Origin of the sequence: Streptomyces sp. x-80 (assembly GCF_046549095.1) — a bacterium.
In the GTDB taxonomy this organism is placed as follows: Bacteria; Actinomycetota; Actinomycetes; order Streptomycetales; family Streptomycetaceae; genus Streptomyces; species Streptomyces celluloflavus.
Window position 1 is genome coordinate 57,672 of the sequence record NZ_JAJPWM010000016.1, and the last position, 56,408, is coordinate 114,079.

The window sequence follows — 56,408 nt, forward strand, 5'->3', positions numbered from 1 at the left end:
CGCCCCCCGCACACCGCCCCCCGCACACCGCCCCGCGAAAGCCCCGCGCCCGGTCAGCCGGCGCGCCACCCCACCGCCGAAACCGCGTTCTTCCAGGGCCCCTTCAGCTCCGTCGCACCGCCCGATCCCAGGTCGACCACGGCGATCTTCCCGTCGCGCGTCGCGTACGCGATGGTGTGCGCACCGGGCGCCGCGAGCGCGGTGACATGGCCGCCGGCCGGGCGGGCGAGCGGTGCGCCCGCGCCGATGGCCAGGGGCAGGGTGCGCTGCTGCACCGTCTTGCCGCTCTTGCCGTCGAGGGTCGTCACCAGGTAGTCGTACCTGCCCTCGTCCGCCGACTCGGGCGCCGCGGTGGTCAGCCGGCAGGTGTCCGGCGCGAAGTACCACACGGACCCTTCGGCGGCGATACCGGTGGCGGTGAGGGCCTCGGCGGCCGTCTGCGGGCTGTCGGCGTAGGCGCGGTAGCCGAGCGACGAGGCGGCCATCAGCAGCGGTGTGCCGGGGCGCCGGGCGGAGTTCGCCACCGGCGACGGCGTGGCCGCGGGGGACTGTTCGGGGTGGTAGTCGAGCAGGACGCGGTCGCCGCAGGTGTCGGACGCGGTCCAGCGGGCCAGCAGATTCGTCAGCTGCGGCTTTTTCGTGTCGACGCGCGCCAGGGTGGTGGTGTTGGCCTCGGCGGCTGATCCGATCGACTCCGCCCGGTCCTGCCCGAGCCGGTCGAAGGCGAGCCGGGTGGTGCCGGCCCAGTGCGCGCACGTCATCTCGGACGTCGCCCGCGCGTCGTGGTACGTGGGCGGGGAGGCGAGGTTGCCCAGGTCCCGGCGTCCCTCGCGCCACGCGGAGACGGGACGGTCCGACACCTGGCTCCCGTTGCCCGCGGTGTCGAACACGAACACCCCGCGCTGCACCGTGAAGGCCACCCGCTTCCCGTCGGGGGACCACACCGAGCACGGGGAGCCCTGCGGCATACCGGGATCGGCGGCGGCCTCGGGGGCGGCACCGGCAATGCGGCCCGGGAGCGCGGCGCCCGTGCGCAGGTCCTTGACGTACAGGGAGTTGGCCGACACATAGGCCAGATGAGTGCCGTCGGGGGAGAGGGAGACCGAAGCGAGCGGCAGGATCTGCGCGCGCTCGCTGAGCAGGGGCCTGGCCGCGCCCCGCGTCACCTGCCAGACCGTCGAAGAGCCGTCCGCCGCCGTCCCGGCCACATAGACCGTGCCGGTCACCTCCGGGGCGGCGAGGTCGGGCGGCGTGGGACCGGCGGAGCAGGCGCTCACGGCGAGCAGGACCGCCGCGGCACAGGCGGCTCGTACGGTACGGGCACCAGGCATCACGGTGGTCGGCTCCGATCAGGTCTGCACACGATGCGCCTTACATCCAGCGGGACTATAACCGGGCACCCGCCACCCCGGACTCCCCGCGCACCGACCGCACTTGAGGCCCGCCGGCCCCCTCCCCGGCAACCACGGCGGCGTCTCGGAGGCGCCCGCCCCGGTGGCGAGGTCGTCCGGATCCCGGCGCCGACAGGCCCTCGCACGCGCCGCCGCCATACGCCGCCGCACAACAACGAACACGCCGATGTCACCTGCGGCCGCAGGCCACCGGGCACGGCGCGACCGTGCGGGCAGCCCGCCGGGGACGCCCGCGCCGCCCCCCGCGCACCGGGCGGACGGAGTCCTCGGTCCGCGTCACCAGGTCTTGGGCCCGGGTCACCGACGTCCCCTTTTCCCGGGATACGGCCGCCATCCAGCCATTCGGCCGGCCGTCCGCCGGGCCGGTGCGCCGGTGGCGGCCATGGCCTTCAGGGCCGTGACGGGATGCGGTGTCACCGACGGGCCGGGCCCGGGGCGCCACAACAGGGAGCGGGTCAACAGCCCGGCGAGGGCCGGTCACTGTGCCACCACCCCCTCATAAAGAAACGGAAAGCTACGGAAAGGAACAGAAAGGAATCGGTCAAAGGCGCTCTTGGCGGGTGACCATGGCCGTGATGGACTTGATCCGCGCAGCCGCAAGAACGCCGGTCGGTATGTCGGCGGCCGGCGCATGTCCGGCGACCTGAACCCCACCGAAGGGACGCACCCGCACATGACTGTCCCAGGCCAGACCCCACAGCCGCACACCGCCGCCGGCTCCGGCCCGGCCCCGTCCCCCGGGCCCGGCGGTTTCACCGCCGGCGTCGCCACCGCACAGGAATGGCCGCAGATCACGAGCTGGGCCAACCACGAGGGCTGGGACGTCGGCCACCACGACTTCGCCGTCTTCCACGCCACCGACCCCGGCGGTTTCTTCGTCGGCCGCCTCGACGGCCGCCCGGTAGCGGCGCTCTCGGTCGTCAACTACTCCGACGACTACGCCTTCATGGGCAACTACCTGGTGGACCCCGCCCACCGGGGCAAGGGCTACGGCCTCGCGACCTGGGAGGTGGCCATCCCGCACGCCGGCTCCCGCGTCATCGGCCTGGACGGCATGCCCGTCCAGGAGGCCAACTACAAGAAGTTCGGCTTCGTCTCCCAGTACCGCACCATCCGCTACACCGGCCGCCTCACCGGCCGCCCCGCCACCGCGCCCCCGGGAGCCGAACCCCTCACCCCCCGCCACCTCGACGCCGTCGCCGCGTACGACCGCACCTACTTCCCCACCCCCCGCCGCGCCTTCCTGGAGCGCTGGCTGACCGCTCCCGGCCACACCGCCTACGCCCGCTTCCAGGGCGAGCGCCTGACCGGCTACGGCGTCATCCGGCCCTCTCCCGGCGGCCACCGCATCGGCCCGCTCTACGCCGACACCCCCCAGGACGCCGAGGCCCTCTTCGACGCCCTCACCGCCCCGCTGGGCCCCGGCGCCCCGCTCTCCCTCGACGCCCCCGAACCCCAGCAGGCGGCGGCCTCCCTGGCCGTCTCCCGCGGCCTGGCCCACCAGTTCCACACCGTGCGCATGTACCGCGGCCCGGCCCCCGCCGCCGGCCCGGAGCGGGCGTTCGCCCTCACGGAACTGGCCATGGGCTAGCCGGCGTTCACCCGCGCCGCCGCCTGCCGGATGCGCGCGACCGCGGTGTCCGGTGCGGCGGGCCGCAGAACGGCGCACCGCAGGACGGCGGGCCGCACCTGTGCGGGGATGCGCCGTGGCGGCCCGGCGTCGCGGCCCGTGACCGGGGAGCGCCGCACCGGGCGCCGCGGTCCGGCGCCACGCCGACCGCATGCCCGGGGGAGCGGCGGGTGGCCCCGCACCCGTCCGGGCACGGGGCCACACCGGCCCGGTCGGAGGCCGGCTTTGTACGCGAGAACGGGTTCTGGCTCGCTTTCCGTGTGTCCGTGGACTTCGAACGCAGTCCGTGGAATTCCTTGCCATCCAAAGCGGCCGCGGCAGGTCACGGCGTCGGCGAGCGAGGTCGGCCTCGCCGCTGGCTGGGTGTGACCTTTCCCGCGACATGACACCTGCGGCGCCGCCTGAACTGGACTGACGTATCGTGCGTTTCGCCCGGCCCGGCACCGGATCTGCGCCGGAGATCGCGCCTGCGTCAGCTCTCCGGACCTCCGGTCGTGGACGCCAAGAAGACCCGCAACTCGGGCCAGGATGACCCCCTGGCCGTCCACCTGCCCGCCGGCGCAGGACAGACCGCCCAGATTCGGTCACTGCTGCCCCGCGTCACCGGGCTGAGGAAGGCGGCGGCCTCGGCGCCACACACCACGGATCGACAGGCTGTCGTCGATGTGCGCTGTCGGGTCGCCGTCGACCAACAGCAGGTCGGCGCGGGCACCGGGGGTGATGCGGCCCCGGTCGGCCAGGTCGAACACCCGCGCCGGGACCGAGGTCGCCGCGCGCAGGGCCTCTGCTGGGGTGAACCCGGCCTGGACGAGCAGGTGCATTTCGTGGTGGACGCTCGCGCCGTGCGCCACGCCGCCGTGGGAGGGGACGGGCATGGAGGAGTCGGTGCCGACCAGGATGTCGACGCCGGCATCCCGCAGCGCAGCGGCCGTGGCCTGCACATGCTTCAGGTCGCCTTCCGGGTATTTGGCGAAGCTCCCGCGCAGCGTGTCCAGCCACTGCGGGCTCAGCTGGGAGCTGACGCGCGGATCGTCGGCGAGCGCGGCGCCGTTGTTGCCCATAAGGGAGGAGCTGACCGCCAGGCACGGGGTGACGAAGAGGCCGGCGTCCGCGATGGCGGCGACGATCTGCGGGGTGTGGGGCTGGTCGATGAACAGGTGTGCCAGGCCGTCCGCACCGACGGCGATGGCCTGTTCGGTGGCGGCCAGCGTCAGAGCGTGGGCGATGACCTTCTTGCCCAGGCGGTGGGCCTCGGCCACGCCGGCCTGGAGCGTCTCGGTGCTGATCACGGGCAGGTTCGGGTGTCCCATCACCGTGCCCTCTTCGATCATGACTTTGATGTAGTCGGCGCCCTCGGCCACGCGCGCGTTCACATACGCCACAGCCTCCTCGGGGGTGGACACTGAGGGCATCGCCCAGCCCTCGCCGCCGGGCTTGTGGTCGTCGCTGAGCTCCGCGACGAACTGGCTGGGGTGTCCGCCTGGGGCCATGAGCGCCAGGAGGGCGGAGCGCACGTCGGCGATCTCGTCGTTCTCGGCGATCTCCTTGCGCTGCTCTGGAGTCCAGTAGCCCTGCATTTCCAGCTCGGTAGTCACCCCGAAAGGCAGAGCTGCGCGGAGGGCTTCCAGGGAGGTGTGCACGTGACTGTCGATCAGTCCGGGGAGCAGGGTCGCACCGTGGGCATCGAGCACGGTGGATCCGGCCGATGGCTCCTGGCCGACAGCGTGAATGTATGCGCCGTCGAGGGTGACGGTTCGGGCGTCCAGGATGCGTTCACCGTCGAAGATTCGGGCGTTGGTGATCGTGGTGTTCATGGTGGTGCTCCTTGCACGTCTGGCGGTGTTGCGGAGTGACGGACCGGGGTGGCGCGTAGGGCCGGGGGTGCTGAGGTCTGAGCGTTACGAGGCGGCGCCGGCCGCCTTCTTCACTGACTGCTGTCCGCCGCTGGGCTTGCCGCGCAGGGGGACTTCCTTGATGAAGACGGCCGCGACGAATGCGGCTGCCGCGCACAGGGCGCCGACGAGGAAGATCTGCTGCATCCCGTGGGCCACTGCTTGCAGGTAGGCGTCCTTGGCGGCCTGCGACATCCCCGTTGCCGCCGGGACGTCCGGCCGGGCGCCCTCGATGGGAGCGCCCCCGCCGTGACCGGCGATCGCGCGGGTGAACAGGGACCCGAAGACCGCCACGCCGAGCGAGCCGCCGAGGGTGCGAAAGAGGCTGGTGGCGGCCGAGGCGGCGCCCATGTCCCGCAGTTCGACGCTGTTCTGGGCGATGGTGTTGGCCATCTGGATGGTGAATCCGGTGCCGATACCGACGAGCACCATGTAGGCACTGGTGGTGGCGCGGGCGGTGCCGGTGTCCATGGTGGCCAGCAGACCCATACCGATCGCGAGCGAAGCGGCGCCGACCACCGGGAAGATCTTGTACCTGCCGGTCCTCGCCATCACCTTGCCCGCCACCATGGAGGCGGCGACAGTGCCCGCCATCATCGGCAGCAGCAACAGGCCGGAGTTCGATGCCGAGGCACCCTGGACCGTCTGCTGGAACATCGGCAGGTAGAGCGTGCCGCCGAACATGGCCACACCGGCGACCGTCAGCAGCACCGCGGCGATCGGGAAGTTGCGCTGCCCAGTGAAGATCCGCGGCGGCAGCAGCGGCTCATCCGTCCGCCGCTGGGAGGCGATGAAGGCCGCCAGCAGGACGAGCGCGGCCGCGGCGAGGGTCAGGATTTGCCAGGAGCCCCAGGCGTACGTGCTGCCGGCCCAGGTCGCGGCCATCACGACGACGCTGATCAGCGAGGTCATGAGGGTGATGCCGAGCCAGTCGATGACGACCTTGCCCTTGGGTGCTGCGGGCACCTTCAGCAGCAGTGCGCACCAGACGATGCAGATCAGGCCGATGGGGATGTTGACGTAGAACGCCCACCGCCAGCCCAGGTGGCCGGTGATGAAGCCGCCGACGAGCGGGCCGCCGATACTGCCCACGGCCTGCGTGATCGCGACCATGCCCTGGTACTTGCCGCGCTCACGCGGCGGCAGCAGCGCACCGATCAGAGCGAATGCCCCGGCCATCAGGCCGCCGGCGCCGATGCCCTGCAGCGCGCGGAAGCCGATCAGCTCGCCCATCGAGGACGCCTGGCCGGAGAGGACTGAGCCGATCATGAAGACCGCTATCGAGCCCAGGAACAGGTGCTTGCGGTTGAACAGGTCGCCCAGCTTTCCCCAGACCGGAGTGGAGCAGGCAGTGGTGAGGGTATAGGCGGTCACCACCCAGGAGATGTGGTCGAGGCCGCCGATGTCGGCGACGACTGTGGGCATGGCGGTGCCGACGATCAGACCGTCGAGCTGCGAGAGCAGCATCGCCAGCAGGACGCCGGCCAGAATCCAGCGGATGTTCTTCGGCGCGACCGGGGTGTCGGCGGCCGGGGGTGCGGTGGATGCGGACATGGCGGATCACTCCTTTCGGCGGTGGGTACCCATCCACCGTAACGAACACGTTCGTTACGAACAAGTTCGCCACGAATGTGTTCGCGCTACGATGGGCAGATGCCCCACAGCCCTCAGCCCCGCAGCCGCCGCGAGCGCCCAGCCAAGCCACCCCTCACCCGGGAAGGGATCATCGCCACGGCGGTGCGCCTGATGGAGGCCGAAGGTCTGCACCGGGTCACCATGCGCCGCCTGGCCCAGGAGCTCGACACCGGACCCGCGTCCCTGTACGTGTATGTGGCCAACACCACCGAGCTGCACGCCGCGATCCTTGAAGAGCTCCTGGGCGAGGTCGACCTGAGCCCGGACACGGCCGACGGTGACTGGCGGGATCGGATCGAGGCCGTCCTCACCTCGTACAACGAGGTGCTCTTCGCCCACCCGAGCCTGGCCTCCTCGGCGCTGGTCGCCCGCCCCTCCGGCCGCAACTACCTCAACCTGGTGGAGGCGCTGCTCGCGCTGCTGACCGAGGGCGGCGTGCCCGGCGACCAGGCCGCCTGGGGCGTCGACATCCTGCTGCAAGCCGCTACCGCCTCCGCCGCGGAGCACTCGGCACGCAAGGAGTCCGCCGGCGCCGAGGACGACTGGAACGCGCTCACCGACGCCCTGGGCCATGTCTCCGCGGACCGGCAGCCGCATGTCGCCGCCCTCGCCGAGGAGCTGGTCTCCGGTCCGCCCGTAGCACGCCGCACATGGACCTTCCACGCCTTGATCAACGGCATCCTGCACACCCCACGCTCACGGTGACCAAGCACACAACCCGAGCTCGGCAAGCGCGGTCGCGTAGCCGCTATCCCAGCAGCCGACATCCAGCAGCCCCGCCCCGCCGGGCGAGCCGGACAGCGAGCGGGGCTCTGGCTCAGATTCCGTGATGCGGGCACGCTGAGTGACGGTTCGTGGCCGTACCGCCGGCGTGCTCCAGCACATCGAGCGCTGCTCCCGGCAGCGGCCCGTCCGGAGAGGCGATCTCCCGCTCCCACCTCTCCTGCGCGTCCTTGCCGCCCTGGAGGAACTGCTCGCGTCGCGCTGCTGTTCGTGGTCCGTCATCGGCCCTCTTTCCGCAGATCGGCCCTGCACCTTCCGTTGTACCGACCGAGCCGCACAGATGGGCGGCGTGGGGATTTCTGCGCCACGGGGTTGTCCACAGATCCCAGCTCGGAGCCCACATTTCAGCGAACTCTGTCCACAGGCGGACCCGCATGGACAGGGGTGTCCGCTTCTGGGGTGAGGTGCCCGGACGCACACCGAAAGGGCACGGCCATGGCACAGACGAAGTTCGACAAGCAGGTGGAAGAGACCGCCGAATCCCTCGCGTTCGGGATCGACAGGATGTTGGCCGGCCGGAACCTGGACGGCGTGAAGCGGACCGACGCGACGTTCTGGCGCTCGGGCAACCGCGTCCTGCCGAAGGCGGAGGGCCGCGTACGGCGCCGCTCCTACAAGGCCGGGTGGCGCCGTCTGTCCTTCCGTCTCGCCCTCGGGACAGGCATGGTGGAGACCGGCTACCTGTCCACCCGGGACCTGGACGCCACCGTGCAGACCGTCCAGGAGCTGTGGGAGAACCGGGAGACGGCCCTGGCCGCGCTGGAGACCGGCGGGACCGGCGCGGCCTCCGCCCTGACCGTCGGCAGCGCGGCGTACATGGTGCTGACCCGTGAGCGCCGGGAGCCGATGCGTCGCGAAGAGTGCCGGGCGAGTGCGGCCGCCAACGCCCCGGCGGAAGCTGACAGCGACGTAGCGGGCGCCCGCGATGAACTCAAGAGCGCCGAACACCGGCAGGCCGGCCAAGGCGAGGGCTCCTGCCCTACGAAGACGCCTCACCGGCCCGCTTGACGCAAGTCTGATTCTTCGTCGGCAGTTTGCCGGTAGCCAGGTAGCTGTTGACCTCGTCGTCCACGCAGGCGTTGCCGTAGCGCCCGAAGAGGGCGTGTCGGTTGGCGCCTTTGAGGGTGAGCAGCTTGGAGCCGGGCAGTTGCTCGTGCAGGGTCACGCTGCTCTTGTAGGTGGTGCGCGGGTCGCCGGTGGCGGCCACGATCAGTACCGGGGCGTCGCGGCGGACCCGGGTGGGTTCCTCGCGGGGGCGGTCCCAGAAGGCGCAGGGGCCGATGTTGTTGGTCATCGGACCGAACACCGGGTGCGCGGCCCGGCTACGTTCGATGTCGCGCCAGTAGACCTCGGGGTCGCGCGGGGCGGCCACGTCCCCGCAGAGGACCGCGGCCTGGACCCCCGACGGTTCGGCCGCACCGTGCAGTAGGTACCGGAGCGTCGCGGCGAACTCCGGCGAGAGCGGCGCCGGCGCCGTGCCCCGTGCGGCCCTGCTCAGCACGGCCAGCTGCTCGGCGAGGAACGCCCGGGTCGGGTCGGTGTCGTCTCCGATGCCGGAGTAGAGGAGGACCGGCACCTGGGTGTCGTCGATCCGGAAGGCGTCCGAGCCGGTGCCGACGGTCAACGGGCCGCGGGCGGACGCCCTGAGGACGCGGTCGACGGTGGTGAGCACTTGGGCGCGGGTGCGGCCGAGGCCGTACGCGGCGTCGCGGTCCGCCGCCCACGCGGCCCAGGCGGACAGCGCCTTCTCGCTCGCGCGCTCGGTGCCCTTCGTCAGGCGGGGACCGTAGTCGGCGGGGGCGACCGCGCCGTCGAGCACGACGCGGTCGTAGCGGCCGGGGAACATCTGGGTGTAGACCGTGCCCAAGTAGGTGCCGTACGAGTAGCCGAGATAGGAAATCTTCCGCTCGCCGAGCGCGCCGCGGACGACATCCATGTCACGGGCCGTGTTGCGGGTGCTGATGTACGGCAGCACTGAGGCGTCGGCGGCGCGGCACTTGTCGGCAAGGCTCTTCTGCAGGACGACCTGGCGGTCGAAGCCCGCCCGACCGGCGCCGGCCGAGAACCAGGACGTGCCGACGGGCCAGCCGCAGTCCAGTGGGGTGCTGCGGCCGACGAAGCGTGGGTCGAAGCCGACGATGTCGTAGCGCGCACCGACGTCCTTCATCGCCTTGCGGACGTCCGGCGGTGACTGGACCGAGGGTCCGCCCGGCCCGCCGTTGTTCAGCAGGATCGAGCCGATGCGGTGGCGGGCGTCGGTGGCCTTGAGCCGGGATATCGCGACGGTGATCGTGCGCCCCGCGGGGCGGGCGTAGTCCAGCGGCACGGTGACGTCCGCGCACTGCACACCGGCTTTGTCCAGATCGCGGCCCGTCGTGTCGACGGGGCCCGTGACGCAGCTGCCCCAGCCGAGGTGTTGCCGGTAGTACTGGTCGAGCCCGGCTGCGGTGCCGTTCTTGGCGGGGGCCTCTGAAGCTGAGGCCAGGGCGGGGGAAGTGGTGAAGCAGGCGGCGAGAGCGAGGCTCGCGGCGGAGGCGCGCCGCGCGGTGGGGCTGAGGATGGTCACAGGTCTCCTTGGGCTGGTGGATACGGTCGTGGTGCGGAAGGCGGTGTCCGGGGATGAAGTGCTCACCGGCCACCTGAGTTGCTCAGTCAGTACGCCGTGACCCGGTCGGGTTCCGGGGCAGGTGCGTTCGCGCGGTGCCGCGGTTGGCCACCCTTGGCGGGCTGTGGGCGGACCGGCCACCAGACGCTCCGTCCGAGGAGCGCTGTGAGGGCGGGGACCAGCACCAGCGAAAGGACGAGCGCGGAGAGCAGGATGCCGAGCGTCATCGCGAAGGCGATCTGTTCGTTGCCCGGGGTCGTGGCGAGCGAGGCGAAGGAGCCGGCAAGGACCAGCCCGGCCGTCGCGATGGCCGGTGTCGTGTGCTGTACCGCGCGGGCCACGGCGGCGCGGGCCGGGCCCGGCCGCTGCATTTCCTCCCGGATCCGGTCGCTGATGAGGATGTTGTAGTCGGTGCCCAGTGCTACGACGAACAGGAACAGCACCAGCGGGAGGGAGAAGTTGACGCCCGGCTTACCGAGGACGTGCTGGAACAGCAGGGTGGCGGCGCCGAGGGTGGCGGCGAAGCCGAGTCCGACGGAGAGCATCAGAATCACCGGTGCGAGCAGGCTGCGCAGGAGCAGCAGGAGGATGAGCGCGATGAGCGCGGCCGCGACCGGGAACACGATCTTCAGGTCGTGGTCGACGGCGGTGGAGATGTCGGCGGAGATCGCCGCCGTTCCGCCCACATGTGCCGTCGTTCCGGCGGGTGTGTGCTGGGCGACCGCTGCCCGCACGGGTCCGGAGGCCAGGTCGCGGGCCTGCTGGCTCTGCGGGTCTGCGGTCGGGTAGAGGTCGATCCGGGCGGCGCGGTGGTCCTTGTTCAGGACGGTCCGTGCGACCTGGCCCACGCCTTTGACCTGGGTGAGGGCACGGTAGAGGCCGTCGAGCCGGCCTGCGGTGAGGGTGCCGCCGTCAGCGGCGGTGACGAAGACGCTCGTCGGGTCCGAAACTCCGGCCGGCAGCGCACGGGAGATCTCGGTCGCGGTAGCCGCCGCAGGGGTTTCGGCAGCGGCGTCGCCCTGACCGTAGTCCATGCGGATCCCCATCAGCCCGGCGGCCAGCGCGGCAAGCAGGGCGACGGAGGCGACCACCATCGTCAGCGGTCGTCGTGCGACCAGAGCCCCGAAGCGGGCGGCACGGCCCTCGCTCGGCTCGTGGCCAAGGGCCTTGGAGGGCCAGAACATCTTGCGCCCGGCGGACGCGAGGAGCGCCGGCAGCAGGGTGAGGCTGCCGAGCAGCATCACCAGGACCGCGACGGCGATCGCGGGACCCAGCGAGCGGAACTGCCCGAAGGTCGCCACGCCCAGCGTGGCGAACGCGGCCACGATGGTCAGCGCCGCCGAGGTGATCGCGGTGCCCACCCGGCCCGAGACCTGCCCGGCCGCTTCGCGGGCGGACTGCTCCGGCCGGGCGCGCAGTTGCTCGCGGAAGCGGAACAGCAGGAACAACAGGTAGTCGATGCCGATACCGAGCAGGACCACGCTGATCAGATCAGGGGTGCCCGCGTCGAGCTTGCGCCCGGTGAGTATCGCGGCACCCGCGATGGCTCCCCCTGCCACGCCGATGATCATGGCGACCGCGACCAGCGGCAGCAGGGCCGCCAGCACGCTGCGGAACACCAGCACGTTGATCAGCAGGATGAGCCCCATGAGGAGGGCGCCCCCGACCTTCGCGGCGGTCTCGTGGGAATCGGTGGTGTCGACAGTGTCAGCGAGACTCCCGGTAAAGCCGGTGCGCATCCCCGCCTCGGAGAACTGCGTCCGGGCGGCGTCCCGGAAGGCCCGGTAGACGCCCTGGACCCCCTTGTCCGTACGGTTCCCGATCAGCTCGACGGAGAGCAGCTCGAAACTCCGGTCGGGCGCCACCATCGCCGGGGCGATCCCGGGCGTCTGGGAACGGTCCGGGACCAGAAACTTCGGCCTGTCGTCCTCCCTGGGCATCATCACCCGGCGCTGCGCCAGCTTCGCCGCCTCGGCCTCAACCCGCTTCTGGTCGGCGGCGCCGAGAGCCTTGCCGTCGGACCGGGCGACCAGCATCGTCACCGTGGTGGCGTTGGGGTTCACCCCGAACTGCTCCTCGGCGATCTCCAGCGCGGCGGCCGAGTCGTAGCTCCTGGGCAGGAAATCCCCGGTCTGGTTCTGGGTGACGCGGCCGATCAGTGTCGGGGCCAGGGCGCTCAGCACGGCACCCAGCACCGCCCAGAGGGCAATGACCTTCCACGGGTGTCTGGTGGAGTAGCCGGTCAGGGCGCGGATCACGATGTCCTCCGGCGGACGGACTTGCATGCGGACGTCTGCCGGGGGCTCCCGGCCGGTCTCCAGACCATCACCGGGAGGGGCCGGCAAGCGTCATGGCAGCGGATGATCCGGACCCGGGACCTGGGGTCTGCCCCGGCCAGGGACCAGGACCCTGGTCCTGGTCCCGGTCCTGGTCGCGGGCCGCGTGCTGCCGCCGCCGGTGCTGCCACCGCGGCTGCTGTGAAACTCTGTACTGGAGGCCCGGAGGCCGGACACAGGGAGAACAGACATGCGCAGGCGCCGACACATCGGGCCCGACGATGCCCGGAAGCCGCTGGGCGTCGAGAGCGCCGGCGCCGGGCTGCCGTGGACCCGCAACGACGCACTCGTGACCGGCGGGGCCTGCGCGATGAACCTGCTCAGCTACGTGTTCTTCGACGACCCCGATGGCCGGTACGCCGTGAACGTGGCCGGGTTCCTCCTCGTTGCGCTGGCAGCCCTGCCGCTGCTGGCCCGGCGCAGCTACCCGGTGGTGGTGCTCGCTGCCGTACTGGCACTCGATACGACGGCCACCCTGACCGCGCCGCTGCCCGGACACTTCGGTGCCGTCCTGCTGGTCGCCCTGTACTCGGTCGCCAGGGCCTGCACCGGCCGGGTGACGGCGGTCGCGGCCGCCGCGGCGGTGTCGCTGACGCTGCTGAGCCAGAGCCACGGCCGGATTCCGACCTGGCAGGACGCCATTGCCTCGCCCCTCTCTACCCTGATAGTCGTCGGCACCGCCATGGCGGTCAACCGCTGGCAGCGGGAGGTGGCGGCGAACCGCAGACTCCTCGCCGACCGTGCGCTGGCCGACGAACGCCGCCGCATCGCACGGGAGTTGCACGACATCGTGGCCCACCACATCACCACCATGCAGCTGATGGCAGGTGGAGCTCGGGCCAACCTCGCCGAACCGGAGGTGGTCCGGGACGCCCTGGTCACCCTGGAATCCTCCGGGCGGCTCGCCCTGCGCGAGATGCGCCAGCTCCTGGACGTGCTGCGGGCCGGTGACGAAGTGGAGGCCGCGCCGTCGCAGCCCCAGCCGGGCGTCGACGACCTCGACCGTCTGGTGGCCGAGTCCCGTCTTGCCGGACTGCCGACCGAGTTCAGCGTCCACGGGCCGCAGCGCCCGCTGCCGCCGACCGTCGGCCTCACGGTGTTCAGGATCGCCCAGGAGGCCCTGACCAACGCCCGTAAGTACGCGGGGCCTGCCTGCGCGTCCGTACGGCTGGCGTATGGTCAGGATCGGGTCACCGTCGAAGTGCGGGACGACGGTGGGAGCACACCGCCGCAGGAGGGGGCGTCGTCGGTGGGCTCGGGCGGTTACGGCCTGATCGGCATGCGCGAGCGCGTCGCCCTGCACGGCGGCACCCTCACCGTCGGCCCGCAGGCCGATGGGGGGTTCGCAGTAGTGGCCGACCTGCCGCTGACCACGGACGAGGCGGCCGTCCAGCACGAGGGGGCACACCGATGACCGGGACCCGGCCGAACACACCGAGGATCAGGGTGCTGATCGTGGACGATCAGCCGCTGGTCCGGCGCGGCCTGTCGCTGATCCTCTCCCCCGACCCGTCCTTCGAGGTGGTGGGAGAGGCCGAGAACGGCGCCCAGGCCGTCACTCTCGCCCGTCGGCTGCGCCCCGACGTCGTGGTGATGGACATCCGGATGCCCGTCCTCGACGGGGTCGGCGCGACCGGGGAACTCGCCGCCACCGTGCCCGGCTGCCGGGTCCTGGCCCTCAGCACCTTCGACATGGACGAGTACGTCGTGGGTGCCCTGCGCGCCGGAGCCTGCGGGTTCCTGCCCAAGGACAGCTCGCCGGAGGACCTGAGCGCGGCGATCCGCACCGTCCACGCAGGGGAGGCCGTCGTCGCGCCGCGCCTGCTCACCCAGCTGATCTCCACCTACGTACGGGCCCCTCACAGCGCGTCGCAGCCACTCCCCACCGACCTTGGCGAACTCACACCCCGGGAGGTCGAGGTGTGGCGTCTGATGGCCACCGGTCTCGACAACGCCGAGATCGCCCACGACCTGGACATCAGCGTCTCCACGGTCAAGAACTACATCACCAGCATCTTCGGCAAGCTCGACGTCCGTGACCGTGCCCAGGCGGTCATCGCGGCCTACGAATCGGGCCTGGTCACTGCCCGCGCGGCAGCCGGCAACCCGCCCGGCGACGGGAACACCGCATAGCCGGGCCGACCGGTGCGCGCACTGCTTGCACAGGGTGGTGCCGAGGAGGGCCAGGACAACGGCGGGGCCTCCCGAAACTCCTGCACGGCCGACTTCTCCCGCTGGCGAGGGCGGGTAACTCCCCAAGTTCCCATAGCCGGGCCTGCCCCCGGGGTGCGGAGGTGTCCCGAGCGTGGACTGCTCCGGACGCTGGTTCAGCGGCACCGGCAGGCCGGGTCAGGCCACCTGATGTCGCGTCAGCCCGCGACCGCGGGCACGATCAGGCCGGTTGCGTACGCGATCACCACCGCGTGGTCCGGTTCTGTGCGTCGAGCTTGGTCAGCACGTTCCCGACGTACGTCTTCACCGTCTCCAGGCTCACCCTGCACGACTCTGCGATCTCCGGGTTGGACAGGCCGGCCGGTGGCCATCAGTCGCAGCACCTCCTCCTCCCGGCCCGTCAGCGCCGCCTGCGGGCCCGTCGCACTCAGCCCTTTGACGTCACGTCAACTCCTTGGGCGGCAGTGCGGCGGCGGACCAGCGCCGTCGCCGCCGGCGCGGCCAGGAGGTAGGCGGCGCAGGCGGCACCGTAGGGGCTGGCCGAACTCGACGAGGAGACCGGCGGCGGCGACAGCATCAAGACGGCCGACGGAACCACCGTCATCCTCAACACCATCGGCATCCCCGAGATCGACGACGCCAACTTCGCCGCCATCCGCGCCGAACTCGTCCGCTACGCCGAACCGTTCCACGACGTGGACCCGGCCGACCTCGACTGGGTGGACAGGCGACCCCATCTCCCGCCCGCTGAAGGCGTTCCACATCCCCGGCGAGCACGCCGTGAACCCCGTCGCCCTCATGGAGCGGCTGGAATCCGCGTTCACCAAGGCCGGCGGCACGGTCATCACCGAACTCGCGACCGCGGTCGCCCACGACCGCGACCGGGTCACCGGCGTCACCCTGGCGAACGGCGAGGGCATCAGCGCCGGCCAGGTGGTGCTGGCCGCCGGCGCCCGCACCCAGGCACTGCTGGACACCCTGCCCGTCGGCCCGCGCATCCCCAAACTGGTCAGCGGCTACGGCGTCTCGGCCCTCGTCAAGACCGTGGACGGCACCTCGCCGCGCAGCGTCATCCGCACCCCCAACCGCTCCTTCGCCTGCGGACTGCACGTCCTGCCCAGAAGCCAGGGAGAGGTCTACCTCGGCGCCACCAACGTCATCTCCTCCGCACCGCGCGACATCGCCGAGATGCGGGACCTGGTCTTCCTGCTCCAGTGCGCCCACCGCCAGGTCCGGCGCAACCTCTGGGACAGCCACGTCGCCAAGGTCCAGGTCGGAAACCGGCCGGTCTCCGTGGACGGATTCCCCCTGCTGGGCGCCGGCGGCATGGACGGCCTGTGGATCATGACCGGAACCTACCGGGACGGCCTGCACCTGTCGCCGCTGCTGGCCCAGGAGATGACGGCCCGGATCCTGGGCGAGGCACCCCGGACCGCACTGGCCTCCTTCACCCCCGTACGGCCGCCCCTCCAGGCGTGGAGCCGCGAACGCATCGTGGAGGACGTCGTCCACCACACGATCGCGATCGGCTACGAACAGGACTGGAAACTCCCCGTCGAGTGGCACGGATGGATCGAGAACGACCTGCGCCCGGCCACCCTGAGCTGGGCCGAGGAGATCGACCCGGAGTTCACGCCCCCGCCGGAACTGCTCTTCCTCTCCCGGCACATCCCCGATCTGGCCAAGATCCTCCGGGAGTACTACGCGGCAAGCCGCGAAGAGGCCGGCGCACCGGCGCGATAGCACACCGCCCCCGGGGCGGGCCGTCCCGCCGACAGCCCGACCGCCCGACAGCCCGACCGCCTGCCAAGAGCGGCAACAGCCCGATGCCGACGGCCGCCTGAACGGGACAGGGAAGTAAAGAAGACAACCCGCGGACGGGGCCGCGTACTTCGCGCGCACGCAGCCGTCAGCCGCCGCCCTGCCGCCGCCCTCAGCCGAAGTGGACGGCGGCCAGTACCGGCCCGGCGACAGCCAGGGCGTACTGCGCCCACACCGCCCTGACCCGTGCCGCGTGGCCGAGCACGGTGCGGGGCAGCGCGAGCGCCACGACGCCCACGACGGCCGACAGCTTCATCGACCACAGGGACGCATCCACCAGCGGCCCGCTCGTGCCGTCGCCGCGGTACGCCTGGTGCAGGACGACGAGGAGCCACACCCCGTAGGCGAGCACGAGCGCGAGCAGGCCGAGGGCGGCGGACACCCGCACGGCCGCCGGGGAGGGCGCGAACGGGCCGACGGTGGCAGAGCCGGCTGCCGGGGCGGGCGTCGGGGCGGGCGGAGGGGCGGGTGTCGTCATGGCCGTCAGCCTGGCCGGGGCGGCGCGCCCCGGCATCGGGACAGCTACTCAGCAGCGAGGGGACGGGTACTCAGTACCCGGTCGCGCGCGCCCCGGGCCGCGCCCCGCGCCGACTGCCCGGTGCCGACCGCCCCGCGCCGACTGCCCGGTGCCGGGCGCTCAGCCGCCGAACATCTGGCGGCAGATGCGCAGCAGCTCCCCGCGGACCTGCCCGGACGCCATCCGGCACACCGCCCCGGCATCGGCCGACGCCCGCGGCCACGGCAGTACGGGCACACCGTGACGGTCCCGCCGCACCGTGTGCGCCGGCGCCGGCGACCGGACCGCCGCCCGAGCGCCGGACGGCCACACCCGCCGGGGCGGCCGCTCCCGCCGCCGCGGCGGCACAGCGCGCACCGGCCGCACTCCCCGCGCAGTGCCCGCCTTCGGCGACCGCACCGGCTTTTCCGGCAGACCGCGCACCGTCACCAGCTGTTCCCGGGGCTGTTCCTGACGCGGCGTCACCGCGGGGGAGGGCCACACCGGCGCGACCGTACGTCCGTCAGGGGCCAGGACGGGCGCGCGCACCGGTCCGCCGGCCGGTACGGACACACAGCCGGCGGTGGCGATCAGCAGGGTCACCGCGACGGCAGGAAGAAGAAGAGGAGGGCGCACCCCCCTACCGTGCCGCACCCACGGCGGCACTCCCCGCGACGCGCTGGCGCGCCACGCGGACGAAGGACGGCGGCGAAACCGTTGGCGGCGTCCGGCCCCGGACCACGCGGCCGCCGCCGGACTGCACGGCAGTTGATCCAGGTCCCGCCCGGTCCCGACGGGGAGGGCTGTCGGGCGCCTCGGAACCGGGCGCCCGACGATGCCGCGCGCGCCGTACGAGCCGCACCGCGACGAGCGCACCCCGGCGCACCGCGACGAGCACGTCCCGGCGGCCCGTACGGACGCGTGCCGCGCCGCGCCCGGCGGAAACGCGGCGCGGCGCGACACGGTCGCCGGCACGGACGGCCCGCGCCGTCCGCATTACCAGGGCTGCCCGGCCCGCTGCCGTGTTCGCGTGCTCGCCTCGCCCGCCCTCCTCGCGGCCGCCGCCGAGTGACCACCCGCCCGAGCGCAGGGGCTCCGGCGGGCGACAGCCGTCGGCGGCGCCGGTGCGCACCCGCCGACGCCGCCCGGACCTCGCCCCACGCGCCCGCGTCCCGCCCGCTCCTACGCCCTGACCGGCAACTCCCCACCATGACCGGGGAGTTCACCGATCCCCGGCAGCCGCGTCAGCTCTCTTCCGCTTCCGCTTCCACGGGGCTGCGACGCCGCCGGGCCTCTCCTCGGCGGTGGGCGCCGGGCAGCCGGCGGCGGCGGGCCGGGGCGGCCGGGGGAGTGCGGCCGGTGCCGGGCACCCGCTGTACGTGGTGGCGTACCGCGAAACGCAGTCCGCATCCGCGGCACCACCAGGCGCCGGCCTCGGCGGCGCCCGCCGGTCCGGCCGGGTGCCGGCGTTCCACCGCCGGTGCGCCGCAGTCCGGGCAGGCCGTGGGCCCGTACGAGCAGTGCCGCTCCGCCAACGGCTCCGGTTCCGCGTGCGGTTGCGGCACCGGAAGGTGGTCCGAGCGGGCTGCCTGCGCGCCGGCGGCCGTGGTGCGGCCCGCGGCCGCCGCGACCAGGGCCCCGGCCGAGAGCAGGATCAGGTTCTTGACGACGAACTCGCCCGTCGCGGTCAGTTGCAGCGGATTGGCGTTCTGGAAGGCGAGGTGCGGGGCGGTGACCAGAAGGGAGAAGGTGCCGGCCATATGGGCGGCGAAGACCGGCAGCAGCTGTGGCAGGTACCGGTTGAGGGCGAACAGCACGCCGATGGAGATCTCGACACCGCCCAGCGCGGGGATGAACCACGCCGGGGCCGGGAACGGCAGCGCGGCCCTGACCAGGGTGCCGACCGGGCTGGAGCCGACGAGCTTGAGCACCCCGAACCACACATACACCGTCGCCAGGGCAAGGCGGAGCGCTGTCAGCATGCGCGGGAACGAGGGACGCCACGCCCGGCCGGGCCACATGTCCCAGAGCGCCGGGCGGGCGGGGTACGGAGACGTCCCGTCGGCCCGCGTCGTGCCGGCGGGACTTCCCGGACGTCGGGAGAGGCTCATGGTCAGTTGCCCTTCTGTCGGAGCACGCCGACAGGGCACGGGTGGCCGGCCCGGCGGAAGTGCCGGGCAGCACGGCGCCGGCTCCTCGGCGCTGTGCCGTGGGCCGGACGCGGAGCCACTGATGCGGCGCCGGCGGAGTTGATCGCTGTCACGCGGCGCCGGCGGGCGGCTGCGGCCGGTGGCTCGACTGCGAGCGACGGTCACCGTGCGGGCCCTCGAAGACGAACAGACCGGGCCCGCCGGCATTCACGCTGGGTGGTGAAGACGGACACCTTCCGGGAACACCCATATGCCGCTATCGACGTACATTGAGGCCGTAAAACGACCTCCTGTTCATATTGCAGCACCTGGTGCGGATGTCAACTCGACTGCGTGGGTTCGGGGTTCCCGCCTGGCCCCGGCCCCCGTCGCGGTCACCGTGGGTGAACGGGCGATGGGGGAGCGGAGGCGGGAGGCGGCCGCCTTGACGCATCAAGCTAATGGCATTAGCTTCATGGCTACAGACATTAACTCTTCGGGGACGGGACGGCATGACGCACTTCTTGACGGCCAACGGCGGACAGCTCGCCTACGACGTGACGGGCGAGGGCCCGCTGATCGTGCTCGCCCACGGCATGGGCGACAACCGGGCCGCCTACGACGAGGTGGCCGCCCGCCTCGTGGCGGCCGGGTTCCGGGTCGCCGCCATGGACCAGCGCGGACACGGCGAGTCCAGCACCGGCTGGCCCTCCTACACCCGCACCGACGCCGCGGACGATCTGCTCGCTCTCATCCGGCACTTGGGCGGCCCCGCCGTCCTCGTCGGCCACTCCTTCGCCGGCGGCGCCGCCACCATCGCCGCGGCCCGGGAACCCGAACTGGTCAGCGCCCTCGTCGAGATCAGCCCGTTCACCCGCGCACAGCAGACCGGCCTGGGCGCCCTGGTCTCCCACCCCCGCTACCGCAAGGGCATGACGCTCCTGATGGGCGCCGGACTGCTGCGCAGCGTCGGACTGTGGAAGCGCTACCTCGACCACGCCCACCCGGGCCCCCGGCCCGCCGGCTTCGCCGACCGTATCGCCGCCCTCGACGCCGACCTGCGCCGGCCGGGCCGGATGGCCGTCGTCGCCAAGATGGGCATGTCCGCACCCACCGACGCGGGCGCCAGGCTCGCCGACATCCGGTGCCCCGCCCTGGTCATCGAAGGCACCCTCGACCCCGACTGGCCCGACCCCCGGGCCGAGGGCGAGGCCATCGTGGCGCAGATGCCCGCGGGACTCGGCCGGCTCCAGATGATCGAGGGTGCGGGCCACTACGCACACGCCCAGTTCCCCGCCGAAGTCACCACGGCCATCCTGGCCTTCCTCAAGGCCGGCGTACGTGGCTAGGGCAGCGCTCTCCACGGACGCCGTGGTCGACATCGCACTGCAACTCCTCGACGAGAAAGGCCCCGCCGCCCTGACCCTGTCGGCGGTGGCCGGCCGGGCGGGCGTGGCCACCCCCTCCCTCTACAAGCACGTACGCAACCTCGCCGAACTACGCGACCTCATGTCGGCGCGGATCATGAACGACATCGCGGACCAGGTCGGCCAGGCCGTGCTCGGCCGCTCCGCCGACGAGGCGATCCGCGCCCTCATGACGGCCTGGCGCCACTACGCCCGCCACCACCCGCACCGCTACGCCGCACTCCTGCACCGCCCCGAACCACGGACGGCCGAGGCCGGCAAGCGGCTGCTCGACATCCTCTTCGCCACCCTGCGGGCCTACGGCCTGACGGACTCCGCGGCGATCCACGCGGTCCGCTGCCTGCGCGCGGTCCTCCACGGCTTCGCGGCCCTCGAAGCCCAAGGCGCCTTCCAGCTCCCCGAGGAACTCGACGAGAGCTACGACCTGCTGACGCATATGGTCATCACCGGGCTGCACACACCCGCCGGCCCCCTGCCGGCCGCCGCACCGCCACCGGCCTGAGGCGGACCACGGCGGGGAGCGGCCCTCGCACCGCGGCCGGCACGGACGCCCCCGGCCGCTCCGGGGCGCCGCACCGCGGTGACGGCGACTCACCCGCCGCACACCGGCGCCGCGGTCAGCCGGCGCACCACGTACGCGACGGGCACGGCCACCAGCGTCAGCACCGCCAGCACGGCCATAGCGGTCAGCGCGGGGTTGACCCAGGCCGGGACGATCTCCACGCCGCTGCACACCGTGCTGAGCGGAAAGTGGCCCGACGACTGGGGATGGGCCCTGACGCCCATCCGGGCCAGACAGGTCTTGTCCCCGTACAACCCGGGCGAGTAGAGCGCCTCCGCATAACCGAAGACCAGGACGGCGGCGCTCAGCGCCGCCACCGACACCAGCCCCAGCGGCCGGGGACTCGCCAGCCGCGGCGCGCACCCCTCCCGGATCCTGCGTACGGCGTGCGCGACCAGCCCGGACACGGCCGCGATCAGCACCAGCGCGCCCGGCGGGCCGAAGAAGACGAGAAGCATGAGGCATCGTCGCACGCCCCGCCGCGGCCGCCGCCGTCCGCGACCGACGTCGGCGCACCCGGCCCCGGGGCGGTCCGCGGCGGTGCGTTACGGTCGGGCCGTGACCAGGACAGAGTGGGACGTACTTCTTCTCGGCGGAGCCTCCGGCATAGGAAAGAGCCGGGCGGCCGCACAACTGGCCCGGGAATCAGGGGCGTTCATCGTCGAGTTCGACGACGTGGTCAGCGCCGTCCAGAGCATCACCAGCGCCGGACAACACCCCGGCCTGCACCACTTCGACGCCGTCCCCGACCCCACCCGCCTCGACCCCGAGCGGGTGGTGGAATTGCAGATCGCCACCGCCGACGCCCTGGAACCCGCCCTGCTCGGCGTCGTCCGCAACCGCCTGACCGTCGACACGGCGGCGGTGATCGAGGGCGACTACCTCACCCCGGCCGCCGCCGTACGGGCGAGGAAGGAGGGCGCCGCCGCGGGCCGGACCGTGCGGGCGGTCTTCCTCCACGAGGACGACGCCGCCCAGATCACCGCCAACTACGCCGACCGCGAACCGGAGAACGGTACGCAGAGCCGACGGGCGGACGTCAGCGCCCGGTACTCCCGGTGGCTCGCCCAGCAGGCCGCGCTCCACGCCCTGCCCGTCGTCGACTGCCGCCCGTGGCACACCCTCACCCACCGGCTACGGCAGGCCGCCCACTGACCCGGCCGCCCACCGGACCGGCACGGCCCGACAGCCCGGGGCGCCGGCCGGACCGGCGCCCACCAGGCCGGGCGGCCCGGCACCGAACGCTCCCGCGGCGGGCCGGCCGACGGCACCACCAGGCCGCCCGGCGCCGACGGCACCCGGCCGCCCGGCGCCGCCGCACGCCGCACCCCCGGCCTCACCCGGACCGGCCGACGCCCCGCAGCCGCCCCCGCACCTCCCTCCCCGCCCCGCACCCGACAGCACCGGCGACAGCCCAGTGATCTTCGAATCGCGCTGGCGGGAACGGGACGTACGGGGAGAGGCGGCCTCCTTGCGCAGGCGGCGGCGGGGCGCGGATCAGCCGACCGGGGCGTCCTCCCGCTGCGGCCGTTGCACCTGGGGCGGCTCCTCGGGGCACCAGGTCCGGGTGCTGGAGCGGGCCCCGAGCAGCAGCCCGAACGCGGCGCCCACGGTCAGGCCCGCGACCAGCCACGGGGTGCCGGGCGCCCCCTTGGCGGACAGCGCCACGCCGATCTGCGGTGCGGCGATGAACCCGATGTTGGCGCCGGCCGAGTAGAGGCTGATGTTGCGGCCGGCCACCGACCGGTCGGACAGATGGCTGACATAGCTGAGCAGCGCGGGAAAGACGATCATCTCGCCCCCGGTCCACAGCAGGGTGACCAGCGCCAGCAGGAAACCGTTGGCGGTCAGGCCCATGAGCGTGAAACCGGCGGCGGCCAGACCGAACCCGATCAGCAGCGACCGCGCGTGCGACATCCCCGACATCGCCTTGTTCAACGGCACTTCGAAGAGCACGATCGCCACCGCGTTGACGACGAACACCGCACTGGCCCAGTACGCGGGCAGCCCCAGCCCCTCGATGACATAGACGCTCAGCAGGATCGGCGGCAGCGCGTACGCCACGTGCACCGGCAGGGCCAGGCAGAAGATCGTCCAGAACCGCATCTCGCCGTGCGCGGTGGACGAGACCAGCCGCCCCCGCTCACCGGCCTGGCCCCGCTCGGGCGCGCCCGACGGCTTGCGCGCCCACAGGACGGCCGCCGCGACCAGCACGCACACCGCGTTGACGTAGAACAGCGCCAGCGGGGCCACGGCGAACAGCAGACCGCCGACGGCCGGCCCCACGCCCATGCCCAGGTTGATCGCCAGCCGGTTGCAGGAGAAGGCGATCTTCCGTTCGTCCGCCGGCGAACTGGCGACGACCTGCGAGTACGCAGCGGGCGTGTAGATCTCGTACGCCATGCCCCACAGCAGGGCCGCGGCCACCAGCGGCACCACTCCCGACAGCAGCGGGACGACGGTGAGGACGGCCGCGTAGACGACCGACCCCGCCACCATCACCAGGGTCGGTCGGATCCGGCCGAGGAACACGCTGGCCGAGAGGTCGGCGAGCAGTGCCCCCACGCCGAACGCGCCGACCACCACGCCCACTTCGGCCGCGCTGTACCGGTGCTGCCCCAGCAGATACGCGGCGAGGAACGGGAAGGCCATCGTGCCCGCCCGGAACACCAGCGTCGCAACGAACAGGGTCCGCAGATCGCGGTTGAGCCCGCGGACGGTGCGCAGGGTGCTCAGGAACATGTCCGGCGGCTTCCCGTCGGCACGCTGTGCGGGTGCCCGCCGGACCCCGGGCGCGGGCACGGCCGCGCCGTTCGGAGGACCGGCCGGCGCCCGGCCTGGCGGGCAGTCACGACCCGGCCTCCTCGGGCACCGCCCCGGAGCCCGGCCGGGTCACGGTGAAGAGCTGCTCGGTGCGGGTCCCGGCCAGTTCGTCCACCGCGGCCCGGAAGGCGTGCGGGTCGGGCCGCTCGCCCGGCTGCCCGCTGCGGAAGCACTCCAGCACCCCGTCCCGGGCCAGATAGGACGTCAGGGGCCGGGACCAGTCGCCGGCCTCGGCCGTCGTGTAGAGGCCCACTTCCTGGTCGCTGAGGTCCTTGACCGGGTGGACCTCGGCGACGGTGCCCTCGGGCGCCTTGAGGAAGGCGGTCGCGCCGATGCCCCGCGCCTCGGTGGGGAACTTCGGCAGCCGGTCCAGGGTGCCCCGGTAGGAGGCGATGTGGACGTCGTAGGGGCTGAAACCGTAGACCCGGTCGATCAGGTCCATGATCCCGTCGCCGCCGGGGCGGGGGGCGACCTCCACCACGCTCAGCTCGTCCCCGTTGACCAGGACCTCGACATGGGCCAGGCCGTGGTCGATGAGGAGTGCGGCACACGCGTCCAGCGCCACCTGGCGCAGCGTCTGGTTGCCGGAGTCGGCGCTGGGTACCAGCTGGCCCTTTTCGGTGAAGTACGGGGCGCCGGCCTTGGACTTGTCCGTCACGGCCACCACGGCGCGCTCGCCCTTGTGGTTGGCGACCTCCACGGAGACCTCATGGGTGGCGGCGAAGAACTCCTCGGCCTGGTAGCGGCCGTCGGCGAAATCGTAGGTGGGGGCGATCTCCAGCAGCGATTCGCGGCAGTAGTCGAAGGCCGCGGGCAGTTCACCGGGGCCGTTCACCTTGACGGTGCCGACGTTTCCCGCGAAGTCCCGCGGCTTGAGCACCAGCGGGTAGGTCAGCTCGGCGGCGGCGTCCCGCAGTTCGGGCAGTGTGCTGAACAGCCGGTGCCGGGCGCAGGGCACCCCGGCTTCCTCGAACGCGACCTTCATCGTGTGCTTGTCCCGGGACCGGGCCAGGCACTCGTCCGACAGCGTGGGCAGGCCGTAGTGGCGGGCGACGGCGACCGAGACGTGCACCGTCATCTCGATGACGGGGACCACCGCGTCCGGCGTCAGCCCGCTCTCCCGCTCGAACGCCTCGACCGCGGCGAGGGCTTCGGCGGCGTCGTAGTAGTCGGCCCTGAGCACATGGTCGAAGAACCGGTTGGCGCTGTCCGACGCCGGCGCCTGGCTCATCCCGATCACCGGTCCCGGATAGGTGCGCAGCGCCGAGACGATGGCCCGCTCGCGTAACAGGATGTCGGCGCCGAGCAGGAGCAGATAGCGGTTGCCGTTGGCACGGGCGCGGGCAAGGTTGAACATGGACGTTCCTTCGGTCAGCTGGTGCGGCCACTGCTGCCGTCGACGACACACGAGGGGTGGGCTGCATATGCCGACAGCTACGGCGTGCGGCAGGGCCGGGGGCAACTCGTTGAGACGGGCGCACAGGTGACGCCGCCGGGGGCGGACACCCGCCCGCGCGCCGGAACCGGCCACGGCGGGCAACGCCACTGCGGACGGATCCGTGCAGACAGGACGACGGCGGGGCCTCACCGTGCGGGGTGTGCGCCGGCAGGTGAATCGCTGGTCACACAATTCGATGCAAAAGATCGCCGCTTCGGCGATATCTCCCCGTTGGGTAATTGTCTACAGCTACTCTGGAATTCCCCCCGTTTCGCCGCTGTGTGCGTTCTTCGTACTTTAACAGAGCAGCCCCCCGTAGGGGGGATGTATCGAACAACTGAATGCCCAATTCCCGGACATGCCGGGAACGGGGCATTCGGTACGGCGTCGGTACCTCACCTACGGCCGGACAAGGGCTCAGTAACGGTAGTGATCCGGCTTGAACGGCCCCTTCACATCGACACCGATGTAATCGGCCTGCACCTTGGTGAGGGTGGTGAGCGTGGCGTCGAGCGCGGGCAGATGCAGCCGGGCGACCTTCTCGTCGAGGTGCTTGGGCAGCGTGTAGACCTCGGCCGCGTACTCCCCGGTCTTGGTGTGCAGCTCGATCTGGGCGATCGTCTGGTTGGAGAACGAGCACGACATCACGAAGCTCGGGTGCCCGGTGGCGTTGCCCAGGTTGAGCAGCCGGCCCTCGCTCAGCACGATGAGCGACTTCCCCTCGGGGAACGTCCAGGTGTGCACCTGTGGCTTGATTTCGACCTTCTTGATGCCGGGAATCTTGGCGAGACCGGCCATGTCGATCTCGTTGTCGAAGTGCCCGACGTTGCCGACGATCGCGTTGTGCTTCATCTTGGCCATCTGGTCGGCCATGATGATGTCCCGGTTGCCGGTCGTGGTGATGAAGATGTCGCCCGTCGAGAGCACCTCGTCGAGCGCCATCACGCGCAGTCCGTCCATCGCGGCCTGCAACGCGCAGATCGGGTCGACCTCGGTGACGACCACCCGGGCGCCCTGGCCGCGCAGCGACTCGACGGCTCCCTTGCCGACATCGCCGTACCCGCAGATCACCGCGAGCTTGCCGGCGATCATCACGTCCGTGGCCCGGTTGATGCCGTCGACCAGCGAGTGCCGGATGCCGTATTTGTTGTCGAACTTGCTCTTGGTCACGGAGTCGTTGACGTTGATCCCGGTGAAGAGCAGCTCGCCGTCCCGGGCCAGCTGGTAGAGCCGGTTGACGCCGTTGGTGGTCTCCTCGGTGACGCCGACGATCGCCTTGGCCATCTCGGTGTACTTCGAGGGGTTGTCGGCCAGCGAACGGCGCAGCGTGTCCAGGAGGATCCGGTACTCCTCCGCGTCGTCCTCGCCGGGGGAGGGCACCGCTCCCGCGGCCTCGTGCTGGACGCCCAGGTGCACCAGCAGCGTCGCGTCACCGCCGTCGTCGACGATGGAGTGCGGCCCCGATCCGTCCGGCCAGGTGAGCGTCTGCTCCAGGCACCACCAGTACTCCTCCAGGTTCTCGCCCTTCCAGGCGAACACCGCGCTGCCCTGCGGATTGTCCTGGGTGCCGTCGCGGCCCACGACCACCGCGGCGGCGGCCTGGTCCTGGGTGGAGAAGATGTTGCAGCTGGCCCAGCGGACGTCCGCGCCGAGCGCCGCCAGCGTCTCGATGAGCACCGCCGTCTGCACGGTCATGTGCAGCGAGCCCGCGATCCGCTTGCCGGCCAGCGGCTGCTGCGGACCGAACTCCTTGCGCAGCGCCATCAGTCCGGGCATCTCGTGCTCGGCGAGCGTCATCTCCTTACGGCCGAGCGTGGCGAGCGCGAGATCGGCGACCTTGAAGCCGTCTACCGACCCTGCGCTGTCAGCGGTCAGGCTAACCGTCATGTCATCTCCTCAAGCATGGTTGAAGCGGGCAGCGGGCGAGGGGTGCTCCCGGTCCGCATAGGGCGGCCGGGCGGGCTGCTGCGCGCCGGTGGACGGGCGGATGTACGGATGCCGGCGGCCGCGACAGGGCGACACCCCGATGCTGCCTGTGCCGTGCATCCGCTCCCCGCCGACATCCCGGTTGACCTGCGGTCAGGTCCCTCCACCCGGCAGCACGTTACATCCCGGCAAGCGCCAGCGGCACGTGATACCAGCCGACTTGGCCAGATGCGGAGCCCCGCGCGAGGCGTGCCGGCGGATGCGGTGACCGGTGGGTGAACAGCGTGTGATCACAGATATCCGAACTCGGCCAGCAGCTGGTTCAGCGTCGCGCCGTCGTTGATCTTGTCGCGGATGACGCTCTCCTTCGCGAGGAGCTGCCGCGTCGCCGCCAGCACCTCGTCCGCGAGCGCGGGCGGCACCACACCGACGCCGTTCTCCTCGGCCACGATGATGTCGCCCGGCTCGATGACCGCGCCGTCGATCACGACGGGCACATTGACCTGCACGGGCCGGCCGTCGGCCGGGGCGGCCGCGGGGCAGCGGCGGGGCATGGTGGTCCGGTACCAGATCGGGAAGTCGAGATCGCGCAGTTCGTCGACGTCGCGGACGGCGCCGTCGACCACGGCGCCGGCGATACCCGCCATCTGCGACAGCGTCGCCATCAGCCCGCCCCACATCGCCATCCGGGTGTTGCCGTGGCAGGCCAGCACGATGACGTCACCGGGCTGTGCCGTCGGCAGCACCGGCAGGATGTCGACCAGGTCGTCCTCGGGCAGGTCGATGGTCAGCGCGGGACCGATGATCCGGTGCTCCCGCTTGACCGACCGCAGACCGCCGATCGCGCCGACGCGCTCCTGGGCGTCGGCGACCAGACAGCTCGGGCTGTACTCCGCCAGCAGCACCTCGTGGAACGCCTCGATCACGCCCCTGGGCGGCCGGACGAGCTCGTTGTAGACGGTTTGCACCTCGTGCACCTCTCGATTCATCCTGCTGTGCCTACCGTGCGCCGCGCAGACCGGCCGCTTGCGCGAGCACCCCCGCGAGCTTGCGCACCCCTTCGGATATCTTCTCGTCGGGAACGCGGCTGAACGCCAGGCGCAGCTCGTTGCCGCCCCGGGCGTCCGGATAGAACGCCCGCCCCGGTACGTAGGTGACCTTCTCGGCCAGCGCACGGGACTGGAGCGCCACGGTGTCTACCTGGCCGGGCGCGGTGACCCAGCTGAAGAAGCCGCCGCCGGGACGGGTGAAGTGCATTCCCTCGGGCAGATGGGCGCTCAGCGCGGCCGTCATGAGGTCGCGCCGCGCGCGGTAGAACGTCCGCGAGAAGGCGATGCCCTGGTCGAACCGCCCCGAGCGCCCGTAATCCTCCAACAGCAACTGCCCCAGCGCGCCGGTGCACTGGTCGGTGTTCTGCTTGGCCCGCACGAGCTGCGCGACGAGCGGGGCCGGCGCGGCGATCCAGCCCATCCGGATACCGGGGGTGAACGTCTTGGCGAAGGTGCCCACCTGGGCCACCACATCCGGCGCCAGCGCCCACAGGCTCGGCCGCAGTTCGCCGTCGAACCCCAGCTCGCGGTAGGCGACGTCCTCGACGATGAGCATCCCGTGCCGGCGGGCGAGCGCGACCAGTGCCCGGCGCCGCTCGACGGACAGGCTCAGACCGGTCGGGTTCTGGTGGTCGGGAATGACGTACACCAGCTTGGGCGCCGCTCCGGGGCGCTCGCGCAACAGCCGCTCCAGCGCGGGCACGTCCAGGCCCTCGGCGTCGACCGGTACGGCATCGACCTGCGCCTGTGCCCGCTGGAACCCGACGAGGGCGCCGAAGAAGGTGGGGCCCTCCACCACGACGCGGTCACCGGTGTCCAGCAGACACCGGGTGATGAGCCCCAGGCCCTCCATCCCGCCGCTGGTGATCATGAGTTCGCCGTCCCCGGGCCGGACGCCCTCCTGGGCGCCGAGCCGGCCCGCGAACCAGTCCCGCAGTCCGGGCAGCCCGGCGGTGGGGCCGTACTGGAGCGCGGCGGGGTCGCCGATCACCCGCGGGAAACTCTCCGCCAGCGCCGCCCGGGGAAAGGTGTCCGGGTGCGGGAACCCGCCGGAGAGGGCGATCGCATCGGTGCTGCCGGCCTGGTCGAGGATCGCGGTGATCTCGTCACCGGTGTCACCGGCGACATGCCGGGCGAACAACTGCTCCCACGACCTGGAACCGAGGTCAACGGGCATAGGTAGGCCGTCCCATCTGTCCACCGTTCAAGGCGTCCTCCGCACGGCTCGGAGCGGAAGGCCCGTCCTGGCAAGAAATGTCTAATATGTACATTTTTTTACCGTAGCGCACCAAGGGAGACCCCGGAGCGTTCCAGAGCCCGTCGACCGCCCCGATGTACACGGTGTGGTCGCCCGCCAGATGGGACTGCCGCACCGTGCAGGTCAGCTGCACCAGCGAACCCGCCACGAGCGGAAGCCGGTCACGCCAGACGAAACGGACCAGATCGGGCCGCTGCGCACCCCCCGCGAAATGCTCCGAGAGCGACTTCTGGTCCGCGCTGAGAACGGAGATCCCGTAGCGGCCGCTCTCGGCTATCCGCCGGTGCGTGGTCGCCGCGTTGGAGACCGAGATGAGCACCAGCGCAGGGTCCAGCGACACCGAGGTGAACGCGTTCGCGGTCATGCCGTGCGCATCGAGATCGTCCTGCTCGCCCGTCGCGGTGGTCACCACGGTGACCCCGCTGGCGAACTGCCCCAGCGCCTCGCGCAGGTGCGTGGGGTCCACGTCGTCGCGGGTACCGGTGTCGGCACCGCCGCTGCTTGCCATCACTGGAATTCCTCCATGCCGTGGCCGGCACCGGGGCGCGCCCGGCGACCGGTACCGGCCCTAGATCAGCGGCCCCGGACGAACGACAGCTCATCGGGGTTGAACATGTCCGGCCGCGTCCATCCGTCGAGGTCGTACTCGTCCATGCACTGGTCCACGAAGCCCTTGAGCGCGTCCGCCTCACCGGAGCTCTGGTACGCCCACAGGGTCTGGAACCGGACGGACTCGTGATCACCGCCGTAGTTGCGCTCGTAGAGCTCGTGCCGTCCGCCGAACTCGGTGCCGACGGCGTCCCACAGCAGCTTCAGCAGCTTGACCCGGTCGATCGCCTGGATCCCGTGAGAACCCCGCAGATACTTGTCCAGATAGGGACGCACATCCGGGTTCTTCCAGTCGTTGGCGTGCGAGTTGAGGTAGATCAGCCCGCTGCCGAGCGTCTGCTGCAAGATCTCCTTGATCCGCGGGTAGCCGATGCCCATGAACGTGCGGTACGCCATCCCGTAGCGGACGTTCGGCTGCACGGCGTCGCCCACCCAGGCGACCGGCGACTTGGCCATCGCGTCGGACAGGCCCCAGAACAGGTCGCGCCAGTTCAGGATCTCGCCGATCTGCGCCTGCACACCACGGAACGTCGACGTGCCGGTCATCTCCACGGCCTTCATGGCACACCCGGCGATGAAATCGAGTTTCACCGCGAGGCGGGTGCAGCCGTGGAAGGTGAAGCGGTCCAGGAAACCCGAGCCGTTCGCGAAGGAGTTGGCCGCCTCCGCGTCGTACATGAAGACGTTCTCCCACGGGATGAGCACCCGGTCCAGCACCATGATCGCGTCGTTCTCGTCCAGCCTGCTCGACAGCGGATAGTCGAACGGGGTCCCCATGACGGCCGCCGCCATCTCGTAGGACGCGCGGCAGAACAGCTTCAGCCCCGGGGTGTCCATCGGCACGGTGAACACCACACCGAACCGCTTGTCCCGCAGCGGCAGCCCGTAGTGCGCGATGAAGTTGGCGTTGGTCAGCGCGGACCCGGTGGCGACCACCTTCGCACCCGAGACGATGAGACCGGCATCGGTCTCCTCCTCGACGTGCACACACACATCCGCGGTCTGATCGGCCGGCTGGTCCCGGTCGATCGGCGGGTGGACGATCGCGTGGTTGAAGTACAGCACCCGCTCCTGGGCCCGCTTGTGCCACAGCAGCGCGTTGTCCTTGAACTCCCCGTAGAAGTCCGCGTTGGCACCCAGGGTCCCCAGGAACGACGCCTTGTAGTCCGGGCTCCGGCCCATCCAGCCGTAGACCAGCCGCTGCCACCCCACGATGGCATCGCGCGCGGTGATCAGATCCTCGGCGGAGCGCGCCGTCTTGAAGAAAGGATGGGTGAACCCGCCGTTGCCGGTATCGGTCGGCACCCGCAGCACCCCCTCGGCCTCCGGCGCGTGCAACGCGTCGTACAGCCGGGCGATGGACCGGGCGCTGTTGCGGAAACCGGGGTGCGTGGTGACGTCCTCGACGCGCTCGCCGTAGAGATAGATCTCCCGGCCGTCACGCAGCGAGTCCAGATACTCCTCGCCGGTCATCGGACGGACGTCGTTGCGGGTGCTGGGCTGCTCCGGCAACGAGGTCGTTGCGCTCATGGATCTCCTTCGGGAGGTGGACGGGCCCCGGGGCCGCCGGCCGCCGGATCGCTCCGCCCTCGGTGTCACGAGTGGTCAGGCGTCCTGCAAGGCGTCGTCCTCGAACCGGCACGACGCGGCTTCCACGGCGTCGTCGCGAATCGCGCCGGCGATGTCGTGGGCGCGGTCCACGATGGAGGGAAGACCGAAGGTGAAGAACAGGCTGCCCGACGCCAGGTCGCCGAGCGCGTACAGCCTGCGGTCGCTCATGCCGTTCACCATGAGCCGGCTGGTCGCGCGCTCCACCCGTACGCCGCCGCGCGGATGCCGTTCGGCGAGGTGGGCCCCGACCATGGCGGCGACCAGCGGCTCGGCCTTGGGCGACTGGACGCGGGGCGAGGCGTTCACGGCGTTGACCAGGACGTCGGCCCGGTAGGCGGGCCCGTCGCCGTCGGTCAGGGCGGTGAATCCGCCGCCGGCCGCCGGCTCGATGTGCCGCAGACCCGAGACGATCTCCAACTGCCCGCTGTCGATGAGGCCGAGCAGCGCGGCGGCCGAGGCCGGGGGCATCGGGCAGCACAGACTCATCACCGCGCGGTGGTGCGCGCGCAGCAGCTGGTCCTTCTCGTGCTCGGGCAGCCGCGGCCACACATCGGGGCCGGTGGCCGGCACCGCGTGCTGGAGGATGCGCAACGCCTGGCTGGGGGAGTCCACTTCGGCCAGATGCCTGCGCAGCCGCCGCACCGGATCCCCGTCGCTGAACGCCGCGATCTCCGCGGAGACCGAGCCGAGGTCCTCACCCGCCGCCGCGAACTCCGCGCGCATCGTGGCGACCACCTCGTCGAGCGTCACCGTCTCACCGCGCGCCGCCGCGTCCCGGAACCGCTGGGGGGTGAAGTGCCGCAGCGTGTACGGCAGGGGACGCTGGCGCACCAGCGGCAGGACACCGGTGCGCGAGAGCAGCAGCATGCGGCCGCGGTGTCCGCGGGCGGCCAGGGAGAGCACCGCGTCCACTCCGGTCAGCCCGCTGCCGACCACCCCGACCCGCTGCTGGGGGCCGATCCCCGCCAGCGAGTGCATCAGCGGGTAGGGATCCGCGATGAACCCCGCGGAGCCCGTCAGGGAGTAGGGGTCGCCGGGTAACCCGCGACCCACGCATAAGACGGTGTGGTCGACCCTGACCCGCCTGCCGTGCTCGGTCCCCAGCACCACTCCGCCGCCCTCCGGGGTCATCCGCGCCACCCGCTCGCGGATCACCTCGGTGCGCCAGCCGCGCTTCTCCAGCCGGCGCAGCGCCTGCTGCGCCGAATGCTCCAGATAGCTGCCGAAGACGGCGCGCGGCACGAAGCGGGTCCCGATGAACGGATCCGCGAAGTCCTGGCCGGCGCCGGCCACCGCATCGCGCTCCGCCAGCCACCGCTGGAAGAGGGTGCTGTCGCCGAACCGGACGGACATGCCCTCCGGCGCGATGTTCACCCGCACCGTCTCCAGGTCCGGCTGGTAGGGCCGGCCGCGCCACAGATGGCGGGACGGTTCGAAGACGGTGATGCTGCCCGGCGGGGTATCGGTCCCGGCCAGCGCGTCGAGCAGACAGACGGCGGACGCCCCGCCCCCCACCACGCCTATATCGACAGTACGGCTCATATCGCTTGAGCCCATGATTGGCAGGTCCCCCTAGTTATGAGCCACAGGCCCGATCGCAAAGGGAGCAGCGTGATCCGACACCCGAAAGCGGGTGGAAAGTGGTCCGGGGATCAGACGGAAGACGATCGTCCACCGCCCCGGCCGGATGAGTCCGGCCGGACGACTGCGTATGAGGTGAGCATCACGCGCACGAAATGCACGCGCAACATTCGAGCAAGACTCAGCACCCCCGCTGGGAAAGTGACTTGAGACTACCTTTGCGCAAGGGGCCGGTCAATACAATGAAGCCGGATATGGCCGCCCCCGATCCCGCCTGTGCGGGACCATTCGGCCGGTGTGAATGACGATGGACAGTTAGAGGTCGTTTGTGAACTCCACATGACCCGCCGACGCTACCGGCTGTTCACGGGTCACTACATCGAACGCTTCGACGGTACCCCCTGTCCGCCGCCCGATCAATCGATTCCCCGGTTGAATGGTGCGCAACCACCGTTATACGAAGCGTAGTTGGGCGATTACCCATGTGGATCTTGACTCGTCGGGCCCCGTATGGGGAGGATTGGCGAGGCCATGCACGTGACGAGCTCCGAATAGACCTACCGGCCACGGCACACAGCAACGGGCTGAAGCCGGCCGGACCGAAGAATCGACCGAAGAGTCGGCCGAAGGAATAGACGGACAGCGGTGCTGTGTTACACCGCAAATTCATCCGTCGGCGTATCCGAGAACAGACGAGTCGCTGATCATTGATACGGGCACCGCGCGGCAGCGAGCGGGCACCGAAAATGGGGGGTGCGATGTCATGAACGAGAGTCCGGGCGCATTACCAATACGATGTCGTCATGATGTCGAGCATCTGGGGAACCCCCGCACCGTCGCCGGGTTCCCGCCCCGGGGGGAATCTCCCCGATGACGCAGGGTGCCGAGACGGCCGGAAAAGATCGCCAGGTCCGCCATTTCATCGGCGGCCGGGCCGCCGACTCCACGGGCGACGAGACCTTCGAGACCAGGAACCCGCACGACAACTCGGTGATCGGCACGGTCACCCGGGGCACCGCCGCCGACGCCGAACGGGCGATCACCTCGGCGCGCACGGCGTTCGACGAGGGCCCGTGGCCGAAGATGACACCGCGGGAGAGGCGCACCGTCCTCCACGCCGTGGCCGACGCCGTGGACGCCCACCGCGAGGAACTGGCACAGCTGGAGACCGCCGACAGCGGCAAACTCCTCCACCAGGCGCAGCACGGCGAGATGCCACGGGTGGCCCAGAACCTCCGGTTCTTCGCCGACTACGCGGCCATGGCCGCCAACGAGGCGTACCCGGACGGCGCGACCCTCAGCTACACCCTCTACCCGCCCGCGGGCGTCGTCTCCGCGATCAGCCCGTGGAACGCCCCGCTGATGCTGGCCACCTGGAAGGTCGCCCCGGCGCTGGCGTTCGGCAACACGGTGGTGCTCAAGCCCGCACCGCAGACGCCGCTCACCGCCACCCGGTTCGGCGAACTGGCCACCGCCGCCGGCCTGCCCGACGGGGTCCTCAACATCGTCCACGGCTTCGGCGGTGACGAAGTGGCCGGACCGCTGACCGGCGATCCGCGCGTGGACCGCATCACCTTCACCGGCTCCAGCGCCACCGGGTCCCGGATCATGGCGGCCGCCGCCGCCCACCTGACCCCGGTCTCCGCCGAGATGGGCGGCAAATCGGCCAACATCGTCTTCGACGACGCCGATCTGGACGTCGCGGTACCCGAATCGATCCGAGCGATCTTCGCCGGCTCCGGCCAGATGTGCTTCGCCGGATCGAGACTCTTCGTCCAGCGCGGCATCCTCCCCGAATTCCTGGAACGCTTCACCGCGGAAGCCCAGCGCCTCACCGTCGGCGACCCGAAGAACCGGGAAACCGCCATGGGGCCGCTCATCGAACAGCGGCACCTGGACAAGGTGCACGGCTATGTCGAACTCGCCCGCAGCGAGGGCGGAACGGTGCTCACCGGCGGCTCCCGCGTCACCACCGGCGGCCTGGGAAGCGGTTTCTACTACCCGCCCACGGTCATCACCGGGCTGACCAACGCATCCCGCACCGCCCAGGAAGAGATCTTCGGCCCGGTGGAAACGGTCATTCCCTTCGACACCGAGCGGGAAGCCCTGCACCTGGCGAATTCCAGCCCGTACGGACTGGGCGGAATCCTGTTCACCACCAATCTCGACCGGGCCCACCGGATGGCAGCCGCCTGGCAGGCGGGCACGGTATGGGTGAACTGTTTCTTCGAGCGCGATCTGCGCCTGCCGTTCGGCGGCCAGGGCATCAGCGGAATCGGCCGGGAAGGCGGACAGCACTCCCGCGAGTTCTTCACCGAACCCCGCGCCGTGATGCTCCGCCTTCGCTGACCACAGTGCCGAGACCGGTGCCGACGACCGTATTCGTGGAAGAGACCGCATGAACCCAGAAGTCCTGCGAGAAACGGCCACCAACCTGATCGGCGCCTACCGGACCGGAAAAGCGATCCGGTCGATCAGGCAGCACGACACGGAACCGGCACTGCCGGACGCATACGAAATCCAGCGGGAGCAACTGCACCGGTGGAGCGCGGACGGCGAACGCATCCGGGGATTCAAGGTGGGCCTGGCCTCCGTCCCCGCACAGAAATCCATGGACGCGACCCAGCCGGTTCTCGGCCGGCTGACCGGCCGTATGGTCCACCCCGAACACCAGCCGCTCGACGCGAAGCAATTCATCCGGCCCCGCATCGAACCGGCACTGGCATTCGTCCTCCGGGAACCGCTGCGCGGACCGGGCGTCAATGTGGCGGACGCGATCCGCGCGGTGGACTTCGTGCTGCCCGCGCTGGAGATCAGCGATTCACGCATTCAGGACGGGCCGGCGAACGCCGCCGAAATGGCCGCGGACAACGCCTCTTGCGGCGGCGTGGTCCTGGGCGGCCGGCCGGTGCACCTGCCGGCGGCCGAACTGCGCCTGTGCGGCTGCGTGCTGTACCGCAACGGGGAGGTCGCCGCGACCGGCGCCGGCGGTATGGCACTGGGATCGCCCGTCAACGCACTGGTCTGGGCGGCGAACGCCGCGCACGCCCACGGCACACCGGGATCCGCCCTCGAACCCGGACACCTGGTGGTCGTCCCCTCCCTCACCACGGCCGTCACCGCAGAGCCCGGCGACACCGTGACCACCACCATCGCGGGAGTGGGCAGCGTGACGGCCGTGCTGTCGCGTTGACCCGCCGCCCGGCCCCCGCCCCGTCCCTTCCGCCCTGCCCAAGGAGGCGGCACCACCCATGACCGAGGCACTGGAAATCCGCTCCGGCGACGTCCGGCGTGCCGCCGAGGTCCTCCTGGAGGCCGAACGCTCGGTGACCGCCCGCGGGCCCATCACCGCACAGTGGCCCGACCTCGACCTGCAAAGCGCCTACACCGTGCAGTACGAGGCCCTGCAACAGCGCCTGCACCGCGGCGAAACGCTGATCGGCGTGAAACTCGGCCTCACCTCACGCGCCAAGCAGATCCGGATGGGCATCGACTCGCCCTCACTGGCCTGGCTGACCGACGCCATGGTGCTGCCCGCCGGCGTCCCCCTGCCCCGGGAACGGCTCATCCACCCCCGGGCCGAGCCGGAGATCGTCTTCGTCATGGGGGAGCGGCTGGCCGGCCCCGGCGTCACCGCCGCCACCGCGCTCGCCGCCGTCGAGCGCGTCTACGGCGGCGTCGAAATCATCGACAGCCGCTACCGCGACTTCAAGTTCACCCTCGCCGACGCGGTGGCCGACAACAGCTCCTCCGGACTCTTCGTCCTCGGCCCCGTCGGCCGCTCCCCGGACGGTATGGACCTGCTGCACGAGGCGTGCCTGCTGGAAGTCGACGGGCAGATCACGGACTCCGCCACCGGCGCCGCCGTACAGGGCCACCCCGCCGAGGCACTCGCCCTCGCCGCCAACTCCCTGGGCGCCCGCGGACTGGCCATCGAAGCCGGCGCGGTCGTCCTGACCGGCGGCATGACCGACGCCGTACACGTCCGGCCCGGCGCACGCGTCGCGGCGCACTTCTCCACCCTCGGCACCGTCACCATCGCGGGAGGCACAGCATGCCGTTCATCGACGTGACCCTGGGCACCGGCCGTACCCCCGAACAGGTCCGCGCCCTGATCCACGAACTCACCCAGGCCGCACACCGCACCGTGGGCGCCCCCCTGTCCAGCATCCGGGTCGTCATCCGCGAGGTCGAGCCCGCGCACTGGGCGGCGGGCGACGTGACCACCGAGGAACGCAACGCCCGGCCGGCACCGGAACACTAGACACGCCGTCGAAGCGGCACCCGCCCGCGACGCCCCGCACCGCCCGCGACGCCCCGCACCGCCCGCGACGCCCCGCACCGCGGGCCCGCCGCCGGGCGGCCGACTCGCCTGCGACGACACACCCCGGGGCCTGTCCTGCCGGCGCCGGCCACCGGGCCGGTCCACCCACCGCTCGCATCGCGCGAGGAAGGCACAGACACATGACCGAGGAACGCTACCGCCACGAGATCGCCCACCTGGCCCGCGTGGAGCTGCACACGCCGAACCCGGACGGCACGCTCTGGTTCTTCAAGGACCTGCTGGGCATGTACGAGACCAAGCGCGAAGGCCAGTCGGTCTACCTGCGCGGCTACGAGGACCCGTACCAGTGGAGCCTGAAGGTCACCGAAGGCCCCGAGGCCCGCATGGACCACGCCGCACTGCGCACCTCGTCACCGGAGGCCCTGGAGCGCCGCATCGCGTCCCTGCGCGAGGGGAACCTGGACGGCGCGTGGAGCGACGGCGAGTTCGGCTACGGCAAGACCTACGAGTTCGACACCCCCGACGGCCACAAGATGGCCCTGCTGTGGGAGGTCGAGAAGTACCAGGCCCCGCCGGAGCTGCAGAGCAAGATCCTCAGCCGGGCCTCGAAGAAGCCGTTGCAGGGCCTGCCGGTCAAGCGGATCGACCATCTCAACCTGCTGGCCCGCGAGGTGACACCGGTCAAGGAGTCCTTCGAACGGCACCTGGGCATGAAGACCCACGAACGGGTCGTCGACGGCGACATCGAGACCGGCGCCTGGATGAGCAGCTCCCTCCTCAGCCACGACGTCGCGGTCATGCGGGACGCCCGCGGCGCCCGCGGCCGCCTGCACCACGTCGCCTTCTACTACGGCGTCCAGCAGCACACCATCGACGCGGCCGAGATGTTCCGCGACTACGGCATCCCCATCGAGGCGGGCCCGGACCGCCACGGCATCACCCAGAGCTCCTTCCTGTACGTCTTCGAACCGGGAGGCAACCGCATCGAGCTCTTCGGCGACCCGGGATTCCTCGTGCTCGAACCCGACTTCGAGACCCGCACCTGGACCATGGACCAGATAGACACCGGAACCGCCATCGGCGGCACGAACCTGCCCGCGGAGACCTACTTCACCTACGGCACGCCGTCCATCGAGCCGATCCCGGACATCATCCCCCGGTAACGGCCACCACCGCACCGCACCACCCGTACGCGGGGCCGCCCACCGGCCCCGCGACCCGGCCGTACCCGACGCCGCCGCAGAGCGCCGCCGCGCAGCGGCGCGGGCCGGCGCCGACGCGACGCCGGGGACCTGCCCGCGGGCGGCGCGCCGGAACACGCACCGCCGCCCCGCACGCCCACCGCGCAACGCCCCGCACACCCCCACGTCCAGCACGCCGTCCCGCACGACCGGGACGGCCGAGCGCCGCCGGCCAGGAGGGCACCGCCCGTGACCACACCCGTCGTTGAGCCCCGCTTCGCCCCCCTGGAGGCAAAGCGTGCCCGCCGGGCGTTCTACGGCCCGGCGTTCGTCGCCGCGGTGGCCTACGTGGACCCCGGGAACTTCGCGACGAACTTCCAGGCGGGCGCCAAATTCGGCTACCTGCTGGTGTGGGTGCTCGTGGCCGCGAACCTGGTCGCGGTGTTCGTCCAGTACCTCTCCGCCAAGATCGGCCTGGCCGCGGGGGAGGACCTGCCGACCCTGTGCCGCCGTACCTTCCCCCGCGCCGTGACCCGGGTGCTCTGGGTCCAGGCCGAACTGGTCGCCATGGCCACCGACCTGGCCGAGTTCGTCGGCGCCGCCGTCGGCCTCAACCTCCTGTTCGGCGTACCGCTCTTCCCCGCCGGACTGGCCACCGCCGCCGTCAGCTTCGCCGTCCTCGCCCTCCAGCGCCGCGGCTACCGCCCCTTCGAACTCGTCACGACCTTCCTGCTGACCCTGGTCGCCTTCGGCTTCCTCTACCAACTGTGCGCCGTCGGCGGGCAGTCGGCCACCGGTCTCGCGGCAGGCATGGTGCCCCGCCTCGCCGGAACCGAATCCCTCACCCTGTCCGTCGGCATCATCGGCGCCACGGTCATGCCCCATGTGATCTACCTGCACTCCGCACTCACCGCCCAGCGCACCACCCCCAAGGGCCCCGCCGCCAAGAGGGCCGCGCTGCGCGGCCTGCGCACCGACTGCGCCACCGGACTCGGCCTGGCCGGCCTGATCAACCTCGCCATGCTCTGCGTCGCCGTCGCCCTCTTCCACCGGTCCGGGAGCGACTACGACGGAACCCTCCAGGCCGCCCACGACGGCCTCGGCCACACCGTCGGCGGCCTGGCCGCCCTGGCCTTCGCCGTCGCGCTGCTCGCCGCCGGCCTGTCGTCCTCCGGCGTGGGCACCTACGCCGGGCAGATCGTCATGCAGGGCTTCATCCGCCGCCGCATCCCCCTGCTGCTCCGCCGCGGCCTGACCATGGCGCCCGCCCTCATCGTGCTGGGCACCGGCGTCTCCCCGGACTCCGCCCTGATCCTCTCCCAGGTCGTACTGTCCTTCGGGATCCCCTTCGCCCTCGTCCCGCTCGTGATGCTCACCCGCCGCCGCGACGTGATGGGAAACCTCGCCAACAAGCCCCTCACCACCGGGTTCGGCGTGGTCGTGGCCATCTTGATCTCCGGCCTCAACCTCTATCTGCTCGGCCAGATCTTCACCGGCTGATCCGGCTGATCCGGCTGACCGGGCTGATCCGGCTCATCCGGCTGACGTCCCGTTCCCCGGGGAGCACGCCCGGTACGCCGCGCCGCACGGCCGTCACCCACGCCTTCCGACGGCCGGAACGCGAAAGGCCCCCGCACTCACCGAGTACGGGGACCTTCTTCGTGGAGCGCCCGGCAGGCCTTGCACCTGCATCTCCCGCCGGCAGGCGGACATCTTTCCTTGGACCACAGACGCGTGACTCCCGCGCCGCGCGCCGGAGTTACGTAAATGATCATACAGGGTCCGACGGGCCCCGGCGCCCGCCCCGGGCCGCGGGCCCGTCAGGGGGAGCGGACCAGGTCGTCGAGGGCGCTCACCACACCGCGGTCGGCATCCCGCAGCCAGTGCGCCGGAGTAGGCCCGCCGCAGTAGCCCACCACGGGCATCCGCGCCGCGAGTGCGGCCCGCACGCCCGCCGGACTGTCCTCGACCACCAGACATTCCCCAGGACCACGGCCGGAGCGCTCGGCGGCGTACCGGAAGAGGTCGGGCGCGGGCTTACCGCGCGGCACGTCCTCCGCGCTGAACACCCGGCCCGCGAACCGCCCCCACAGCCCCACCGCGGTCAGCGAGTGCCTGATGCGCGCATGGCCGCCGCCGGACGCCACGCAGTACGCGAGCCCGCGGTCCTCCAGAGCACCCAGCAGCCGGTGCACCCCGGGCATGGTGCGCGGCGCGGCCGCGAAAGCGGCCCGCACCCGCCTGCGGTACTCCGCCAGCCACTCCTCGCCCACCTCCACCGCGGCGTGCGCGCGCACCTCGGACAGCAGAAAGGACTCCGAGGTGCCCAGGAAGCGCTCACGCACCTCCCCGGCGGTCAGGCGCCAGCCCACCTCCGCCGCCATGGCGGCGACCACCGCGGGTCCGGTCCGCTCCGTGTCGACGAGCACCCCGTCGCAGTCGAGGACGACCAGCGCCACGCCCGCCAGCACATCCCGCCCGCACCCCGAACGCGCCTGCCGGTCACCGGAGTTCACCGCCGGGCCGCCGCGGCGAGGGAGTCCTCGGCCGCCCGCAGCACGGCCGCCTCCGTCATGCCCGTCTCCCGCAGCGCGTCACCGGCGGGGGCGGAGACGCCGAACGTATCGACGGTGACGGCCCGGCCCGACTCGCCGAGCAGATCGTGCCAGCCGAAGGAGGCGGCGGCCTCGATCACGACCCGGGCCCGCACCGAAGGCGGCAGCACCGTCTCCCGGTAGTGGACGTCCTGCCGCCCGAACCACTCCTTGCAGGGGACGGAGACCACCCGCGCCGTCACCCCCCGCCCGGCCAGCGTCCGCTGCGCGGCCAGCGCCAGCGCGACCTCACTGCCACTGGCCAGCAGGAGCACGTCCGGCCGCCCGTCGCATTCCCCCACGACGTAGGCACCGCGCGCCACCCCGGCCCGCACCGTGTCCGCCGCCACGGGCAGCACCGGCAGCCCCTGCCGGGCCAGGGCGAACCCGACCGGGCCCGTGGCATCCAGCGCGGCCAGCCACGCCGCCGCCGTCTCCTTGGCGTCCGCGGGCCGCACCACGGCCAGGCCCGGCATCGCCCGCAGCGCGGCCAGCTGCTCGACCGGCTGGTGCGTGGGCCCGTCCGCGCCGAGCGCCACCGAGTCGTGCGACCACACATGCACCACGGGCAGGCCCATCAGAGCGGCCAGACGCAGCGCGGGCCGCTGATAGTCGCTGAAGACCAGGAACGTGCCGCCGAACGGACGGTCGTAGCCGACCAGCGCGATGCCGTTCATCGCCGCGGCCATGGCGTGCTCCCGCACCCCCCAGTGGATGTTGCGCCCCAACGGCCCGCCCGGCGCCGCGGGCAGGAAGGAACCACCGCCCTTGATCGTCGTACGGTTGCTGTCCCCGAGGTCGGCCGAACCGCCCCACAACTGGGGCAGCCGGGCGGCCAGCGCCTGGATGACCTGTCCGGAGGCATCGCGCGGGGCGATCGACTCGCCCGCCTCGAACACCGGCAGCGCATCGGCCACCTCCGCGGCGCCGACCCGGGCGACGGCCTCGGCGCGCTCCTTGGCGGCGGCGGGCAGCTCCCGCTCCCAGGCGGCCAGCGCCGCGTCCCACTCCCGGTGCAGCGCCGCCCCCCGCTCCCGTGCGGCCCGGGTGTGGGCGAGAACCTCCTGCGCGACGGCGAACGTCTCGTCCGGGTCGAGGCCGAGCGCCTGCTTGGTGAGCCGGACCTCCGCCGCGCCCAGCGGTGCGCCGTGCGCGGCCGGGGTGTTGACGGCGTGCGGGGCGGGCCACGCCAGCTGGGAGGTGAGGACGATCAGGCTCGGCCGGTCCCTCTCCCGGCGGGCGGCATCCAGCGCGGCGTCCAGGGCGACCGTGTCGATGTCGCCGTCCGCGCCCAGGCCCACGGCCCGTACCGACCAGCCCTGCGCCGCGAACCGCGCACCGGTCTCCTCACGGGTGGACAGCTCGCAGCTCCCCTCGATCTGGATGCCGTTGTCGTCCCAGACGACCACGAGGTTGCCGAGCTCATGGCGGCCGGCCAGGGCCCCCGCCTCACAGGAGAGACCCTCCTGGAGGTCGCCGTCCGAGCACAGCACCCACACCGTCCGCGGCGGCAGCGGCAGTTCACCGCCGCCCGCCCGCTGCCGGCCCTCGTCGCGCCGGAGCGCCATGGCCATGCCGACGGCGGTGGCCACCCCCCTGGCCCAGCGGCCCCGTCGTCATCTCCACGCCCGCGGTGTGCCGGTACTCGGGATGCCCGGGGGTGCGGGAACCGAGGCGGCGGAAGTTCCGCAGGTCCTCAAGGGTCAGGCCGTAGCCGGTCAGGAAGAGCTGGGTGTACAGCAGGATGCTCGCGTGGCCGCAGGACAGCACGAACCGGTCACGCCCCTCCCAGGACGGATCGGCCGGATCGTGGCGCAGATGGTGCTGGAACAGCCGGTGTGCCACCGGAGCCAGCGCGAGCGCCGTGCCCGGATGACCGGAACCCGCGGCCTCGACGGCATCCAGGGCCAGGGCCCGTGCGGTGGCGACGGCCCGCCGGTCGGCCTCACCCAGGGCGCCGGCCGGGACAGAGCGGTGCGATGCGGTGGACAAGTCAGACTCCTTGGGAAGTAGAGGTAAGGACGTCATGACGACTCTTGGCAACGTAACCCCACCGGACCCCGCATACGGCACCCGGCGGTCCCGGGATCTGCCCCCGCCCGTGATTGACGCCTTTGGTCCCCCGCCCAAGAGGCTGAAGGTCCCGAGTACGAGGGGGCATCCGACTCATCCAGGGCCGCGTTCCGGTGGGTGAAGCTGTAGGCGGAGCACCCGAGGACGTGGTGCCCGGACCATGACAGGAGCCTGTGATGACCCCCGTTCAGCGACGGCCAGAGGTAACGTCCGCCGGAAATTCATCATGACGTCCTGATGTAGAGCGCGTCAGACACGAACCGGGGAGAGCGCGATGGCCGGACACAAGTACGCACAGGTACGCGACCACCTGCTGCGCCGCGTCAGCGATCTGCCGGTGGGCACCCAACTGCCCCCGGAGACCAAACTCTGCGAGGAGTACGAAGTCAGCCGCATCACGGTCCGCCGCGCCGTCGACGAACTCGTGGGAGACGGCCATCTCATCCGCGAACACGGACGCGGCACCTTCGTCAGCCGCCCGCGCTACGCGATGCGCCACCGCGAACGCTTCGTCAACGAGGTCACCGGCTTCTACACCCAACTGACGCGCCAGGGCCACACGGTGACCTCCGAAGTCCTCGTACAGGAACGCGTCCGCGCCGGAGCGCGCATCGCCGCCCGGCTCCACACCAGCCCCGCCGCCGACGTCGTCCACCTCCAGCGGCTGCGCCGCGTCAACGGCGAAGTCCACCACCTCGCCGACTCCTACGTCGCCGTGGAGCGCTTCCCCGACCTGCTCACCGCGGACTTCACCGACCACTCCCTCTACGCCTACCTGCGCGCCCACCACGACATCCTGCTCGCCCGCAACGAGATCGTCGTCAGCCTCCACCAGAGCGACGACCGCGAAGCCGGCCTGCTGGGCGTGGCCGCGGGCACCACCCTGCTCCTGGCGGTCTCGACCGTCTACGACCCGCACCGCAAACCGCTCGTCCACGGCACCTCCACCTTCCCGCCGAGCACGGGCGAACTCTCCTTCGACATCACGACCGAGGAGGACTGACCCGAAGAGGACCGGCCCCAACAGGGCCGGGCGCCCACCCGCCCCGCACCCCGCAAAGGAGGGACCATGCGACTGAGCACGCTTCTCACGCCCGACCGCATCGCCTTCAGCGACGAAACCCTGGACTGGCCCGCCGCGGTACGGCGCGTCGCACAGCCCCTGCTCGACGCCGGCGACATCACCGCCGGCTACGTCGAGGCGATGACCGAATCCATCGCCGCCGGCGGCACCTACATCGACCTCGGCTTCGGCATCGCGCTGGCCCACGCCCGGCCGGAGAGCGGAGCCCTCCGGCCGGCCCTGGCCATGCTCCGGCTGACGGAGCCCGCCCCGCTGCTGGGACAGCCCGAACACTCCGTCGACCTCTACTTCTGTCTCGCCGCGCCGGACGCCCACGTCCACACCGAGGCCATGGGATCGCTGGCCCGCCTCCTGTCCGACCCGGACACCCGCCACGCGCTGCGCGCCGCCGCGTCCGCGGCGGACGTCACCGCACTCATCACCCGATTCGAGGAGAACCGATGAAGATCATGGCCATGTGCAGCACCGGACTCGGCAGCAGCTTCATGCTCCGCATGAACATCGAGGACGTCGTCAAGGAACTCGGCCTCCGTGACGTCCAGGTCGAGCACTCCGACCTCAGCTCCGCCAGCCCCACCAGCGCCGACGCCTTCTTCGTCGCCAAAGACCTGGCGGACGCCGCGCAGGGCCTCGGCGACGTCACCGTGATGGACAGCCTCATCGACAAGGACGAACTGCGCGCCAAGGTCAAGGCGCTGGCCGAGCGCCACGCCCTGGTGTAACTCCCTTCCGCGGCCCGGCCGCACACCTCTACCCGGAGCCGTCCCCGCTCCGCAGCGCCGAGGAGGCGTGATCAGTGAACGGATTTCTCAAGTCGCTGCTCGATGTGTTCAAGGAACCATCGGTCGTCATCGGGCTGATCGCGCTGCTCGGTCTGCTGCTTCAGCGCAAGTCCCTCTCCGACACGGTGAAGGGCACCGTCAAGGCGTTCGTCGGTTTCCTCGTCCTCGCCGCCGGGGCCGGCGTGGTGTCCGGCGCGCTCACGCCCTTCGGGGACATGTTCCAGCACGCCTTCGGGGTGCAGGGCGTGGTGCCGAACAACGAGGCCATCGTCGGCGAGGTCCTGACCGAGTTCGGTTCGCAGGCGGCACTGATCTTCTTCTTCGGCATGGTCGTGAACGTGCTCCTCGCCCGGTTCACCCGGCTGAAGTTCATCTACCTCTCCGGCCATGTCGCCCTCTACCTGGCCGCGATGATCGCCGTCATCCTGATGGCCAACGGCTTCGCCACCTGGGAAGCCGTGCTCTGGGGATCGCTCGCGCAAGGACTGATCACCACTCTCTCCCCGGCGCTGGTCCAGCCGTGGGTGCGCCAGGTCACCGGACGTGATGAGGTGGCACTCGGCCACACCGGCGGATTCGGCATCTGGTTCGGCGGCCTGGTCGGCAAGGTCCTCGGCGACGCCCGCAAGTCCAAGTCCACCGAGGACCTCAAGATCCCCCAGGGGCTCGGCTTCCTGCGCGACACCACCGTCGTCATCGCCACCTCGATGGGCGTCATCTACCTCCTCGTCACCCTGATCGCGGGCGCCGGCTACGTCGAGAGCCACCTCAGCGGGGGCCAGTGGTACCTGATCTGGGCCGTCATGCAGGCGGGCAAGTTCGCCGCCGGTGTGTTCGTGATCCTCGCCGGTGTCCGGGCCGTACTCGCCGAGATCATCCCCGCGTTCAAGGGCATATCCGAGAAGCTGGTCCCCGCCGCGAAGCCCGCCCTCGACGTGCCGATCCTGTTCACCTTCGCACCGAACGCCGTCCTCATCGGCTTCCTCGCCAGCTTCGTCGGCGGCCTGCTCGGCATGGGCCTGCTGGTCGGCCTCGGCACCACCATCATCATCCCGGGCGTGGTCGCGCACTTCATGACCGGCGCCGCGGCCGGTGTGCTGGGCAACGCCACGGGCGGCCGGCGCGGCGCGGTGCTCGGCGCCTTCGCCAACGGACTGCTGATCACCTTCCTCCCGCTCCTGGTGCTGCCCTTCATGGGCAACGTGGGAATGAAGAACTCCACCTTCTCCGACGCCGACTTCGGTGTGGCGGGCTTCCTCGTCGGCGGAGCCGCCCAATGGGGCAAGTTCGCGGTGATCGGCCTCGTCCTGGTGTCGCTGGCCGCGGTCGTCGCCGGATCCGCCATCGTCGGCAGGCGCCGGCCCGCACCCGCGGCCACCGCGTCCGGCACGGGCGACGAGGGCGAAGCCGGCGCCGCCCAGGACCGGGAGAACACCCTCACGAAGTGACGTGCCCAAGCCCGGGGTTCCACGGAATCCCGGCAGAGGGGCCGGGCCGGCACGGCCGCCCGGCCCCTCCGCACGTCTCCTGAGGGCCTGGCGCCGACCGCACGTCTTTGAGGACCAGGTCCCGACCGGCCCCAGGCGCCCGGCCCGGCAATCCGCCGCGCGGGAACGGGGCGCGCGCGGGCAGGGCCGAGTCCCCGCGTTCCGGGACGCCGGGCCGGCGGAGAGCTGCGGAGGGACGGGGGAGGGGACGGCGGTACGGCGTCGGGCGACAAGATGGCAGCGACAAGATGGCAGCCACAAGCCACCCTCCCCGCACGCGAAAGTCCACCATGACCCCCCTGTTCCGCCGCAGCGGAATCCGGCATGCGCTCCTCGCCCTCGTCCTGGCCCTCCTGGTCACCAGCTGCTCGACGAACGCCCCCGCCGGAGACCACCGCGACGCGGCCCCCGCGCACACCGGTGCGGGCCCGATCCGCCGGCCGGCCGCCCACGCGCCCTTCGACTACCAGCTGGGCGGCTCCTACCCCCCGCCGGACGGCGTCCGGGCCGTCTCCCGTGACCGCTCGGCCCACCCCGCCCCCGGCCTCTACAACATCTGCTACCTCAACGCCTTCCAGGCCCAGCCCGGCGACGCCATCGACTGGTGGCGCGCACACCACCCCGGCCTGCTGCTGCGCAACGCACGCGGCGGCCTCGTCATCGACGAGGACTGGGACGAACCGCTGCTCGACATCTCCACCCCCGGCACCCGCAAAGCCCTCCTCGACATCGTCGGACCCTGGATCGACGGCTGCGCGAAAGCCGGCTTCGACGCCGTCGAACCCGACAACCTCGACTCCTACGAACGGTCGGACGGCCGCCTCACGGCGGACGACGCGGCGGCCTTCGCCGCACTGCTGGCCCGCCGCGCCCACGACCGGGGGCTGGCCATCGCCCAGAAGAACACCGCCGGCCTCCTCGACCGGCGCCGGCACATCGGGTTCGACTTCGCCGTCGTCGAGGAGTGCGCCCGCTACGAGGAATGCCCCGCCTTCGCCGACGCCTACCACGGCAAGGTCTTCGACATCGAGTACACGGCGAAGGACTTCGACGGCGCGTGCCGCCGGTGGGGCAAGCTCCTCTCCCTGACCCTGCGCGACCGCGACGTACGCCCCGCCGCCGAGCCCGGACACGTCTACCGGCGCTGCTGACGAGAAGGCCGCGCACCGCCGCGCACCGCCGCGCACCGCCGGGCGCCGCCGGGCGCCGCGGACAGGCGGTGGCGCACACCCGCCGTCGCGGCGGCCGCCGGCCCCGCGTCGTGCAACGTCCCAGGTCAGGGCCGTTGCGGGGGGCTTCGGCGAGCGCCGCCGGGCCTTGGGGGACGGTCCCTCGGCGCGGGAGGTAGTATGAACGTATTGAGACGTGAATGTCTCATTCAAGTCAGCTACGTTTCGAATTCAGAGTGGGTGTCTCATGTTTTCGCGCAGTGCCCGGCCACGCACCGGACAGGCGCAGCAGCGGGATCCGCGCCGCTGGATCGTTCTCGTCATCCTTTCCGGCAGCCTCCTGCTGCTCGCGATGGACACCACGATCCTCAACGTGGCGTTCCCGTCCCTGGTCTCCGACCTGCGGCCCGGATCCGTCGAACAGCTGTGGATCATCGACATCTACGCACTGGTCCTCTCCGGACTGCTGGTGACGGCCGGGGCGCTCGGCGACCGTCTGGGGCGCAAGCGCCTGCTCCTCATCGGCTTCGTGATCTTCGCGTTCGCCTCGCTGGCGGCGGTCTTCGCCACCCAGGCATGGCACGTCATCGCGGCCCGCGCGCTGCTCGGCGTCGGCGGGGCGACGATCATGCCCTCGACGCTGTCGATCCTGCGGCACACGTTCACCGACGCACGGGAACGGGCCTTCGCCTACGCCGTCTGGACGGCCGTGTTCGGCGGCGGCCTGGCGCTGGGCCCCGTGGTCGGCGGCCTGCTCGTGCAGAACTTCGGCTGGCAGTCGGCGTTCCTGCTGAACCTGCCGGTGGCCGCGCTGGCCATCGCGCTCGGCTCGCGGTTCCTGCCCGAGTCCCGCTCGCCGCACGGCGGGCGCTGGGACTGGTGGGGCGTGGGGCAGTCGATCGTCGGCATGCTCGCCCTCGCGGGCGGTATCAAGCAGCTCGGCAAGAGCGGCTTCGCCGACCCGCTGCCGTGGGCGCTGCTGCTCCTGTCCGCCGTCGCCCTGACCGTGTTCGTACGCCGTCAGCTCCGGCTGGAGACCCCGCTGCTCCAGGTGCGCCTGTTCACGAACCGGTCCTTCAGCATCGCCGCCGTCGCCATCTTCCTGGGCATGGTCGGCCTGGGCGCGGTGCTGTTCCTGGTCACGCAGTGGTTCCAGTACGCCGAGGGCTACAGCCCCCTGGAAGCGGGCATCCGGGTCCTGCCGGCGCCGCTGGGCCTGATGATCACGGCGGTGCTCGCACCCTCGCTGATGCAGCGCTTCCCGATCCGGCACGTCCTCGGCCTGGGCCTCGTCGCGATGGCGGCGGGCCTGGCCCTGCCGTGGACCGTCGAGCGCTTCGGCGAGGTCGGCTACCCGGCCCTGGCCGTCTCGCTCGCCGTCCTCGGCCTGGGCGTCGGACTCGCCATGACGGTGGCGTCGGTGACGCTGCTGGCGGCCACTCCGGCCCACGAGACCGGCGGCGCCGCGGCCATCGAGGAGACCTGCTACGAGCTGGGCGCCGCACTCGGTGTCGCGATGCTGGGCAGCCTCGCCGCCGGGCTCTACCGGGCGAACCTGCCCGCCCTGGACCTGAGCGGACCGGAGCTGAGCGCGGTACGCGACTCCATCGGCGAGGCCGCACACGTGGCACAGACCCTGGGCGGGCCGTTCGGGCAGTCCCTCATGGACACCGTCTCCCGTGCCTACACCGGGGCCGTCACCCCGACGTTCGTCGTCGCCGCCACCCTGGTCCTGGCCGCCGCCGCGGTGGTGTGGCGCTGGATCCCGAGAAACCTGCGCCCCACGGAGAACACCCACTGACGGACGGCCGGACAGAACCGCCGGCCGGACGCCCCCGCCTCCCTGACACGGAGACGGGGGCGTCCGTGCGTCGGAACCCGCGCCTTCCCCACCTGCCCCGCCCCACCTTGCCCCTTCCGAGCGCGGCGATGACCGCCGTACGGTTCCTGCGGTTGGCCGGGGCCGGATGAGCGGGGCGTTGCCCTCCTCCACCGTCTCCTCTACCGTTTCCTCCGCCGTGGCAGCACCGGATTCCGCACGACGACACGACGGAGGCCCCGTGGACGTCCCACAGGCAGCAAAGCACCGCTCACCCATCGGGGACGACGGCCACCAGCCGAACCGGCCCGTCCCGCCGCCCCCACCGCCTCCACCTGCCCCGGACAAGAAGTAGCCGGGCGGTGAACGCTTCCCCCGCGGCTGCGGCCGCCCGCACCGAGCAACTGCTCGCCCAGATCAGCCAGTTCCTCGACCAGCGCCTGCCGCCCGCCTTCGAACGAGCGCTGCGCACGGTGCCACGCCACCTGTTTCTGCCCGACCGCATCTGGCGCCGCGACGGCGAGGGCGGCTACCACCTGCGCGACCGCGCCACGGACCCCGAGGGCTGGCTGGAGGCGGCGTACCGCGACACCCCTTTGGTCACGCAGTTCACCGACGGCCTGCCCACGTCCTCGGCGTCCATGCCGTCCATGATGCTGCGCACCCTCCTGCTCGCCGGCCTCGACAACCCGGCAGCCCCGCGCCGGGTTCTGGAACTGGGCACCGGCACAGGCTTCAACGCCGCCCTGCTCTGCGCGCTCCTCGGCGACAGTGCGGTCACCACCATCGAGCTGGACGCCGCGCTCGCCACCCAGGGGCAGCGGAACCTGCGGACCGCCGGACACGCCCCGGTGGTGGTCCGCGGCGATGCCGCGGCCCGCCTGCCCGACGAGGCTCCGTACGACCTGATGGTGGCGACCTTCTCGGTCGACCGGCTGCCCCCGGCCTGGACAGCGCAGACCACACCGGGCGGACGCATCATCACACCGTGGACCTCCGCCTGGTGCCGCTACGGCACCCTGGAACTGACGGCCCACCAGGACGGCGGCGCACGGGGCCGCTTCCACGCGTTCGCGGCCTTCATGCCCATGCGCCACCCCGCCACCACCTCACCCGCCACGGGCCCGGCCGCAGTTGACGGCCCCGTACACCAGGACACGACGGCCCTGTCACCGTGGGCGGTCGCCGGCGGGGACCTGGATGCCGAGTTCTCCATCGGCCTCGCCGTTCCAGGAGTCTCCTTCGCCTGGGACAGCAGCGGCGAGCACGCTCCGGTGCGTCTGGAAGCGGCCGACGACGCCGGCCCCGCCTGGGCCACCGTCGACTACGACGGGCGCCACAGCGACCGGTTCACCGTCACCCAGGCCGGCCCCCGGCGGCTGTGGGACGAGATCACCGCCGCGTACACCCGCTGGGACACCCTCGGCCGCCCGCGCATCGAGCAGCACGGGCTGACCGTGCACCCCACCGGCCGGCACACGACATGGGTGGCAGTGGCCGGACGACAGCAGACGGTCCGCGAAGACCACGCACATCGGTGGCCGACGCCCTCGACGAGTGCGGCACCCGTGGCCGCGGAGTAGCACAGGCCCGGCGTCCGGTCGCCCTCCGGCAGAAATCCCATGGCCGGCGGCCGCCGGGAGTGCCCTGCTGCCCGGCGGGCAAGTGGTGGCGGCCGCCGTCGGACGCCGCGCCGGGCAGGACGACGGACAGCGTGCTGCCGGCGTCGGCGGTTCAGCTGCCGACCGGCTTGCCCACGGCCCTCAATCCCCTTCCTCCCGCTCGCATGGCCGCCGCACGGCCCGGTCCGCCCCGGCCGTGGCGCCCGCTGCCCGCAGGGCATCGATGACGCGCTCAAATTTCTGCCGGGACCCCGGATACCGTTCCGCGTGTTCGCGCGCGAGGGCCAGTGCCTGGGCCGTGGGGGTGGCCCCGCGGACGAGCAACTGGTGCACCATCCGCACCTGTCCGAACCCGGCCGCCCAATCGAGAGGTGTCCTGTCCTTCATCATCACGTCGATATCGGCCCCGCGGTCCAGCAGCAGGTCCACGGTGTCCGGGCGCCCCTCGGCTCCGGCCGTGGCCGCCAGCACCAACGGCGCGTTGCCGAACCTGTTCCGGGCCTCGGGGTGGACACCCGCATCGAGAAGGACCCCCACGACGGCTGTGTGCCCGTGAAGTGCCGCCAGGCACAACGGCGTCGACTCCCCGTACTCACCCGCCCGCTGCTCCAGGTCGGCGCCGGCACCGACGAGCAGGCGGACCACCTCGCCGTGTCCCTGGTGCACCGCCAGGTCCAGCGCCGAACGCCTACGGCTGTTCAGCCCGTCCACCGCCACGCCCCCTCCCAGCAGCCGGGCCACCACGGTTGCATCGCCGTCGTATGCCGCCTGCGCAAGGCGGGCCACAGCGTCCACCGTGTTCATCATGTTCACCACTCTCCCGCATGGGATATTCCGGGGTGCCCGGGAGCAGGGCGCGCCCCGTGCTGTCCTGCCCCCGCTGCCCTTCCGAGGAAGTGACCGCACGACGAACCCGGCCCCGGAGCCGGACCGGAGTCACGCGCTCGGACCGGATCGCCAGTGCCTGTGCCTGTGCCAAACCCCTGATCCGACCCCTGAATCAATCGGCTTCTGATGCTCCGTCACCATCCTCACCCGCACCGGTGATGACGAAAGAAGCGTTCCCGACCTGTCCGATCCTGCCCGTCCTGCCGCTTTCCGCCCATCAGAGCACAGGCGACCGGCCGGGGTGGTACCGCCCCTGTCGGGATTCCGCATCACAGCGGGGGAGTCTCGAATTCGGTCACGTCCGGCAGGGGCGGAGTCTCATGGGCGGCCGGAGAGCACCAGGGCGATCACGCCGAAGCAGGACAGGAGGACCGCAGAAACGGACATGGCCCACCCGAATCTGCGGACCGTCCGCACCGGGAACGGCGGTCGTCCCGGGGGCGCGTGCAGGCGCGGGCCCTGCGGAATGTGGATTACGCCCGACGCCTGATCCAGCGCCCCGCCGTGCGGCGTCCACCACCCCTCGGGACTGCCCTCGTACGGAGTGCCCGCGAAAGGATCGGTGGGAGGCTTGGGCGGCTCTGCGGCGGACCCCTGTACCGTCACAGCTGCCGCCCCAGGGGACCGAGACGACGCCGGCTCTCGCAGTCCGCACGGATGCGCTCGCGCAGCTCGGCAAGGGTCGGGCTGTCCTGGTCATCCGCACGATTCGGCGGTTCCTTGAATCGGCAGTTCGGGTCGGGGCAGCCACATGGGTCGAAGTCGGCGGGCGGATCCACGCGGTCGTGGCTCATGCCGTTCCCCTCCGGTCGGGGTCGCACTTGTGGGGGTGCTCCCCGGTGATCTCGTTGTAGCAACGAATACCACGGGCATCGCCTCGTGCCCACGCAGCGGCCCGGCCCCGCACCGCCGCGGAGCAGATGCGGCAGCCGTCCATGGGGGCAGGGCCAATGCCTGAGACGCGCACTGCCGGGGTCCTGCGATCACTCATCGGCCGGCCGTCTCCGCAGTCCGGAGTCAACTGTCGGCAGGACGTGGTGTTTTGGCGTGGCGTATCCGGTGCACGGGCCCACTCCGGAACCAGTCGCCAGAACCCGCCAGCTTCTATGAAGTGCATCCAACCGGTCGGTCTGGGCCCCGCCCCGCCTGCGGGGATGGTCCGTGGGCAACCTCGGCGGGAGATCCGTCCTCGACGTACTCGCCCGCACATGCGCCGCCCCGCCCGCGGACGGCACCCGCGGTGTCACGCTCGCCCACGGGCCTGGCTTCACCACCACGGCCCTCACCGGCACCTGGACCGCCTGAGCGGCGACGCGTGTACGACTACGGCATGATGCGGACCGCGAATACGCAGTACCTGTGGATCGGCGAAGACACCGGACCGCGCTCGTCGACGGCAGTTGTGGTCCGGTAGGACCACCGGATCTGCTTACCCCGGTGTCAGGCTGTCATCCTGGCGGTCGCCACCAGTTCGCGCACAGCCGTGACCCGTGGATGACGTGACCTCAGCTCCGCGACGATCTCCCGGATCGAGGACCGGTCGCGCACCTCTCCCGGCGAGACGCGCGCAGCGGACAGCAGTTCCACGGCCGTCCGCTCCGGCTTGCCCCACTGCCACCAGGCTCGGGCCAGGTCGGTGTGCATGCGCCCCTTGCGCTCGGCCGTCCTGAACTGGCCTGCGCGTAGGCCGCGACCGGCGTCGAGCGCGGCTCCGGCGTCGCCGAGGGCCCAGTGCACGCCGACGGCGTAGAGATCGACGGCGGCCGGGGTGATGGGGAACAGGCGCTCCTCCGGCGCTTCCTGCGGCAGCTTGCGCGCGGCCCGGGTGGCCTCCCGGATCATCGCGAGAGCCTGGCCCCGGTCGCCGGCCCGCGCCGCGGTGTACGACGTCGTGCACAGCATCTGCGCGTATGCCGACCTCTGGGCGTCCGTCGTCAGACCGGTGCTCTCCACCCGGGAGACCGCTTCGAGGATGTGCCGTTGGGCGGCGACTGCCTTGTCCTGGTGCCGCAGGACGATGGCCAGGTCCCGGGCTGCTGCCGCGGCGACGAGCGGGGAGCCGGACCACTCCGCGTACAGCGTCGCGCGGTCCGCCGCCAGCCGCGACTGCTCGTAGCGCCCGATCTTCGTGTGCACCTGGGCGGCCAGGCTGTAGGTGGCCGAGAGCCGGGCGAGCGCGATGTCCGCACAGTCGCGGGCGGCGTGGTGGCCATCGGCCAGGAGGCCGGGCAGAGCGCTCAGCAGCGCGGCGTTGCGGCCGGCGCCGAAGTGGCCGCGGGCCGCGGCGAGCCGGGCATCGAACGGAACGGGGGAACCGGTGGGGTCCGGCACGCTCGCGAGCGCCTCGTCCACTCCTGCCAGGAGCGAGGCCGGGACCGCAAGGCCGGCGGCGGCGAGTAGTGTGCGGCGGCGCATCTGGTCCTCCTCGGCACGGCGTGGCCCAACCTTAGATCGGCGTCCGTGGTCCCTCGCATCAGGAGGTAACGCGGAGTGTCAGTTCGCGAAGCCGGCGGCCGGTGGTAGTGATGTCGTATCGACGCGCGTTATTGAGAGCCGCCTTGGTCAGGGCTTTGCGGCGGTGGAAGTCCCGGCCCATCTCGTCCAGGGCCACGGCCAGCGAGCGTGGGTCGCCAGGGGGGTAGGCAACGCCGGCGCCCCCGAGGATTTTCCTCACACCGGGAAGATCGGAGTAGGCGACCGGGAGTCCGTGGGCTTGGGCCTCAATGAGGACGAGCCCGAAAGCCTCCATGCCTCTGGTTGTGAAGACGAAGGCGTCGAAGTTCGGCAGGCGGCGCCACAGTTCGGCGCGGGGCAGGAACGGATCAAAACGAACCCGGTCCCGCAGCCCGAGTTCGAGAGCCCGCTGTTCCAGATGCTCCCGCAGGGGTCCTTTGCCGATCACGGTCAAGTGGTGCGGCTGATCGGTCAAAGCGAGGGCTTCGACGGCGGTGATCGTGGATTTGTTGTCGTCCAGACGCCCGGCGTGCACCAGAGACAGGGGTCCGGTTCCAGGAGGCGGCTGATCGCGCACCCGGGCATCGCGCAAACGGATACCCCACGGGATGACGGTGAGCCGATCGGCGAATCGGCGTCCGGTGAGACGGTCGATGCGGTCGGCGAGGGCGGCGGTCGGGGCGACGATCGCGGCGCTTGCGGCAGCAACTTCATTCATGGCCTCGCGTTCCGATGCGCTGCGCTCGGCCACCATCACGTCGGGGCCGTGGGCGATGGCGATGGTCGGGATGTTGCCGGCGGTTCGGGTGAAGGCCAGGCTGAGAGTGAACCCGAGGTACTGGGCGTGAATGGCATGCGGCTGGATCTTCTCGATGAGCGCACCGACCTCACGCGTCAGCTCATCAACGTACGGGTCGAAGTCGGGGCCCTGAGGGCGTTTCGTCGTGGAGAGGGTGATCAGCTGATCAAACGCTGCCTCCCAAGCTTGATCGACCGGTGCTCTGCCCAGGAAGGTCGTGTGGATATCAGGCATCGCTCCGTAGAGATCGTTGACAAGGATCAGGCTCCCGGACGAAGGCTCGGAGGCGCGGTTGATGCCCGTCAGGATGTTCAGGAGTTTGGAGGTCATGCGGAGATCCCGTCAATGGATGCCCGTTGGGCGGGAATCGGAGACCGGGCTCTCAGGGCCACCTCGACTCGTGAGTCAGCGGTAGCAATCCGCCTCTCGCGCTGACGAGGTGGCGCCCACCACGACGCCAGGTGTGGCGTGAAGACGGCCGAGACCTCCTCGACCGGATGTAAGGAGCCCTTACTGTCCTGTTCTGCCGTCCATACTCTGACTGCCGACCTGGGGTAGACGGGATTTATCCCTATCTCTCCCTTGGGGAGGGTTCCGTTGAAGGGCGTGGGTATTCCCTCGCTGTTCCAGTAATCCCATGCCTCAAGAGCCTTGGCTTTCTCGAAGCAGTGGTAGAGCTGCTGGTAGCGCGGCATACACCGGATCTCGCGGAAGACCATCTGGCCGATCAGTCCGGGCGCGACGTTCCGGAGCGTGCTGAGATCAGCGCCCAGGAAGGTGACCGACGCCGCATCCTGGGACGGGTGCAGCGCGGTCCGGGCGAACAGGTGGGACAGTCGTCGCCGGACGTACTCGGCGACTCCCGGGCCGAGAGCTGGTTCCATGCCTTCGATGAGCTGGACGAGCCGGTGATACCGCGGATGGAAACGGGCCAGGTCGAACAACTGGTCCATGCCGTCCACAGCGGCGAAGGCGA

The 56,408-nt window shown here is 71.5% G+C and carries 48 protein-coding genes and 2 pseudogenes (1 of these 50 only partly in view); 24 read left to right on the forward strand and 26 right to left on the reverse strand.

The window, feature by feature from the left end; translation table 11 throughout:
- Window positions 1-53: 53 nt before the first annotated feature.
- The gene (locus ACLJWH_RS28540) at window positions 54-1,331 is read right to left on the reverse strand and encodes a TolB family protein (protein WP_411144650.1); all 1,278 of its coding nucleotides are present in this window, start codon (window positions 1,329-1,331) and stop codon (window positions 54-56) included.
- A gap of 754 nt (window positions 1,332-2,085) precedes the next feature.
- Here ACLJWH_RS28540 and ACLJWH_RS28545 point away from each other — a divergent pair.
- Window positions 2,086-3,003, forward strand: coding sequence for a GNAT family N-acetyltransferase (locus ACLJWH_RS28545; protein WP_411144651.1), 918 nt, complete (start codon window positions 2,086-2,088; stop codon window positions 3,001-3,003).
- A gap of 623 nt (window positions 3,004-3,626) precedes the next feature.
- Here ACLJWH_RS28545 and ACLJWH_RS28550 read toward each other — a convergent pair.
- Together ACLJWH_RS28550 and ACLJWH_RS28555 are read right to left on the reverse strand one after the other, a co-directional pair.
- Window positions 3,627-4,856, reverse strand: coding sequence for an amidohydrolase family protein (locus ACLJWH_RS28550; RefSeq protein WP_411144652.1), 1,230 nt, complete (start codon window positions 4,854-4,856; stop codon window positions 3,627-3,629).
- Between the two features lie 84 nt (window positions 4,857-4,940).
- A complete protein-coding gene (locus tag ACLJWH_RS28555) occupies window positions 4,941-6,488 on the reverse strand; it encodes an MDR family MFS transporter (RefSeq protein ID WP_411144653.1) in 1,548 nt (515 codons plus the stop codon).
- A 99-nt stretch (window positions 6,489-6,587) separates the two neighbouring features.
- On the opposite strand from ACLJWH_RS28555, the gene ACLJWH_RS28560 reads away from it, so the two are divergent.
- Entirely contained in the window at window positions 6,588-7,274 is a 687-nt protein-coding gene (locus ACLJWH_RS28560) for a TetR/AcrR family transcriptional regulator (RefSeq protein ID WP_411144654.1), read from the forward strand.
- 513 nt (window positions 7,275-7,787) lie between these two features.
- Window positions 7,788-8,360 carry a hypothetical protein gene (locus ACLJWH_RS28565; protein WP_411144655.1) on the forward strand — a complete coding sequence of 191 codons (573 nt, stop codon included), beginning with the start codon at window positions 7,788-7,790 and terminating at the stop codon, window positions 8,358-8,360.
- Here the strand turns inward: ACLJWH_RS28565 and ACLJWH_RS28570 are convergent.
- Together ACLJWH_RS28570 and ACLJWH_RS28575 are read right to left on the reverse strand one after the other, a co-directional pair.
- Window positions 8,332-9,918: an alpha/beta hydrolase gene (locus tag ACLJWH_RS28570; protein ID WP_411144656.1), complete on the reverse strand. Its 1,587-nt coding sequence runs from the start codon at window positions 9,916-9,918 to the stop codon at window positions 8,332-8,334. The two genes, ACLJWH_RS28565 and ACLJWH_RS28570, sit on opposite strands and share 29 nt — an antisense overlap.
- An 86-nt stretch (window positions 9,919-10,004) precedes the next feature.
- Window positions 10,005-12,242, reverse strand: a complete 2,238-nt coding sequence (locus tag ACLJWH_RS28575; RefSeq protein ID WP_411144657.1) for an MMPL family transporter — start codon at window positions 12,240-12,242, stop codon at window positions 10,005-10,007.
- A 241-nt stretch (window positions 12,243-12,483) separates the two neighbouring features.
- On the opposite strand from ACLJWH_RS28575, the gene ACLJWH_RS28580 reads away from it, so the two are divergent.
- On the forward strand, window positions 12,484-13,707 hold the full coding sequence (locus tag ACLJWH_RS28580) for a sensor histidine kinase (protein WP_411144658.1): 1,224 nt from the start codon (window positions 12,484-12,486) through the stop codon (window positions 13,705-13,707).
- Complete coding sequence (locus tag ACLJWH_RS28585; RefSeq protein WP_411144659.1) at window positions 13,704-14,426, forward strand: response regulator; 723 nt, start codon at window positions 13,704-13,706, stop codon at window positions 14,424-14,426. Before ACLJWH_RS28580 ends, ACLJWH_RS28585 begins: the two co-directional genes overlap by 4 nt.
- A 236-nt stretch (window positions 14,427-14,662) precedes the next feature.
- On the opposite strand, the pseudogene ACLJWH_RS28590 reads toward ACLJWH_RS28585, so the two are convergent.
- Both ACLJWH_RS28590 and ACLJWH_RS28595 read right to left on the reverse strand, forming a co-directional pair.
- Window positions 14,663-14,881: pseudogene (locus tag ACLJWH_RS28590) on the reverse strand (response regulator transcription factor); the annotation flags it as partial.
- An 11-nt stretch (window positions 14,882-14,892) separates the two neighbouring features.
- The gene (locus ACLJWH_RS28595) at window positions 14,893-15,069 is read right to left on the reverse strand and encodes a hypothetical protein (RefSeq protein ID WP_411144660.1); all 177 of its coding nucleotides are present in this window, start codon (window positions 15,067-15,069) and stop codon (window positions 14,893-14,895) included.
- Between the two features lie 176 nt (window positions 15,070-15,245).
- Between ACLJWH_RS28595 and ACLJWH_RS28600 the strand changes: the two genes are divergently transcribed.
- Entirely contained in the window at window positions 15,246-16,208 is a 963-nt protein-coding gene (locus ACLJWH_RS28600) for an NAD(P)/FAD-dependent oxidoreductase (RefSeq protein WP_411144661.1), read from the forward strand.
- A 190-nt stretch (window positions 16,209-16,398) separates the two neighbouring features.
- On the opposite strand, the gene ACLJWH_RS28605 is transcribed toward ACLJWH_RS28600, so the two are convergent.
- Both ACLJWH_RS28605 and ACLJWH_RS28610 read right to left on the reverse strand, forming a co-directional pair.
- Window positions 16,399-16,764 (reverse strand): hypothetical protein, encoded by a 366-nt coding sequence (locus ACLJWH_RS28605; RefSeq protein WP_411144662.1) that lies wholly within the window; start codon window positions 16,762-16,764, stop codon window positions 16,399-16,401.
- 159 nt (window positions 16,765-16,923) lie between these two features.
- A complete protein-coding gene (locus ACLJWH_RS28610) occupies window positions 16,924-17,418 on the reverse strand; it encodes a hypothetical protein (protein WP_411144663.1) in 495 nt (164 codons plus the stop codon).
- Between the two features lie 199 nt (window positions 17,419-17,617).
- On the opposite strand from ACLJWH_RS28610, the gene ACLJWH_RS28615 reads away from it, so the two are divergent.
- Window positions 17,618-17,854 (forward strand): hypothetical protein, encoded by a 237-nt coding sequence (locus ACLJWH_RS28615; RefSeq protein ID WP_411144664.1) that lies wholly within the window; start codon window positions 17,618-17,620, stop codon window positions 17,852-17,854.
- 172 nt (window positions 17,855-18,026) lie between these two features.
- On the opposite strand, the gene ACLJWH_RS28620 is transcribed toward ACLJWH_RS28615, so the two are convergent.
- Window positions 18,027-18,764, reverse strand: a complete 738-nt coding sequence (locus ACLJWH_RS28620; protein ID WP_411144665.1) for a hypothetical protein — start codon at window positions 18,762-18,764, stop codon at window positions 18,027-18,029.
- Between the two features lie 659 nt (window positions 18,765-19,423).
- Here ACLJWH_RS28620 and ACLJWH_RS28625 point away from each other — a divergent pair.
- On the forward strand, window positions 19,424-20,260 hold the full coding sequence (locus ACLJWH_RS28625) for an alpha/beta fold hydrolase (RefSeq protein ID WP_411144666.1): 837 nt from the start codon (window positions 19,424-19,426) through the stop codon (window positions 20,258-20,260).
- Window positions 20,253-20,840 carry a TetR/AcrR family transcriptional regulator gene (locus ACLJWH_RS28630; protein ID WP_411144667.1) on the forward strand — a complete coding sequence of 196 codons (588 nt, stop codon included), beginning with the start codon at window positions 20,253-20,255 and terminating at the stop codon, window positions 20,838-20,840. The genes ACLJWH_RS28625 and ACLJWH_RS28630 overlap by 8 nt, the downstream gene beginning before the upstream one ends.
- Before the next feature lie 89 nt (window positions 20,841-20,929).
- Here ACLJWH_RS28630 and ACLJWH_RS28635 read toward each other — a convergent pair whose 3' ends face one another.
- Complete coding sequence (locus ACLJWH_RS28635; RefSeq protein ID WP_411144668.1) at window positions 20,930-21,358, reverse strand: hypothetical protein; 429 nt, start codon at window positions 21,356-21,358, stop codon at window positions 20,930-20,932.
- Between the two features lie 100 nt (window positions 21,359-21,458).
- Between ACLJWH_RS28635 and ACLJWH_RS28640 the strand changes: the two genes are divergently transcribed.
- Complete coding sequence (locus ACLJWH_RS28640; RefSeq protein WP_411144669.1) at window positions 21,459-22,055, forward strand: AAA family ATPase; 597 nt, start codon at window positions 21,459-21,461, stop codon at window positions 22,053-22,055.
- 342 nt (window positions 22,056-22,397) lie between these two features.
- Here ACLJWH_RS28640 and ACLJWH_RS28645 read toward each other — a convergent pair whose 3' ends face one another.
- The 8 genes from ACLJWH_RS28645 to ACLJWH_RS28680 all read right to left on the reverse strand — a co-directional run bounded on the left by ACLJWH_RS28645 (window position 22,398) and on the right by ACLJWH_RS28680 (window position 33,156).
- Window positions 22,398-23,642 carry an MFS transporter gene (locus tag ACLJWH_RS28645; RefSeq protein WP_411144670.1) on the reverse strand — a complete coding sequence of 415 codons (1,245 nt, stop codon included), beginning with the start codon at window positions 23,640-23,642 and terminating at the stop codon, window positions 22,398-22,400.
- A gap of 106 nt (window positions 23,643-23,748) precedes the next feature.
- Window positions 23,749-25,080: an acetyl-CoA carboxylase biotin carboxylase subunit family protein gene (locus tag ACLJWH_RS28650; protein WP_411144671.1), complete on the reverse strand. Its 1,332-nt coding sequence runs from the start codon at window positions 25,078-25,080 to the stop codon at window positions 23,749-23,751.
- Between the two features lie 498 nt (window positions 25,081-25,578).
- Window positions 25,579-27,048: an adenosylhomocysteinase gene (gene ahcY, locus ACLJWH_RS28655; RefSeq protein WP_411144672.1), complete on the reverse strand. Its 1,470-nt coding sequence runs from the start codon at window positions 27,046-27,048 to the stop codon at window positions 25,579-25,581.
- Window positions 27,049-27,377: 329 nt separating this feature from the next.
- Complete coding sequence (locus tag ACLJWH_RS28660) at window positions 27,378-28,076, reverse strand: RraA family protein (RefSeq protein ID WP_411144673.1); 699 nt, start codon at window positions 28,074-28,076, stop codon at window positions 27,378-27,380.
- 10 nt (window positions 28,077-28,086) lie between these two features.
- Window positions 28,087-29,313, reverse strand: a complete 1,227-nt coding sequence (locus tag ACLJWH_RS28665; protein WP_411144674.1) for a PLP-dependent aminotransferase family protein — start codon at window positions 29,311-29,313, stop codon at window positions 28,087-28,089.
- Window positions 29,303-29,902 (reverse strand): flavin reductase family protein, encoded by a 600-nt coding sequence (locus ACLJWH_RS28670; protein WP_411144675.1) that lies wholly within the window; start codon window positions 29,900-29,902, stop codon window positions 29,303-29,305. Before ACLJWH_RS28670 ends, ACLJWH_RS28665 begins: the two co-directional genes overlap by 11 nt.
- A gap of 65 nt (window positions 29,903-29,967) precedes the next feature.
- On the reverse strand, window positions 29,968-31,533 hold the full coding sequence (locus ACLJWH_RS28675; protein ID WP_411144676.1) for a 4-hydroxyphenylacetate 3-hydroxylase N-terminal domain-containing protein: 1,566 nt from the start codon (window positions 31,531-31,533) through the stop codon (window positions 29,968-29,970).
- 75 nt (window positions 31,534-31,608) lie between these two features.
- Window positions 31,609-33,156 carry an FAD/NAD(P)-binding protein gene (locus ACLJWH_RS28680; protein ID WP_411144677.1) on the reverse strand — a complete coding sequence of 516 codons (1,548 nt, stop codon included), beginning with the start codon at window positions 33,154-33,156 and terminating at the stop codon, window positions 31,609-31,611.
- A gap of 909 nt (window positions 33,157-34,065) precedes the next feature.
- Here ACLJWH_RS28680 and ACLJWH_RS28685 point away from each other — a divergent pair.
- The 6 genes from ACLJWH_RS28685 (at window position 34,066) to ACLJWH_RS28710 (ending at window position 40,161) form a co-directional block, all read left to right on the forward strand.
- A complete protein-coding gene (locus ACLJWH_RS28685; RefSeq protein WP_411144678.1) occupies window positions 34,066-35,544 on the forward strand; it encodes an aldehyde dehydrogenase in 1,479 nt (492 codons plus the stop codon).
- Window positions 35,545-35,593: 49 nt separating this feature from the next.
- The gene (locus tag ACLJWH_RS28690) at window positions 35,594-36,388 is read left to right on the forward strand and encodes a 2-keto-4-pentenoate hydratase (protein ID WP_411144679.1); all 795 of its coding nucleotides are present in this window, start codon (window positions 35,594-35,596) and stop codon (window positions 36,386-36,388) included.
- Between the two features lie 58 nt (window positions 36,389-36,446).
- The gene (locus ACLJWH_RS28695) at window positions 36,447-37,268 is read left to right on the forward strand and encodes a 2-keto-4-pentenoate hydratase (RefSeq protein ID WP_411144680.1); all 822 of its coding nucleotides are present in this window, start codon (window positions 36,447-36,449) and stop codon (window positions 37,266-37,268) included.
- Window positions 37,250-37,459: a 2-hydroxymuconate tautomerase gene (locus ACLJWH_RS28700; protein ID WP_094790739.1), complete on the forward strand. Its 210-nt coding sequence runs from the start codon at window positions 37,250-37,252 to the stop codon at window positions 37,457-37,459. Before ACLJWH_RS28695 ends, ACLJWH_RS28700 begins: the two co-directional genes overlap by 19 nt.
- Before the next feature lie 200 nt (window positions 37,460-37,659).
- Window positions 37,660-38,643 carry a VOC family protein gene (locus ACLJWH_RS28705; RefSeq protein WP_411144681.1) on the forward strand — a complete coding sequence of 328 codons (984 nt, stop codon included), beginning with the start codon at window positions 37,660-37,662 and terminating at the stop codon, window positions 38,641-38,643.
- Window positions 38,644-38,910: 267 nt separating this feature from the next.
- Entirely contained in the window at window positions 38,911-40,161 is a 1,251-nt protein-coding gene (locus ACLJWH_RS28710; protein ID WP_411144682.1) for an Nramp family divalent metal transporter, read from the forward strand.
- A gap of 320 nt (window positions 40,162-40,481) precedes the next feature.
- On the opposite strand, the gene ACLJWH_RS28715 is transcribed toward ACLJWH_RS28710, so the two are convergent.
- On the reverse strand, window positions 40,482-41,177 hold the full coding sequence (locus tag ACLJWH_RS28715; RefSeq protein WP_411144683.1) for an HAD family hydrolase: 696 nt from the start codon (window positions 41,175-41,177) through the stop codon (window positions 40,482-40,484).
- Window positions 41,174-43,283, reverse strand: a pseudogene (tkt, locus tag ACLJWH_RS28720) (transketolase). The gene ACLJWH_RS28715 and the pseudogene tkt overlap by 4 nt, the downstream one beginning before the upstream one ends.
- 319 nt (window positions 43,284-43,602) lie before the next feature.
- Between tkt and ACLJWH_RS28725 the strand changes: the two are divergent.
- From ACLJWH_RS28725 to ACLJWH_RS28755, 7 genes are all read left to right on the forward strand, one after another.
- Window positions 43,603-44,331: a GntR family transcriptional regulator gene (locus tag ACLJWH_RS28725; RefSeq protein WP_411144684.1), complete on the forward strand. Its 729-nt coding sequence runs from the start codon at window positions 43,603-43,605 to the stop codon at window positions 44,329-44,331.
- A 66-nt stretch (window positions 44,332-44,397) separates the two neighbouring features.
- The gene (locus tag ACLJWH_RS28730) at window positions 44,398-44,856 is read left to right on the forward strand and encodes a PTS sugar transporter subunit IIA (RefSeq protein WP_411144685.1); all 459 of its coding nucleotides are present in this window, start codon (window positions 44,398-44,400) and stop codon (window positions 44,854-44,856) included.
- Window positions 44,853-45,134: a PTS sugar transporter subunit IIB gene (locus ACLJWH_RS28735; RefSeq protein ID WP_411144686.1), complete on the forward strand. Its 282-nt coding sequence runs from the start codon at window positions 44,853-44,855 to the stop codon at window positions 45,132-45,134. The genes ACLJWH_RS28730 and ACLJWH_RS28735 overlap by 4 nt, the downstream gene beginning before the upstream one ends.
- A 74-nt stretch (window positions 45,135-45,208) precedes the next feature.
- On the forward strand, window positions 45,209-46,642 hold the full coding sequence (locus tag ACLJWH_RS28740) for a PTS ascorbate transporter subunit IIC (protein WP_411144687.1): 1,434 nt from the start codon (window positions 45,209-45,211) through the stop codon (window positions 46,640-46,642).
- A 329-nt stretch (window positions 46,643-46,971) separates the two neighbouring features.
- On the forward strand, window positions 46,972-47,832 hold the full coding sequence (locus ACLJWH_RS28745) for an endo alpha-1,4 polygalactosaminidase (RefSeq protein ID WP_411144688.1): 861 nt from the start codon (window positions 46,972-46,974) through the stop codon (window positions 47,830-47,832).
- A gap of 265 nt (window positions 47,833-48,097) precedes the next feature.
- Window positions 48,098-49,651 (forward strand): MFS transporter, encoded by a 1,554-nt coding sequence (locus ACLJWH_RS28750; RefSeq protein ID WP_411144689.1) that lies wholly within the window; start codon window positions 48,098-48,100, stop codon window positions 49,649-49,651.
- A gap of 380 nt (window positions 49,652-50,031) precedes the next feature.
- Window positions 50,032-51,252: a methyltransferase domain-containing protein gene (locus tag ACLJWH_RS28755; RefSeq protein ID WP_411144690.1), complete on the forward strand. Its 1,221-nt coding sequence runs from the start codon at window positions 50,032-50,034 to the stop codon at window positions 51,250-51,252.
- A gap of 180 nt (window positions 51,253-51,432) precedes the next feature.
- Here ACLJWH_RS28755 and ACLJWH_RS28760 read toward each other — a convergent pair whose 3' ends face one another.
- Together ACLJWH_RS28760 and ACLJWH_RS28765 are read right to left on the reverse strand one after the other, a co-directional pair.
- Window positions 51,433-52,098: an ankyrin repeat domain-containing protein gene (locus ACLJWH_RS28760; protein WP_411144691.1), complete on the reverse strand. Its 666-nt coding sequence runs from the start codon at window positions 52,096-52,098 to the stop codon at window positions 51,433-51,435.
- A 683-nt stretch (window positions 52,099-52,781) separates the two neighbouring features.
- Window positions 52,782-52,973 carry a hypothetical protein gene (locus tag ACLJWH_RS28765; protein WP_411144692.1) on the reverse strand — a complete coding sequence of 64 codons (192 nt, stop codon included), beginning with the start codon at window positions 52,971-52,973 and terminating at the stop codon, window positions 52,782-52,784.
- A gap of 367 nt (window positions 52,974-53,340) precedes the next feature.
- On the opposite strand from ACLJWH_RS28765, the gene ACLJWH_RS28770 reads away from it, so the two are divergent.
- Window positions 53,341-53,484 carry a hypothetical protein gene (locus tag ACLJWH_RS28770; protein WP_411144693.1) on the forward strand — a complete coding sequence of 48 codons (144 nt, stop codon included), beginning with the start codon at window positions 53,341-53,343 and terminating at the stop codon, window positions 53,482-53,484.
- Between the two features lie 135 nt (window positions 53,485-53,619).
- Here the strand turns inward: ACLJWH_RS28770 and ACLJWH_RS28775 are convergent, their stop codons facing one another.
- The 3 genes in view from ACLJWH_RS28775 to ACLJWH_RS28785 are tightly spaced (at most 58 nt apart) and all read right to left on the reverse strand, a layout consistent with a single transcriptional unit that may run on beyond the window.
- On the reverse strand, window positions 53,620-54,594 hold the full coding sequence (locus ACLJWH_RS28775) for a transcriptional regulator (protein WP_411144694.1): 975 nt from the start codon (window positions 54,592-54,594) through the stop codon (window positions 53,620-53,622).
- Between the two features lie 58 nt (window positions 54,595-54,652).
- Window positions 54,653-55,762: a glycosyltransferase family 4 protein gene (locus tag ACLJWH_RS28780; protein ID WP_411144695.1), complete on the reverse strand. Its 1,110-nt coding sequence runs from the start codon at window positions 55,760-55,762 to the stop codon at window positions 54,653-54,655.
- Window positions 55,759-56,408, reverse strand: the end of a protein-coding gene (locus tag ACLJWH_RS28785) for a hypothetical protein (protein ID WP_411144696.1). Its footprint extends 700 nt past the window's final position; the window shows 650 of its 1,350 coding nt (coding positions 701-1,350); its start codon lies off the right edge, out of view; its stop codon occupies window positions 55,759-55,761. Before ACLJWH_RS28785 ends, ACLJWH_RS28780 begins: the two co-directional genes overlap by 4 nt.

What these genes read in the sequence shown, in the direction of transcription:
- ACLJWH_RS28540 (WP_411144650.1), bottom strand. Translation starts at nt 1,331, where the DNA reads ATGCCTGGTGCCCGTACCGTACGAGCCGCCTGTGCCGCGGCGGTCCTG.
- ACLJWH_RS28545 (WP_411144651.1), top strand. Translation starts at nt 2,086, where the DNA reads ATGACTGTCCCAGGCCAGACCCCACAGCCGCACACCGCCGCCGGCTCC.
- ACLJWH_RS28550 (WP_411144652.1), bottom strand. Translation starts at nt 4,856, where the DNA reads ATGAACACCACGATCACCAACGCCCGAATCTTCGACGGTGAACGCATC.
- ACLJWH_RS28555 (WP_411144653.1), bottom strand. Translation starts at nt 6,488, where the DNA reads ATGTCCGCATCCACCGCACCCCCGGCCGCCGACACCCCGGTCGCGCCG.
- ACLJWH_RS28560 (WP_411144654.1), top strand. Translation starts at nt 6,588, where the DNA reads ATGCCCCACAGCCCTCAGCCCCGCAGCCGCCGCGAGCGCCCAGCCAAG.
- ACLJWH_RS28565 (WP_411144655.1), top strand. Translation starts at nt 7,788, where the DNA reads ATGGCACAGACGAAGTTCGACAAGCAGGTGGAAGAGACCGCCGAATCC.
- ACLJWH_RS28575 (WP_411144657.1), bottom strand. Translation starts at nt 12,242, where the DNA reads ATGCAAGTCCGTCCGCCGGAGGACATCGTGATCCGCGCCCTGACCGGC.
- ACLJWH_RS28580 (WP_411144658.1), top strand. Translation starts at nt 12,484, where the DNA reads ATGCGCAGGCGCCGACACATCGGGCCCGACGATGCCCGGAAGCCGCTG.
- ACLJWH_RS28585 (WP_411144659.1), top strand. Translation starts at nt 13,704, where the DNA reads ATGACCGGGACCCGGCCGAACACACCGAGGATCAGGGTGCTGATCGTG.
- ACLJWH_RS28595 (WP_411144660.1), bottom strand. Translation starts at nt 15,069, where the DNA reads ATGACGGTGGTTCCGTCGGCCGTCTTGATGCTGTCGCCGCCGCCGGTC.
- ACLJWH_RS28605 (WP_411144662.1), bottom strand. Translation starts at nt 16,764, where the DNA reads ATGACGACACCCGCCCCTCCGCCCGCCCCGACGCCCGCCCCGGCAGCC.
- ACLJWH_RS28615 (WP_411144664.1), top strand. Translation starts at nt 17,618, where the DNA reads ATGCCGCGCGCGCCGTACGAGCCGCACCGCGACGAGCGCACCCCGGCG.
- ACLJWH_RS28620 (WP_411144665.1), bottom strand. Translation starts at nt 18,764, where the DNA reads ATGCTGACAGCGCTCCGCCTTGCCCTGGCGACGGTGTATGTGTGGTTC.
- ACLJWH_RS28625 (WP_411144666.1), top strand. Translation starts at nt 19,424, where the DNA reads ATGACGCACTTCTTGACGGCCAACGGCGGACAGCTCGCCTACGACGTG.
- ACLJWH_RS28635 (WP_411144668.1), bottom strand. Translation starts at nt 21,358, where the DNA reads ATGCTTCTCGTCTTCTTCGGCCCGCCGGGCGCGCTGGTGCTGATCGCG.
- ACLJWH_RS28645 (WP_411144670.1), bottom strand. Translation starts at nt 23,642, where the DNA reads ATGTTCCTGAGCACCCTGCGCACCGTCCGCGGGCTCAACCGCGATCTG.
- ACLJWH_RS28650 (WP_411144671.1), bottom strand. Translation starts at nt 25,080, where the DNA reads ATGTTCAACCTTGCCCGCGCCCGTGCCAACGGCAACCGCTATCTGCTC.
- ahcY (WP_411144672.1), bottom strand. Translation starts at nt 27,048, where the DNA reads ATGACGGTTAGCCTGACCGCTGACAGCGCAGGGTCGGTAGACGGCTTC.
- ACLJWH_RS28660 (WP_411144673.1), bottom strand. Translation starts at nt 28,076, where the DNA reads ATGAATCGAGAGGTGCACGAGGTGCAAACCGTCTACAACGAGCTCGTC.
- ACLJWH_RS28665 (WP_411144674.1), bottom strand. Translation starts at nt 29,313, where the DNA reads ATGCCCGTTGACCTCGGTTCCAGGTCGTGGGAGCAGTTGTTCGCCCGG.
- ACLJWH_RS28670 (WP_411144675.1), bottom strand. Translation starts at nt 29,902, where the DNA reads ATGGCAAGCAGCGGCGGTGCCGACACCGGTACCCGCGACGACGTGGAC.
- ACLJWH_RS28675 (WP_411144676.1), bottom strand. Translation starts at nt 31,533, where the DNA reads ATGAGCGCAACGACCTCGTTGCCGGAGCAGCCCAGCACCCGCAACGAC.
- ACLJWH_RS28680 (WP_411144677.1), bottom strand. Translation starts at nt 33,156, where the DNA reads ATGAGCCGTACTGTCGATATAGGCGTGGTGGGGGGCGGGGCGTCCGCC.
- ACLJWH_RS28685 (WP_411144678.1), top strand. Translation starts at nt 34,066, where the DNA reads ATGACGCAGGGTGCCGAGACGGCCGGAAAAGATCGCCAGGTCCGCCAT.
- ACLJWH_RS28690 (WP_411144679.1), top strand. Translation starts at nt 35,594, where the DNA reads ATGAACCCAGAAGTCCTGCGAGAAACGGCCACCAACCTGATCGGCGCC.
- ACLJWH_RS28695 (WP_411144680.1), top strand. Translation starts at nt 36,447, where the DNA reads ATGACCGAGGCACTGGAAATCCGCTCCGGCGACGTCCGGCGTGCCGCC.
- ACLJWH_RS28700 (WP_094790739.1), top strand. Translation starts at nt 37,250, where the DNA reads ATGCCGTTCATCGACGTGACCCTGGGCACCGGCCGTACCCCCGAACAG.
- ACLJWH_RS28705 (WP_411144681.1), top strand. Translation starts at nt 37,660, where the DNA reads ATGACCGAGGAACGCTACCGCCACGAGATCGCCCACCTGGCCCGCGTG.
- ACLJWH_RS28725 (WP_411144684.1), top strand. Translation starts at nt 43,603, where the DNA reads ATGGCCGGACACAAGTACGCACAGGTACGCGACCACCTGCTGCGCCGC.
- ACLJWH_RS28730 (WP_411144685.1), top strand. Translation starts at nt 44,398, where the DNA reads ATGCGACTGAGCACGCTTCTCACGCCCGACCGCATCGCCTTCAGCGAC.
- ACLJWH_RS28735 (WP_411144686.1), top strand. Translation starts at nt 44,853, where the DNA reads ATGAAGATCATGGCCATGTGCAGCACCGGACTCGGCAGCAGCTTCATG.
- ACLJWH_RS28745 (WP_411144688.1), top strand. Translation starts at nt 46,972, where the DNA reads ATGACCCCCCTGTTCCGCCGCAGCGGAATCCGGCATGCGCTCCTCGCC.
- ACLJWH_RS28750 (WP_411144689.1), top strand. Translation starts at nt 48,098, where the DNA reads ATGTTTTCGCGCAGTGCCCGGCCACGCACCGGACAGGCGCAGCAGCGG.
- ACLJWH_RS28760 (WP_411144691.1), bottom strand. Translation starts at nt 52,098, where the DNA reads ATGATGAACACGGTGGACGCTGTGGCCCGCCTTGCGCAGGCGGCATAC.
- ACLJWH_RS28765 (WP_411144692.1), bottom strand. Translation starts at nt 52,973, where the DNA reads ATGAGCCACGACCGCGTGGATCCGCCCGCCGACTTCGACCCATGTGGC.
- ACLJWH_RS28775 (WP_411144694.1), bottom strand. Translation starts at nt 54,594, where the DNA reads ATGCGCCGCCGCACACTACTCGCCGCCGCCGGCCTTGCGGTCCCGGCC.
- ACLJWH_RS28780 (WP_411144695.1), bottom strand. Translation starts at nt 55,762, where the DNA reads ATGACCTCCAAACTCCTGAACATCCTGACGGGCATCAACCGCGCCTCC.